The sequence below is a fragment of the Streptomyces sp. NRRL B-1347 genome (assembly GCF_000720325.1).
GTDB lineage: Bacteria > Actinomycetota > Actinomycetes > Streptomycetales > Streptomycetaceae > Streptomyces.
Genome location: NZ_JOJM01000002.1, coordinates 172,000 through 229,670, shown reverse-complemented (window position 1 = coordinate 229,670; position 57,671 = coordinate 172,000). Strand labels below are relative to the sequence as shown.

General features: G+C 71.7%; 41 protein-coding genes (1 of these 41 running past the window's edge). 25 read left to right on the top strand and 16 right to left on the bottom strand.

Annotation, left to right across the window (positions count from 1 at the left end):
- The first annotated feature begins 17 nt into the window (after positions 1–17).
- Together IG74_RS53135 and IG74_RS0102470 are read left to right on the top strand one after the other, a co-directional pair.
- Positions 18–257, top strand: coding sequence for an SCO4848 family membrane protein (locus IG74_RS53135; RefSeq protein ID WP_030668762.1), 240 nt, complete (start codon positions 18–20; stop codon positions 255–257).
- Positions 258–259: 2 nt separating this feature from the next.
- Positions 260–1,516 carry a metallophosphoesterase gene (locus IG74_RS0102470; RefSeq protein WP_030668759.1) on the top strand — a complete coding sequence of 419 codons (1,257 nt, stop codon included), beginning with the start codon at positions 260–262 and terminating at the stop codon, positions 1,514–1,516.
- Here IG74_RS0102470 and IG74_RS0102465 read toward each other — a convergent pair.
- Positions 1,482–3,035, bottom strand: a complete 1,554-nt coding sequence (locus IG74_RS0102465; RefSeq protein ID WP_051854452.1) for a sensor histidine kinase — start codon at positions 3,033–3,035, stop codon at positions 1,482–1,484. The genes IG74_RS0102470 and IG74_RS0102465 overlap by 35 nt on opposite strands.
- Entirely contained in the window at positions 3,032–3,697 is a 666-nt protein-coding gene (locus IG74_RS0102460) for a response regulator transcription factor (protein ID WP_030668752.1), read from the bottom strand. Before IG74_RS0102460 ends, IG74_RS0102465 begins: the two co-directional genes overlap by 4 nt.
- Positions 3,698–4,010: 313 nt before the next feature.
- Here IG74_RS0102460 and IG74_RS0102455 point away from each other — a divergent pair, with 313 nt between their 5' ends.
- Positions 4,011–6,644: an MMPL family transporter gene (locus IG74_RS0102455; protein WP_037824306.1), complete on the top strand. Its 2,634-nt coding sequence runs from the start codon at positions 4,011–4,013 to the stop codon at positions 6,642–6,644.
- A gap of 15 nt (positions 6,645–6,659) precedes the next feature.
- Here IG74_RS0102455 and IG74_RS0102450 read toward each other — a convergent pair whose 3' ends face one another.
- Together IG74_RS0102450 and IG74_RS0102445 are read right to left on the bottom strand one after the other, a co-directional pair.
- On the bottom strand, positions 6,660–7,067 hold the full coding sequence (locus IG74_RS0102450; protein WP_030668747.1) for a VOC family protein: 408 nt from the start codon (positions 7,065–7,067) through the stop codon (positions 6,660–6,662).
- A gap of 58 nt (positions 7,068–7,125) precedes the next feature.
- On the bottom strand, positions 7,126–8,073 hold the full coding sequence (locus tag IG74_RS0102445; RefSeq protein WP_030668743.1) for a tellurite resistance/C4-dicarboxylate transporter family protein: 948 nt from the start codon (positions 8,071–8,073) through the stop codon (positions 7,126–7,128).
- Positions 8,074–8,151: 78 nt separating this feature from the next.
- On the opposite strand from IG74_RS0102445, the gene IG74_RS0102440 reads away from it, so the two are divergent.
- The 4 genes from IG74_RS0102440 to narI are packed head-to-tail and all read left to right on the top strand — an operon-like array spanning position 8,152 to position 14,712.
- Positions 8,152–11,832 carry a nitrate reductase subunit alpha gene (locus IG74_RS0102440; protein ID WP_030668741.1) on the top strand — a complete coding sequence of 1,227 codons (3,681 nt, stop codon included), beginning with the start codon at positions 8,152–8,154 and terminating at the stop codon, positions 11,830–11,832.
- A gap of 2 nt (positions 11,833–11,834) precedes the next feature.
- A complete protein-coding gene (gene narH / locus IG74_RS0102435) occupies positions 11,835–13,442 on the top strand; it encodes a nitrate reductase subunit beta (RefSeq protein WP_030668736.1) in 1,608 nt (535 codons plus the stop codon).
- The gene (gene narJ / locus IG74_RS0102430) at positions 13,439–13,987 is read left to right on the top strand and encodes a nitrate reductase molybdenum cofactor assembly chaperone (protein WP_030668733.1); all 549 of its coding nucleotides are present in this window, start codon (positions 13,439–13,441) and stop codon (positions 13,985–13,987) included. Before narH ends, narJ begins: the two co-directional genes overlap by 4 nt.
- Positions 13,987–14,712 carry a respiratory nitrate reductase subunit gamma gene (narI, locus tag IG74_RS0102425; RefSeq protein WP_030668730.1) on the top strand — a complete coding sequence of 242 codons (726 nt, stop codon included), beginning with the start codon at positions 13,987–13,989 and terminating at the stop codon, positions 14,710–14,712. Before narJ ends, narI begins: the two co-directional genes overlap by 1 nt.
- A 5-nt stretch (positions 14,713–14,717) precedes the next feature.
- Here the strand turns inward: narI and IG74_RS0102420 are convergent, their stop codons facing one another.
- The 6 genes from IG74_RS0102420 to IG74_RS0102395 form a co-directional block, all read right to left on the bottom strand.
- Positions 14,718–15,317 carry a Uma2 family endonuclease gene (locus IG74_RS0102420; protein ID WP_030668727.1) on the bottom strand — a complete coding sequence of 200 codons (600 nt, stop codon included), beginning with the start codon at positions 15,315–15,317 and terminating at the stop codon, positions 14,718–14,720.
- A gap of 153 nt (positions 15,318–15,470) precedes the next feature.
- Positions 15,471–16,232, bottom strand: a complete 762-nt coding sequence (locus IG74_RS0102415) for a succinate dehydrogenase iron-sulfur subunit (protein ID WP_030668726.1) — start codon at positions 16,230–16,232, stop codon at positions 15,471–15,473.
- A complete protein-coding gene (gene sdhA / locus IG74_RS0102410; RefSeq protein ID WP_030668723.1) occupies positions 16,232–17,986 on the bottom strand; it encodes a succinate dehydrogenase flavoprotein subunit in 1,755 nt (584 codons plus the stop codon). The genes IG74_RS0102415 and sdhA overlap by 1 nt, the downstream gene beginning before the upstream one ends.
- 16 nt (positions 17,987–18,002) lie before the next feature.
- Positions 18,003–18,485 carry a succinate dehydrogenase hydrophobic membrane anchor subunit gene (locus IG74_RS0102405; protein WP_030668720.1) on the bottom strand — a complete coding sequence of 161 codons (483 nt, stop codon included), beginning with the start codon at positions 18,483–18,485 and terminating at the stop codon, positions 18,003–18,005.
- Positions 18,486–18,493: 8 nt separating this feature from the next.
- Complete coding sequence (sdhC, locus tag IG74_RS0102400) at positions 18,494–18,874, bottom strand: succinate dehydrogenase, cytochrome b556 subunit (protein ID WP_078868512.1); 381 nt, start codon at positions 18,872–18,874, stop codon at positions 18,494–18,496.
- 149 nt (positions 18,875–19,023) lie between these two features.
- Entirely contained in the window at positions 19,024–19,590 is a 567-nt protein-coding gene (locus tag IG74_RS0102395) for a 2-oxo-4-hydroxy-4-carboxy-5-ureidoimidazoline decarboxylase (protein WP_063761201.1), read from the bottom strand.
- 340 nt (positions 19,591–19,930) lie between these two features.
- Between IG74_RS0102395 and IG74_RS0102390 the strand changes: the two genes are divergently transcribed.
- From IG74_RS0102390 to IG74_RS0102380, 3 genes are all read left to right on the top strand, one after another.
- A complete protein-coding gene (locus IG74_RS0102390) occupies positions 19,931–21,535 on the top strand; it encodes a beta-N-acetylhexosaminidase (protein WP_030668711.1) in 1,605 nt (534 codons plus the stop codon).
- Between the two features lie 120 nt (positions 21,536–21,655).
- Entirely contained in the window at positions 21,656–22,168 is a 513-nt protein-coding gene (locus IG74_RS0102385; protein WP_030668708.1) for a hypothetical protein, read from the top strand.
- A gap of 92 nt (positions 22,169–22,260) precedes the next feature.
- Positions 22,261–22,779, top strand: a complete 519-nt coding sequence (locus IG74_RS0102380; protein WP_234334183.1) for a hypothetical protein — start codon at positions 22,261–22,263, stop codon at positions 22,777–22,779.
- 78 nt (positions 22,780–22,857) lie between these two features.
- Here the strand turns inward: IG74_RS0102380 and IG74_RS0102375 are convergent, their stop codons facing one another.
- Complete coding sequence (locus tag IG74_RS0102375; RefSeq protein ID WP_158857380.1) at positions 22,858–24,255, bottom strand: FG-GAP and VCBS repeat-containing protein; 1,398 nt, start codon at positions 24,253–24,255, stop codon at positions 22,858–22,860.
- Between the two features lie 241 nt (positions 24,256–24,496).
- On the opposite strand from IG74_RS0102375, the gene IG74_RS0102370 reads away from it, so the two are divergent.
- The 3 genes from IG74_RS0102370 (at position 24,497) to IG74_RS0102360 (ending at position 27,617) form a co-directional block, all read left to right on the top strand.
- Positions 24,497–25,387, top strand: a complete 891-nt coding sequence (locus IG74_RS0102370) for a hypothetical protein (protein WP_030668697.1) — start codon at positions 24,497–24,499, stop codon at positions 25,385–25,387.
- A 326-nt stretch (positions 25,388–25,713) separates the two neighbouring features.
- Positions 25,714–26,385, top strand: coding sequence for an RNA polymerase sigma factor (locus IG74_RS0102365; RefSeq protein ID WP_030668695.1), 672 nt, complete (start codon positions 25,714–25,716; stop codon positions 26,383–26,385).
- Complete coding sequence (locus IG74_RS0102360; protein WP_051854450.1) at positions 26,385–27,617, top strand: hypothetical protein; 1,233 nt, start codon at positions 26,385–26,387, stop codon at positions 27,615–27,617. Before IG74_RS0102365 ends, IG74_RS0102360 begins: the two co-directional genes overlap by 1 nt.
- 417 nt (positions 27,618–28,034) lie before the next feature.
- Here IG74_RS0102360 and IG74_RS0102355 read toward each other — a convergent pair whose 3' ends face one another.
- From IG74_RS0102355 to IG74_RS0102345, 3 genes are all read right to left on the bottom strand, one after another.
- Positions 28,035–28,976, bottom strand: a complete 942-nt coding sequence (locus IG74_RS0102355) for a L,D-transpeptidase family protein (RefSeq protein ID WP_078868510.1) — start codon at positions 28,974–28,976, stop codon at positions 28,035–28,037.
- A gap of 104 nt (positions 28,977–29,080) precedes the next feature.
- The gene (locus tag IG74_RS0102350; protein ID WP_051854472.1) at positions 29,081–29,578 is read right to left on the bottom strand and encodes a MarR family winged helix-turn-helix transcriptional regulator; all 498 of its coding nucleotides are present in this window, start codon (positions 29,576–29,578) and stop codon (positions 29,081–29,083) included.
- Complete coding sequence (locus IG74_RS0102345; RefSeq protein ID WP_051854449.1) at positions 29,575–31,056, bottom strand: FAD-dependent monooxygenase; 1,482 nt, start codon at positions 31,054–31,056, stop codon at positions 29,575–29,577. Before IG74_RS0102345 ends, IG74_RS0102350 begins: the two co-directional genes overlap by 4 nt.
- Positions 31,057–31,093: 37 nt before the next feature.
- Here IG74_RS0102345 and IG74_RS0102340 point away from each other — a divergent pair, with 37 nt between their 5' ends.
- Positions 31,094–31,744, top strand: coding sequence for a TetR/AcrR family transcriptional regulator C-terminal domain-containing protein (locus tag IG74_RS0102340; protein ID WP_199818763.1), 651 nt, complete (start codon positions 31,094–31,096; stop codon positions 31,742–31,744).
- 259 nt (positions 31,745–32,003) lie between these two features.
- Here IG74_RS0102340 and IG74_RS0102335 read toward each other — a convergent pair whose 3' ends face one another.
- Positions 32,004–33,410 carry an alpha-2,8-polysialyltransferase family protein gene (locus IG74_RS0102335; RefSeq protein WP_051854471.1) on the bottom strand — a complete coding sequence of 469 codons (1,407 nt, stop codon included), beginning with the start codon at positions 33,408–33,410 and terminating at the stop codon, positions 32,004–32,006.
- 32 nt (positions 33,411–33,442) lie between these two features.
- Positions 33,443–34,423, bottom strand: a complete 981-nt coding sequence (locus tag IG74_RS0102330) for a glycosyltransferase family 2 protein (protein ID WP_030668679.1) — start codon at positions 34,421–34,423, stop codon at positions 33,443–33,445.
- Between the two features lie 198 nt (positions 34,424–34,621).
- On the opposite strand from IG74_RS0102330, the gene IG74_RS0102325 reads away from it, so the two are divergent.
- From IG74_RS0102325 to IG74_RS0102280, 11 genes are all read left to right on the top strand, one after another.
- Positions 34,622–35,971 (top strand): DUF6716 putative glycosyltransferase, encoded by a 1,350-nt coding sequence (locus IG74_RS0102325; protein ID WP_030668675.1) that lies wholly within the window; start codon positions 34,622–34,624, stop codon positions 35,969–35,971.
- A gap of 98 nt (positions 35,972–36,069) precedes the next feature.
- Positions 36,070–37,365 carry an N-acylneuraminate cytidylyltransferase gene (locus IG74_RS0102320; protein WP_030668672.1) on the top strand — a complete coding sequence of 432 codons (1,296 nt, stop codon included), beginning with the start codon at positions 36,070–36,072 and terminating at the stop codon, positions 37,363–37,365.
- Positions 37,366–37,379: 14 nt separating this feature from the next.
- Positions 37,380–38,315 carry an N-acetylneuraminate synthase family protein gene (locus tag IG74_RS0102315; RefSeq protein WP_030668669.1) on the top strand — a complete coding sequence of 312 codons (936 nt, stop codon included), beginning with the start codon at positions 37,380–37,382 and terminating at the stop codon, positions 38,313–38,315.
- A 186-nt stretch (positions 38,316–38,501) separates the two neighbouring features.
- On the top strand, positions 38,502–39,650 hold the full coding sequence (locus IG74_RS0102310; RefSeq protein WP_051854448.1) for a hypothetical protein: 1,149 nt from the start codon (positions 38,502–38,504) through the stop codon (positions 39,648–39,650).
- A gap of 590 nt (positions 39,651–40,240) precedes the next feature.
- Positions 40,241–41,764 (top strand): VCBS repeat-containing protein, encoded by a 1,524-nt coding sequence (locus IG74_RS0102305; RefSeq protein ID WP_234334182.1) that lies wholly within the window; start codon positions 40,241–40,243, stop codon positions 41,762–41,764.
- 121 nt (positions 41,765–41,885) lie between these two features.
- Positions 41,886–45,521 (top strand): LamG-like jellyroll fold domain-containing protein, encoded by a 3,636-nt coding sequence (locus IG74_RS0102300; protein ID WP_234334181.1) that lies wholly within the window; start codon positions 41,886–41,888, stop codon positions 45,519–45,521.
- 98 nt (positions 45,522–45,619) lie between these two features.
- Positions 45,620–52,513, top strand: a complete 6,894-nt coding sequence (locus IG74_RS0102295) for a polymorphic toxin-type HINT domain-containing protein (protein WP_051854447.1) — start codon at positions 45,620–45,622, stop codon at positions 52,511–52,513.
- 2 nt (positions 52,514–52,515) lie between these two features.
- Positions 52,516–52,935 (top strand): hypothetical protein, encoded by a 420-nt coding sequence (locus IG74_RS51840; RefSeq protein ID WP_158857378.1) that lies wholly within the window; start codon positions 52,516–52,518, stop codon positions 52,933–52,935.
- Between the two features lie 1,384 nt (positions 52,936–54,319).
- Positions 54,320–55,570, top strand: coding sequence for an amidohydrolase (locus IG74_RS0102290; RefSeq protein WP_030668653.1), 1,251 nt, complete (start codon positions 54,320–54,322; stop codon positions 55,568–55,570).
- Positions 55,571–55,851: 281 nt separating this feature from the next.
- The gene (locus tag IG74_RS0102285) at positions 55,852–56,955 is read left to right on the top strand and encodes a BMP family lipoprotein (protein ID WP_037824269.1); all 1,104 of its coding nucleotides are present in this window, start codon (positions 55,852–55,854) and stop codon (positions 56,953–56,955) included.
- 492 nt (positions 56,956–57,447) lie between these two features.
- Positions 57,448–57,671: the 5' end (the start) of a BMP family lipoprotein gene (locus IG74_RS0102280; protein WP_030668647.1), read on the top strand. It continues 832 nt past the right edge of the window; the window shows 224 of its 1,056 coding nt (coding positions 1–224); it begins with the start codon at positions 57,448–57,450; its stop codon lies off the right edge, out of view.

Here is a 57,671-nt window from a genome sequence, read left to right as displayed (position 1 = left end):
CTGGTGATACTGAGCGTATGAAGCTCAGCCGCCCCGTCTCCTGGTTCCTGCTCGCCTTCGGCGCGTGGAGCTGGGTCATCTGGATCACTTTCGTCAAGAACCTGTGGAAGGACGGCAGCGGGCTCGCCTTCGACGACGGCCGTCCCACGGCGTACTTCTGGGTGCACCTGACGCTCGCCGTTGTCTCCTTTGTTCTGGGGACGGTGGTCGGGACCATCGGGTTGCGTGGGGTGCGCGCACTGCGCCGAACCTCATAGCCATGGGCGTCATGGGAGTCGTCCTCATCGCCCTCGGCGCGGCCGCCGTCTTCGGCGGACTGCTCTGGTACGTGTGGCGGCGGACCGTCCGGGACACCACGGTCAAGGGGTCGTGGGGCAGACGCCTGGGCACGGTCGCGTACCTCGCGGGCCCCCTGCTGATGTTCGGGGCGCTGGCGGCGGAGCGGACCGGGGCCCCGTTCCTGCTCCAGCAGATCCTGGCCTGGCCGGGCTTCCTGTGGATGGCGTTCGCGCTGTACCTGCTCCTGGCGCTGCTTGCGGGAGAGCTCGTACGCCCGCTCCTGCGAAGACGGGTGGATCCAGCCCGTCCGGCGCTCGAGGACGAGGCGCGAAGCGCCGACGAGGCGGGGAAAGGGGCGCAGCCCCAGCCGACCGAGGCGCGGCCTCCCGAGGAAGAGGGGCAGGCCGGGGCCCTGCCCCGGCGCCTCTTCGTGGCCAGAACGGTGGCGGCGGGCGCAGCCACGGTGGCGGCGGCGACCGTGGGCTACGGCACGTACGAGGTGCTCCGCGGCCCCCGCGTGAAGCGCGTCACCGTCCCCCTGGCCAAGCTGCCCCGCGCGGCGCACGGCTTCCGCATCGCCGTGGTGAGCGACATCCACCTGAGCCCGGTGCTCGGCGAAGGCTTCGCCCGCCGGGTCGTGGACACCGTCAACTCCACCCAGGCCGATCTCATCGCGATCGTCGGCGACCTGGTGGACGGGGACGTCGAGGACCTCGCGGGCGCCGCCCGCCCGCTCGCGGACCTGCGCGCACGTCATGGAGCGTTCTTCGTCACCGGCAACCACGAGTACTTCTCCGGCGCGGAGCAGTGGGTGGACCACGTCCGCTCGCTCGGCCTGCGCCCCCTGGAGAACGCCCGCACCGAACTGCCGTACTTCGACCTCGCCGGAGTCAACGACGTGCAGGGCGAGGACGAGGGCCAGGGCCCCGACTTCGCCAAGGCGCTCGGCGACCGGGACCGCACGCGCGCCTCCGTGCTGCTCGCCCACCAGCCGGTGGTCATCCACGACGCCGTCGAGCACGGCGTCGACCTCCAGCTCTCCGGCCACACCCACGGCGGGCAGCTCTGGCCCAACAACTTCGTCGCCGACCTCGCCAACCCCACGCTCGCGGGCCTGGAGCGCTACGGCGACACACAGCTGTACGTGACGCGCGGCGCCGGGGCGTGGGGCCCGCCCGTGCGGGTGGGCGCGCCGTCCGACATCACGGTGGTGGAGCTGGCTTCGCGCCGGGCGTGAGCGAGGCCGCGGGCTCCGGCGACGGCCGCGGCGGTGCCTGCGGATGCGGGGCCGCGGCGGGCGACGACGGCACGCGCGGGAGGCTGACCACCACCGTCAGGCCCTTGCCCGGTGCCGTGTGGACCTGGACACGGCCCGCGTGGGCCGCCACCACGCCGTGCACGATCGCCATGCCGAGCCCGCTGCCCGCGCTGCGGCCCGCCCGGAAGAAGCGGTCGAAGACCCGGGCCGCGTCCTCCTCGCCGAGCCCCGGCCCCTCGTCGGCCACGGTCAGGCACACCACGCCGCCCCGCCGTTCGAGGCCGAGCCGCACCGGGGTCCCGGCGGGGGTGTGGGTGCGCACGTTGGCGAGCAGATTGGCGAGGATTTTGCGCAGGCCCTGCTCGTCGGCCCGGACGAGGATCGCGCCGTCCGCGCACACCGTGAGCGGCCGGCCCGGGTCCTGGGCGCGCAGGTCGTCGGCGGCGTCCCGCACCAGACGGCTCAGGTCGACGGGCCGGAGCCGGAGCTCGGGCTGCTGGTCCAGGCGGGCCAGGGTGAGCAGCTCCTCGACGAGGTGGTTCATGCGGTCGGTCTCGGCGTTGACGCGGCACCAGGCGCGGGAGCGGTCCTCCGGCGTGGTCAGCATGCCGTTGTCGTACAGCTGGAGGTAGCCGCGGATCGCGGACAGGGGGGTGCGCAGCTCGTGCGAGGCGTCCGCGACGAACTGCCGCAGCTGGGCCGCGCTCCGCTCCCGGGTCAGGAAGGCCGCCTCGACCTGCTGGAGCATGGAGTTGAGCGCGAGCCGCAGCTGCTCGGTCTCCATCACCTCGGTCCTGCTGCACGGCATCCGCCGCTTCAGATCGCCCTCGGCGATCGCGGACGCCGTCTCGACCATGTCCTCCAGGGGCCGCAGGCGCCGGGAGGCGGAGAGCATCGTCAGGATGGCCAGCAGCGCGAGCAGCAGCACGCCGAAGGCCAGGTCGAGCCGGAGCGCCTGGCGCACGCTCGCGTGCACGTCCTCCGTGGAGGTGGCGATGACGAGGACCGTGCCGTCGGCGATCCGCACCCCGATGGCGCGGTACGAGTCGCCGTCGAGCCGCACGTCGCTCGGCGAGGACTTCCGCGCGAACCGCTGCGCGTCCCCCGCGGCCTCGGCGAGCTGGATCTGCAGCCCCGTCGCGCCGACGTACCCGAAGCTGACGGGCACGCCGTAGCGGTCGATCGCGACGAACAGCGACGACGAGGGCGGCAGTTGGCCCGCCTCCCTGTCCTGCGGCGTCACCTCGATGAGCGACTTCCTGAAGCTGCTGATCTTCTTCAGGTGGCCGAGGGTGATGGGCATGCTGCCGAACGCGGTGCGCGAGTTCTTCAGTTCGGAGTCGATGTTGTTCAGCAGGTAGTGCTTCATGCCCATGATGCTCACGGCGGTCGCGGCCGTGATGCCGAGGGCGAGCAGGACGACGTTCACCAGCGTGAGCTTGGCGCGCAGCGAGTTCCCGAAGAGCCGCCGCGGGCCGGTGCGGGCCCGCTTCCTCATGCCAGTCCGTACCCCACGCCGCGCCGGGTGGTGATCAGCGGCGGCCCCACCTGGTCGAGCTTGCGGCGCAGATAGCTGATGTACGTCTCGACGACCGTCGACTCCGCCGCGTGCTCGATGTGCCAGACGTGGCGCAGGAGTTGCTCCTTTGGCACCACCCGGCCCGCGTTGCGGACGAGGAAGCGCAGCAGGGCGTACTCGGTGGGCGTGAGCTGCACCTCGCGGCCGTCCCTGCGCACCAGGTACGTCGTCTCGTCCAGCTCCAGGTCGCCGTAGCGCAGCGGCGGGCGCTGCGGCAGGACGTCACCGGGGCGGGTGCGGCGGAGCACCGCGCCGATGCGGGCGACGACCTCGTCGATGTGGAACGGCTTGGTGATGTAGTCGTCGGCGAAGCCGAGGGCGCCGATGACCTCGGCGGGCGCGTCCCGTGCGGTGAGGAACACGAGCGCCAGGTCGGGCCTGCACGCCCGCAGTTCACGCCCGAGCGCCCGGCCGTCGCCGTCCGGCAGCATCACGTCGAGGAGCGCGCAGTCGGGGCGGGTGCGCTCGGCGAGGGCGAGGGCCTCGCGCACGGAGCCCGCCGTCATCACGTCGAAGCGGTGGAAGCGCAGGGTGAGGCTGAGGACGTCGGCGATGCTCGGCTCGTCCTCCACCACGAGCACGGTGGCGCCGCCCGCATCGGGAGCGGCGGCCGCTGCGACAGGTGTTCCCCGGGGTCCCTCGGCGTGGCTCATGTCCCCAGTATCGGGGCGCTCGTTGTACCGGGGGCCGGTCCGTGGTTTGGAGTTGGTTGAGAATCACGGCCTTTGCCGCACCCCGGCCCGCCGTGCCGCCGATGCTGGGGGTCCTCCGCGCGGAGATGCTGGGGTCCTCCGCGCGGAGGGGCCGCCGGGGCGGGTGCGGCGGCGGCCGGACGGCACGGCCCGGCGAAGCGACCGAACCATCCCGGACGAAGGGGCGTACATCGTGGCGGCATTGGCGCGCTGGTGCTACCGGCATCGGGTGGTGGTCCTGGCGCTGTGGGTGACGGCCCTCGTCGGCCTCGGAGCCGTCGGCGGCTCCGCGGGCACCGACTACACGAACGTCTTCTCCGCCCACGACACGGACTCCAAACGTGCCGCCGACCTGATGGAGAAGGCGTTCCCCGAGCGCAGCGGCGACACGGACACCGTGGTGTGGAAGACCGCGCGGGGGTCGGCGCTGGACGCCGCCGTGCGCGAGCGGATCGAGCCCGCGCTCGCCGAGATCGCCGGGATGAAGGGCGTCGGCGAGGTGGCGGGCCCGTACGCGCCGGGCCCCGGGGCCGCCGCCCAAGTCAGCCGCGACGGGCACATCGCGTACGCGCAGATCACCTTCACCGAGCAGGCCAACGAGGTCTCCAAGAGCCTCGTCCAGGACGTCGTGGACACCGCGCGCGGCGCCGGGCGCGCGGGCCTGCGGGTCGAACTCGGCGGCCAGGCCGTCGCCCGCATCCAGGAGCCGCCCGCGGGCACCGCGGAGGCCGTCGGCATCGCGGCCGCCGCCGTGGTGCTCTTCCTCGCCTTCGGCTCGCTGTTCGCGATGCTCCTGCCGATCCTCACCGCCCTGTTCGCCGTCGGCACCGGGCTGCTCGCCACGATGCTGCTCAGCCACGTCACGGCGGTGCCCGAAGTGGCGCCGCTGCTCGGCACGTTGATCGGGCTCGGCGTCGGCATCGACTACGCGCTGTTCATCGTCACCCGGCACCGCAGGGGCATCCTGCGCGGCCTGCCCCCCGAGGAGTCCGCCGCGCAGGCGCTCGACACCTCGGGGCGGGCCGTGCTGTTCGCGGGCGGCACCGTGTGCGTCGCGCTCGCCGGGATGCTCGTGATGAACATGCGCTTCCTGGACGGCGTGGTCATCGCCGCGTCCCTCACCGTCGTCCTGAGCGTGCTCGCCGCCGTCACGCTGCTGCCCGCGCTGCTCGGCGTGCTCGGGCCCCGCGTGCTCAGCCGCCGCCAGCGGCGCCGGCTCGCGGCCACGGGGCCCGAGCCGGAGGAGCCGACCGGGCTCGCGGCCCGCTGGGCCGCGGCCGTGGAGCGGCGCCCGCGCACCGTCGCGCTGCTCGCCGTCGCCGTCATGGCGGCCCTGTCCCTGCCGCTCCTCGCGCTGCGCCTGGGCGCCACCGACCAGGGCAACCATCAGGAGTCCAGCACCACCCGGCAGGCCTACGACCTGCTCGCCGAGGGCTTCGGGCCCGGCTTCAACGGGCCCCTCCAAGTGGTCGTGGAGAAGGCGGAACCGGCCGCCACCGAGGGCCTGGTGGAGCGCATCCGCGCGACGGAGGGCGTGGCGCACGTCGCCCCCGCGCCGCCGTCGGCCGACGGCGGGACCGCCGTCATCCAGGTCGTGCCCACCACCTCGCCGCAGTCCGAGGAGACGGACCGGCTCATCGACCGGCTGCGCGCCGACGTGCTGCCGCGGGCGGGCGTGGACGCCCACGTCGGCGGGGTGACCGCGGTGTTCAAGGACTTCGCCGCGGTCACGGCGGACCGCCTTCCGTACTTCGTGGGCACTATCGTCGCGCTCGGCTTCCTGCTGCTCCTCGTCGCCTTCCGCTCCCTCGTCGTCCCGCTGACGGCGGCCGTGATGAACCTGGTCGCGGCGGCGGCGTCCTTCGGCCTGCTGGTGGCGGTGTTCCAGTGGGGCTGGGGCGCGGAGGCGCTCGGCATCGCCAAGGAGGGCCCGATCACGGCGTTCCTGCCGGTCGTCATGCTGTCGCTGCTGTTCGGCCTGTCCATGGACTACCAGGTGTTCCTGGTCAGCCGCATGCACGAGGAGTGGGTGCACACCCGGGACAACGCCCGCGCGGTGCGCGTCGGCCTCGCGGAGACCAGCCGGGTCATCAACTGCGCGGCCCTCATCATGATCTGCGTGTTCTCCGCATTCGTCCTCAGCGGCGACCTGGAGGGCGCGACGGCGGGCATCGGCCTCGCCGCGGCCGTCGCGCTCGACGCGTTCGTGCTGCGCACCGCGCTGGTGCCCGCCGCCATGCACCTGCTCGGCCGCGCCAACTGGTGGCTCCCGGCCTGGCTCGACCGCCGCCTGCCGCACCTCGCCGTCGAGCCCGAGGACGCCGCGCCCCCGGCGCCCGAGGACCTGGAGGCGCTGGTGGCGGCCGCCCTCGGCCCGGCGGTCCCGGCGCCGAGGAGCGGCGAGTGCGAGTCGCCGGAGGCGTGCGCGGCCAAGGGCGCCTGCGAGGCGGTGGACCCGCTGACGGCCCGCGGCGACCTCATGCCGTACGACCTGTACGACGCGTACGAGCCGTACGCGGCCGAGGACGCGGACCGCCTCCCCGGCGGGCCCGGGCGCGGCGCCCCCGTCGTGCACGGCTTCATCATCACGCCCGACGGCGAGCCCATCCACACCGTGACCATGACCCTGCTGTCCAAGGGCGGCCGTCAGCTCGACCGCGTCTCGTCCCTGGCCGACGGCTCCTACGTCCTCGCGGCGCCCGCCCCCGGCGTGTACCTGCTCGCGGCGACGGCCCCCGGCTACGCCTCGAAGGCCCGGCACATCATGCTCGGCAGCGGCCCGCTGACGTACGACCTGGAGCTGGTGGAGGCGGTGGGCACGGGACCCGCGCAGTGAGACCGGTGCCCGGCGTCAGGCGCGGCCCAGCTCGGGACGCTTGGAGTAGTCCGTGAAGCCGAGGACGTTCCCCCACGGGTCCGCGATCTCCACGGTCCAGCCCGTGGCCACGCCGAACGGCTCCGCGAGCACCGGGATCCCGGCCGCGGCGAGGGCCGCCGCCGTCGCCCGGGCGTCCCGCACCTCCACCCAGACGCGCGGCGCGGGCCACGGCGGCGGGCGGTGCGCGGCACCGTCCTCGACGCGCAGGAGCAGGCCGGGCGTCTCGGGCCCGACCTTGAGGATGGCGAGCCCGGCCTCGTCGAGCCGGTACGCGACCGGGAACCCGGCCCGCTCGTAGAACCCGACGGCCTCGTCGAGGTCGCCGACGGGCAACAGCGTGTTGTCGAAGCCGAGGAGAGCCGGGGCGGCAGTGTCTGACATGGCGTCACCATACGAACGGGAGGGCACTTCGCTTCACCGCCGCTCCGCGGGCTCGTCCTCAAACGCCGGACGGGCTCTTCCGGCGAGGCCACACCACGCCCACCCACACCAGGGCCCACACCGCCACCGCCACCCACAGCAGCACCCGGCCCAGGGTGCGCAGTTCCGGCACGTCCGCCACCAGGCCCGTGGACAGCGCGGCCACCGCCGTCATGCCCAGCGGGAACACCGTGGCCCAGCGCCGCACGTCGTAGCCCGGGCGCGGCGCCGCCACCTCGGCCGCCAGCAGGACCGCGTACCAGGCCAGGGCGAGACCGAGCAGGACGTAGGTGACGGTCCGCAGGGCGTCGTGGCCCGCGCCGGCCCACCGCTCCACGGCCATGAGCTTGGACCCGGCGAGCGCCGAGATCGCGAGGGCCCCGCCCGCCACCCACTGGTCGCCCGCGCCCGTCCGCAGCTGCCGGACGTCGAAGCGCGGCAGCGCCTCCCCGTACAGCAGGAGCCCGAGCCCGAAGCAGGCGAGTGCGGCGTCGCCCAGCCAGTCGCCCTCGCCCGCCAGGCACAGCGTGGCGGCGAGGACCGCGAGCCCCTGCGTGGCCACGCACACCAGGAACACTCCGCCCGGCATGCCGCGCCGCCGCCAGTGCCGGACCACCGCGAGGAGCAGGACCGGCCACACCAGGGCCGCGACGACGAGCAGGGCGATCGCCATGCCCTGCCGGCCGAGCAGGGAGAGCCGGGTGCCGAGCACGGTCGTCGCCGCGACGGCCGTGAGCGCGGGCGGGGTGATCGCCGCCGCCGTCCAGCGGGGCCGGTCGCGCACCAGGAGATCGGCGAAGTCCGCCGCGAGCAGCAGCCAGATCAGCGCCGCGAGGGCCAGCAGGAGCTTCGAGAGGACCTCGTGGCCCGTCAGGTGCAGGCCCACGGAGATGATGCCGGTCGCCATCACACAGGCCCCGGCGGCCGGAGTGACCTCGTCTCGCCACGCGTGTCTCACAGCCCTCATGACACCCCGGGGCCACAGCCGTCACCACCTGGCCTAGGCCACCATGCGGAACGCGCGGCCCCGGCATGGGATGGGCCTGTGACCGCTCCCACCGAACCCGACGCCCCGCTGCTGCGGACCGGCCGGTTCCTGCGCCGCGGCGAGGCCTCCGCCGACCTGCACAGCGTGACGATCGGGGGCGGCCGCGAGGCCGACGCCTTCTACCGCGACCGCTGGAGCCACGACAAGGTCGTGCACTCCACGCACGGCGTGAACTGCACCGGCTCCTGCCGCTGGAAGGTGTACGTCAAGGACGGCATCATCACCTGGGAGACCCAGGCCAATGACTATCCGACGGCGGGGCCCGACCGCCCCGAGTACGAGCCGCGCGGCTGCCCGCGGGGCGCCGCGTTCTCCTGGTACACGTACTCGCCGACCCGCGTCCGCTACCCGTACGTGCGCGGCGTGCTCCTCGATCTGTACCGGGAGGCCAAACAGCGCCTGACGGACCCGGTGCTCGCCTGGGCCGACGTCCAGGGCGACCCCGAGCGGCGGCGCGCCTACCAGCGGGCGCGCGGCAAGGGCGGCCTGGTGCGGGCGGACTGGGACGAGGCGATCGAGATCATCGCGGCGGCGCACGTCCACACGATCAAGACGTACGGCCCCGACCGGGTCGCGGGCTTCTCGCCGATCCCCGCCATGTCGATGGTGTCGCACGCGGCGGGCGCCCGCTTCATGTCGCTGATCGGCGCGCCCATGCTGTCCTTCTACGACTGGTACGCGGACCTGCCGGTCGCCTCGCCGCAGGTCTTCGGCGACCAGACCGACGTGCCCGAGTCAGGGGACTGGTGGGACGCCGCGTACCTGGTCATGTGGGGTTCGAACGTGCCCGTGACCAGGACGCCCGACGCGCACTGGATGGCCGAGGCGCGCTACCGGGGCCAGAAGGTCGTGGTCGTCGCGCCCGACTACGCCGACAACGCCAAGTTCGCCGACGAGTGGCTGCACCCGCACCCCGGCACGGACGGCGCCCTCGCCATGGCGATGGGCCACGTGATCCTGCGCGAGTGCTTCGTCGACCGGACGGTGGACTTCTTCGACGACTACGTACGCCGCTTCACCGACCTGCCGTTCCTGGTGACGCTGACCGAGCGGCAGGGCGCGTACGTGCCGGGGAAGTTCCTGCGCGCCGCCGACCTCGGCGACACGGGGGAGGGCGCGGAGTGGAAGACCGTCGTGTTCGACGAGGCCACCGGCGGACCCGCCGTCCCGCGCGGCTCCCTCGGCTTCCGCTGGACCGAGTCGGGCAAGGGCGACTGGAACCTGGACCTGGGCGATCTCAAGCCCCGGCTCACCCTCTACGGCGAGGACGCGCGCGGCGTGGAGGTGCTCCTGCCGCGCTTCGACACCGAGGGCGGCGCGCACGGGCAGGGGCGCGGCGACGTGCTGCGCCGCGGGGTGCCCGCGATCCGGCTCGACGGGCCCGGAAGCCCGCTGGTCACCACCGTGTTCGACCTGCTCCTCGCCCAGTACGGGGTCGGCCGCGAGGGCCTGGGGGGCGACTGGCCCGCCTCGTACGACGACGCCTCCGCGCCCGGGACGCCCGCCTGGCAGGAGGCGCACACCTCCGTGCCCGCCGCCCGGTGCACGCGCATCGCCCGGGAGTTCGCGCGCACGGCAGAGAAGTCCCGCGGCCGCTGCATGATCCTCATGGGCGCGGGCGCCAACCACTGGTTCCACTCGGAGACCATCTACCGCGCCTTCCTCGCCCTGCTCACCCTCACCGGCTGTCAGGGCCGCAACGGCGGCGGCTGGGCGCACTACGTCGGCCAGGAGAAGTGCCGCCCCGCGACCGGCTGGGCCACGCTCGCGGGCGCGGGCGACTGGTCGCGGCCGCCCCGGCAGATGATCGGCGCCGCGTACTGGTTCCTGCACACCGACCAGTGGCGCTACGACCGGTTCACCGCCGACGTGCTCGCCTCGCCCCTCGGCGACGGCCGCTTCCGGGGCATGACGGCCGCGGACTGCCTCGCCCAGTCGGCGCGCGCGGGCTGGATGCCGTCGTACCCGACCTTCGACCGCAACCCGCTGGACCTGGGCGAGGGGGACGATCCCGTCGGCCGGGCCGTCGCCCAACTCGCCTCCGGGGAGCTGAAGTTCGCCTGCGAGGACCCCGACGCGCCGGAGAACTGGCCGCGCGTGCTCACCCTGTGGCGCGCCAACCTCCTCGGCTCGTCCGCGAAGGGCGCCGAGTACTTCACCAAGCACCTCCTCGGCACCCACTCGTCCCTGACCGCCGAGGAGGCCGGGCCCGACGTCCGCCCCCGCGACGTGACCTGGCGCGAGCGGGCGCCCGAGGGCAAGCTCGACCTCCTGGTGTCGCTCGACTTCCGCATGACGTCGTCGACGCTCCTGTCCGACGTCACGCTCCCGGCCGCCACCTGGTACGAGAAGCACGACCTGTCGACCACCGACATGCACCCCTTCGTGCACGCCTTCAGCCCGGCCGTCGACCCGCCGTGGCAGGCCCGCACCGACTTCGACACCTTCCGCGCCCTCGCCGACCGGCTCGGCGAGCTGGCCGCCGGGCACCTGGACACGCGCCGCGACCTGGTCGCCACCGCGCTCCAGCACGACACGCCGGGGGAGACGGCACAGCCCGGCGGCGTCGCCCTGGACTGGCGGCGCGGCGAGTGCCCGCCCGTGCCCGGCAAGACCCTGCCGAACCTCACCGTCGTCGAGCGCGACTACACCGCGATCGGCGCGAAGTTCGCCGCGCTCGGCCCCCTCGCCGAGCGGCTCGGCCTGCCCGTGAAGGGCATCGCCCTGCACCCCGACGACGAGGTGGAGGCCCTGCGCGCCCTCAACGGCGTCGTACGCGAAGGCGTCGCCGATGGCCGGCCGCGCCTGGACACCGCGGTGAAGGCGGCCAACACGATCCTCGCCCTGTCCGGCACCACCAACGGCCGCCTCGCCACCCAGGGCTTCCGCACCCTTCAGGAGCGCACCGGGCAGGAGATGGCCCACCTGGCCGCCGAGCACGAGGGCAAGCGGATCAGCTACGCCGACACCCAGGCCGCGCCCGTCCCCGTGATCACCTCGCCGGAGTGGTCGGGGAGCGAGTCCGGGGGCCGCCGGTACACGGCGTTCACGCTCAACACCGAGCACCTCAAGCCCTGGCACACCCTCACCGGGCGCCAGCACTTCTTCCTCGACCACGACTGGATCCACGAGCTGGGCGAGGCGCTGCCGGTGTACCGCCCGCCGCTCGACATGCACCGCCTGTTCGGCGAACCGGCCCTCGGCCCCGACGGCACCCGGGAGGTGACGGTCCGCTACCTCACCCCGCACAACAAGTGGTCCATCCACTCCGAGTACCAGGACAACCTCTTCATGCTGTCCCTCTCGCGCGGCGGCCAGGTCATCTGGATGTCACCGGCCGACGCGGCCGCGATCGGCGCCGCCGACAACGACTGGATCGAGGCGGTCAACCGCAACGGCGTCGTCGCGGCCCGCGCGGTCGTCTCGCACCGCATGCCCGAGGGCACCGTCTACATGCACCACGCCCAGGAGCGCACCGTGGGCGTGCCCCGCACCGAGACCACCGGGCGCCGCGGCGGCATCCACAACTCCCTGACCCGCCTCCTGCTCAAGCCCACCCATCTGATCGGCGGCTACGCCCAGCTCTCCTGGGCCTTCAACTACCTGGGCCCGACCGGCAACCAGCGCGACGAGGTGACGGTGCTGCGCCGCCGCGCCGACCAGGAGGTGACGTACTAGCCATGAAGGTGCTCGCCCAGCTCGCGATGGTGATGAACCTCGACAAGTGCATCGGCTGCCACACCTGCTCGGTCACCTGCAAACAGACGTGGACGAACCGCGGCGGCATGGAGTACGTGTGGTTCAACAACGTCGAGACCCGCCCGGGACAGGGCTATCCGCGCCGCTACGAGGACCAGGAGAAGTGGCGCGGCGGCTGGCGCCTCAACCGCAAGGGCCAGCTGACCCTCACAGCGGGCGGCCGCTTCAAGAAGCTCGCGACGATCTTCTCCAACCCGGTCCTGCCGCAGCTCAAGGACTACTACGAGCCCTGGACCTACGACTACAAGAACCTCACGGACGCCCCGCTCGGCGAGGACTACCCGGTGGCCGAGCCCCGCTCCCTGATCACCGGCAAGCCCATGAAGATCGAGTGGAGTTCGAACTGGGACGACAACCTGGGCGGCGGCCCCGCGCACGCCGAGGCCGACCCGATGGTGCGGCGCGTCCGCGAACAGGCCGAGGAGAAGGTGAAGTTCGCCTTCGAGGAGGCCTTCATGTTCTACCTCCCGCGGATCTGCGAGCACTGCCTCAACCCGGCGTGCGTGGCCTCCTGTCCCTCCGGGGCGATGTACAAGCGCACCGAGGACGGCATCGTCCTCGTCGACCAGGACCGCTGCCGCGGCTGGCGCATGTGCGTGACCGGCTGCCCGTACAAGAAGGTCTACTTCAACCACCGCACCGGCAAGGCCGAGAAGTGCACCCTCTGCTACCCGCGCACGGAGGTCGGCCTGCCCACGGTCTGCTCCGAGACCTGCGTGGGCCGCCTGCGCTACCTGGGCGTGCTCCTGTACGACGCCGACAAGGTCACCGCCGCCGCGTCGGTGCCCGACGAACAGGCGCTGTACGAAGCGCAGTTGGACGTCTTCCTCGACCCGCAGGACCCCGAGGTCCGGCGGGCCGCCGCGCGCGACGGCGTCCCGCACGACTGGATCGAGGCCGCCCGCAAGTCGCCCACGTACGCGCTGATCAGCACCTACAAGGTGGCCCTTCCGCTGCACCCGGAGTACCGCACGCTGCCCATGGTCTGGTACGTGCCGCCGCTCTCCCCGGTCGTGGAGGCCCTCGCGGAGACGGGCTTCGACGGCGAGGACCCGGACAACCTCTTCGGCGCGATCGACAGCCTGCGCATCCCCCTGGAGTACCTGGCGGAACTCTTCACGGCCGGGGACGTCGCCCCGGTGCGCGCGGCGCTCGAACGCCTCGCGGCGATGCGCTCGTACATGCGCGGCGTCAACCTCGGCGACCCGCCGGACGCGGCGCCCGCCGAGCGGGTCGGCATGAGCGCCACGGACGTCGAGGACATGTACCGCCTGCTCGCGATCGCCAAGTACGAGGAGCGGTACGTCATCCCGACGGCGGCCGTCGCCGACGCCCGGCGCCTGGAGGAGTCGGCGGTCCCCGACGCGTGCAGCCTGGACGGGGCGGGCGGCCCCGGCATGCACGCGGCGCCGGGCCCCTTCGGCGACGACTCCGGGACGCACCAGGGGCTGCCCCTGGTCACCATCGAGAACTTCCACGCCGCGCGCCGCCGCCAGACCGCCGACGACCCCGAGGAGACCGCCCCGTGACCGGTCACGCGCTCCTGTACCAGGCGGCGGCCCACTGCCTCGGCTACCCGGACGACGTCTTCTGGGGCCATGTACCAGAAATCCGCGCGGCCGCCCCGGAGTTGACGCCGTTCCTGGACCACGCGGCGGCCACGGGCCCCCGCCCGCTCGCCGAACACTACGTCCAGGTCTTCGACTTCAAGAACCGTCACAGCCTGTACCTCAGCTGGTGGCTCGACGGCGACACCCGCCGCCGCGGCGCGTCCCTGGTGGCCTTCAAGCAGGCCTACCGGGCCCACGGCTGGGAGCTCACCGGCGCGGAACTGCCGGACTTCCTCCCCACCGTCCTGGAGTTCACGGCCCGCACCGGCACGCGCGAGCTGCTCCTCGCCCATCGCGCGGGCCTTGAACTCCTCCGCCTGTCCCTGACGGCGCACGGCACGCCGTACGCGGGCGTCCTCGACGCCGTGTGCGCGACCCTGCCGGGCCCCACCCCGCGGGACGAGGCGGCGGCCCGCGCCCTGGCCCGCACCGGCCCGCCCCACGAAACCGTCGGAGTCTCCTGATGCACACGTTCCTCTGGGGAGCCCTGCCGTACGCGGCCCTCGTCCTCCTGGTCGCGGGCACGGTCTGGCGCTACCGCTACGACAAGTTCGGCTGGACCACCCGCTCGTCCCAGATCTACGAGTCCAGGCTCCTCAACGTCGCGTCCCCCGCCTTCCACTACGGGATCCTCTTCGTCCTCGCGGGCCACCTCATGGGCCTGTTCGTCCCGGAGTCCTGGACGAACGCGGTCGGGCTCAAGGAGCACGCCTACCACCTGCTGTCGCTCTTCGGCGGCACGGCGGCAGGCGCCCTCGCCGTAGCGGGCATCGCGGCCCTCCTCTACCGCCGCCGCACCAACACCCCCGTCTTCCGCGCCACCACCCGCAACGACAAGCTCATGTACGTCGTGCTGCTCGCGGCCCTCGTCATGGGCATGTGGGCCAAGCTCACCAACTCGACGATCAGCGGGGGCTACGACTACCGCGAGTCGATCGCCCCGTGGGCCCGCGGCATCTTCACCCTCCAGCCGGACGTCGACGCCATGACCGGCGTCCCCCTGACCTTCCAGCTCCACGCGGTCATCGGCATGACCCTGCTCGCCCTGGTCCCCTTCACCCGGCTCGTCCACATGTTCAGCGCGCCGGTGCAGTACCTGTTCCGGCCGTACGTGGTCTACCGAAGCCGGAGCACGACAGGCCCGGCCACGCGGAAGGAACGGCGGGGGTGGGAGCGGGTGGATTCGTAGCGGGGCTAATGCTTCCCGGCTTCCAGGAGGGCCGTCACGTCCAGGGACACCTTGGCGCCGATCGAGTCTGGAAGGGCGACCATCTGGCCGGGGGCGTGGACCTGGTGGTTGGCGTAGCCGTCAGCTGCCGGGTCGGTGAGGACGTGGAGCCGCTGGTGCTTGCGGTCGACGATGACGTAGACGGGGACCTTGGCCTCGGCGTACGCGGAGACCTTGGTGCGCAGGTCCGTCTGGTAGTTGCTTGAGGTGACCTCTAGGACCAGGCGGAAGACCGCGGGGTCGTAGCACCCGTTCTCGATGTAGTGGTCCCGGTAGTCGGCGTCCACGACGGCTAGATCGGGAATCGCGTGGTCCTCGGCACCGGTGGGCAACCAGAGGCCGAACGCCTGGATGACTCGTGTGTCTGTGCCTTGCAGGCCCGCAGAGAGGAACGGCAGCATGAGCTCTGTCAGGACATCGCCGTGGGGGCCATCTGCGGACGGACTCACGAGGATCTGGCCTCCGATGATCTCGACGCGGTAGCCCGGATTGCGGTCCCTAAGCCTGTTGGCCTCTGCGATCAGCGGTCGGTCGTCGTGCGGCTGCTCGACGGATGCTGCGGACATCGCGTGCCTCCTGTGGGCTGGTGTCGAGAGCATCATCGTAGGACGAAGCAGGCCCGGGCGTCCGGAGCCGAATCGTGCACCAGAACGAGTGAGGGCCCCGCCCCCGGTGCGGAACCGGGGGGCGGGGCCCTCACTGCGAGCCGAGCCGGAGGCTCAGAAGCGGCGCGTGATCAGGGCGCGCTTCACTTCCTGGATCGCCTTCGTGACCTCGATGCCACGCGGGCAGGCGTCCGTGCAGTTGAACGTGGTGCGGCAGCGCCACACGCCGTCCTTGTCGTTCAGGATCTCCAGGCGCTGCTCGCCCGCCTCGTCACGGCTGTCGAAGATGAAGCGGTGCGCGTTCACGATCGCCGCCGGGCCGAAGTACTGGCCGTCGTTCCAGAAGACCGGGCAGGACGACGTGCACGCGGCGCACAGGATGCACTTCGTGGTGTCGTCGAAGCGCTCGCGGTCCTCGGGGGACTGGAGGCGCTCGCGCGTCGGCTCGTTGCCCGTGGTGACCAGGAAGGGCATCACGTCGCGGTAGGCCTGGAAGAACGGCTCCATGTCCACGACGAGGTCCTTCAGGACCGTCAGGCCCTTGATGGGCTCGACCGTGATCGGCTTGGCCGGGTTGATGTCCTTGATCAGGGTCTTGCAGGCCAGGCGGTTCTTGCCGTTGATCCGCATGGCGTCCGAGCCGCAGATGCCGTGCGCGCAGGAGCGGCGGAACGTCAGCGTGCCGTCCAGGTCCCACTTGATCTTGTGGAGACCGTCGAGCACGCGCTCCTTCGGGTCGATCTCCAGCTGGAAGTCTTCCCAGACCGCGTCCGCCGAGACCTCCGGGTTGAACCGGCGGATCCGGAAGGTGACGGTGATGAGGTGGTCCGAGGCCGCGGCTTCCGCCTCGACCTTGTCCATCGTCGGGGTTGCCATCAGTACTTACGCTCCATCGGCTGGTAGCGGGTCTGGACGACCGGCTTGTAGTCGAGGCGGATCGAGTCCTTGCCGTCGTCGGCGACCTCGCGGTACGCCATGGTGTGGCGCATGAAGTTGACGTCGTCGCGGTTGGGGTAGTCCTCGCGGTAGTGACCGCCGCGGGACTCCTTGCGGGCGAGGGCGGAGACCGCCATGACCTCGGCGAGGTCGAGCAGGTTGCCCAGCTCGACGGCCTCCAGGAGGTCGGTGTTGAAGCGCTTGCCCTTGTCCTGGACCGAGACGTTCTTGTAGCGCTCGCGCAGCTCGGCGATCTTCTCGACGGCCGTCTTGATGGTCTGCTCCGTACGGAACACCATCACGTTGGCGTCCATCGTCTCCTGGAGCTCCTTGCGGATCTCCGCGACCCGCTCGGTGCCCTGGGAGTCGCGGAGCTGCTCGACCAGGTCGACCACAAGGCCCGCCGGGTTCTCCGGCAGCTCCACGAAGTCGGCCTTCGCGGCGTACTCCGCGGCGGCGATGCCCGCGCGGCGCCCGAAGACGTTGATGTCGAGCAGCGAGTTGGTGCCCAGGCGGTTGGCGCCGTGCACCGACACGCAGGCGACCTCGCCGGCCGCGTACAGGCCGGGGACGACGGTGGTGTTGTCCGACAGGACCTCGCCCTCGACGTTCGTCGGGATGCCGCCCATGGCGTAGTGCGCGGTCGGCTGGATCGGGATCGGGTCCGTGTAGGGCTCGATGCCGAGGTACGTGCGCGCGAACTCCGTGATGTCCGGGAGCTTGGCGTCGAGCTGCTCCGGCGGGAGGTGCGTCAGGTCCAGGTAGACGTGGTCGCCCTCGGGACCGCAGCCGCGGCCCTCGCGGATCTCCGTGTAGATGGAGCGCGAGACGACGTCACGGGACGCGAGGTCCTTCATGACCGGCGCGTACTTCTCCATGAAGCGCTCGCCGTCCTTGTTGCGGAGGATGCCGCCCTCACCGCGGGCGCCCTCCGTCAGCAGGATGCCCATGCGCCAGATGCCGGTCGGGTGGAACTGGAAGAACTCCATGTCCTCGAGGGGCAGACCGCGCCGGTAGCAGGCCGCCTGGCCGTCACCGGTCAGGGTGTGCGCGTTCGAGGTCACCTTGAAGAACTTGCCGGTGCCGCCCGAGGCGTAGATGACGGCCTTCGCCTGGAAGACGTGGATCTCGCCGGTGGCCAGCTCGTACGCGACGACGCCCGCCGACTTCCTGACGCCGTCCTCCTCCACGATGAGCTGATCGAGGACGTAGAACTCGTTGAAGAACTCCACACCCTCCTTGATGCAGTTCTGGTAGAGGGTCTGGAGGATCATGTGGCCGGTGCGGTCGCCCGAGTAGCAGGACCGGCGGACCGGGGCCTCGCCGTGGTTGCGGGAGTGACCGCCGAACCGACGCTGGTCGATCTGGCCCTCGGGCGTCCGGCCGAACGGCAGGCCCATCTTCTCCAGGTCGAGGACCGCGTCGATGGCCTCCTTCGCGAGGATCTCGGCGGCGTCCTGGTCGACCAGGTAGTCACCGCCCTTGATCGTGTCGAAGGTGTGCCACTCCCAGTTGTCCTCCTCCACGTTGGCGAGCGCGGCGGCCATGCCGCCCTGCGCCGCGCCCGTGTGGGACCGCGTGGGGTAGAGCTTGGTGAGCACGGCGGTGCGGCTGCGCTTCGTCGCCTCGATGGCGGCGCGCATGCCGGCGCCGCCCGCGCCGACGATGACGGTGTCGTACTTGTGAATCTTCACTGGGGTCGCCTCGGCTTTAGCGGATGTTCGGGTCGAAGGTGAAGATCACCAGCGTGCCCAGGAGGATGGTGAACACCGTGGCGGTGTACAGCAGGCCCTTGAGCCACAGGCGCGTGTTCGGGCGCTCCGCGTAGTCGTTGATGACCGTGCGCAGGCCGTTCGCGCCGTGCAGCATGGCGAGCCACAGCATCAGCAGGTCCCAGACCTGCCAGAACGGGGACGCCCAGCGACCCGCGACGAACGCGAAGCCGATCTTCGAGACACCGCCGTCGAGCACCAGCTGGATCAGCAGGTGCGTGATGACGAGGACGACGAGGACGACGCCGGACAGGCGCATGAACAGCCACGCGGCCATCTCGAAGTTCCCGCGGGTGGCGCGCGGCGTCTTCGACGTGCGCTTGCGGGGGGCCTCGATGACGGGCGCGGGGTTGTCGACGTCGTAGAGGGAGTCACCCTCGACGGGGCCCACTCCGGACTTCTCAAGCGTGGTGTCGGACATGTCTGGCCTCAGCTCCCGAACAGTTCACGGACGGCGTGGCCGAGGACCGGGTACAGCGCGCCCACCATCAGGACGACCCAGACGCCCACGACGGTCCAGAGCATCTGCTTCTGGTAGCGCGGGCCCTTCGACCAGAAGTCGACGGCGATGACGCGCAGGCCGTTGAGCGCGTGGAAGAGGATGGCGGCGACCAGGCCGTACTCGAGGAGCGCGACGATCGGCGTCTTGTAGGTAGCCACGACCTCGTCGTACGCCTCGGGCGATACGCGGACGAGAGCGGTGTCCAGGACATGTACGAACAGGAAGAAGAAGATGAGGACGCCGGTGACTCGATGAGCCACCCAGGACCACATTCCTTCCCGGCCGCGGTACAGCGTTCCAGCCGGCACGGAAGAACCCTCCGGGAGCGGGGATTGGGGGTCGGCCGGCTTCTCTGTCGGACGAGCCCGGCCGGGTACGGTCCACCGGCCGCTCGTCATCGTATCGACGAGTTGTCGGTGGGCTTGCCCGGGGTCCTCGGGTGTGATCAAACAGGCAATCAAACTGGTACGTACGGGCTATCGCTGCGCGTCGCGCGGGGCCGCTCCGGCTGCCGGGACGGGTGCGGGACGGAGATTTCCTGCCAGTTGTGAACAAGTCGGGTGAGTCGGGCACGGGCCGCGCGCCGCAGCTCGTCCGCGGCCACCGCGAGCTCCTCCTCCGGGTCGTTGCCGAGCCGGTCGCGCAGGGAGGCGAGCAGGTGGTCGAGGGCCTCGCTGGGCGCGGTGGCGTCCAGGCAGATCACGAAGGCGTGGCCGAAGCGGCTCTCGTACGCGGCGTGGGCGGCGCGCAGGGCGGTGGCCGCGGCGGTGTAGGCGCTGCCCGGCGCCACGGCCGGTTCGAGCGGCTCGGCGGCCAGGGCCTCGGTGAGGTCGGCGGGCGTCAGGTCGTACGCGGCCTCGTCGGCGGCGGCGAGCAGCGCGTCGAGGTCGGGGTAGGGCCGGTGGGCGGTCAGCCTGCGGGCCCAGTGGCTGCTTCCGCAGCAGGTCAGGAGGGTGCGCTGGACCTCGTCGGCGGGCGCGGTGTTCAGGGGCTCCAGCGGTCCCGGAGATCCCGGAGATCCCATGGGGTCCGGTATGGCGCGGTGCGACGGCAGGGGGGCTCCTCGGCGGAGGTGCAGACGGGTGAGTGACGGGGCGCCACGCTATCGGGGTGACGGGAGAGGTGTCCGTCCGCTCTCCGGAATCGGCGCGGCGAATTCATCCGGATAGGAGAGTTTGACGGCGCCGGGTGGACGGGCGGGGCGGGTGACACGGGGCTTAGCGTGGAGGAGTGGACGCCTTGATACGCGGGGCTGTGCGGGCTGTATGGGATATACGGGCTGTGTGGGCCGTCGGGACGGCGGGGCCCGCGGTGCCGGGTGCCGACGCGGTGGTCCCCGGTGCGACGGGGGGTGACCCGCGGTGATGCGGCGCGCGGCCCTGGTGGGCGGGGGCGTCGTCACGGCGGGCGCCGTGGTCGTCGCCCTGGTGGCCTGGCCCGACGGCGACGGCGACGGCGGGAGCGGACGGCGGGGCGGCCGGGCGCCCACGTCCTCCGCGGCCGCCGAGCCCACCCCCGAGCCCTCGCGGTCCTACGCCCTGTCCCGGGCGCCGCGGACCATACCGGCCGTGCGCGAGCACACCCCCGCACGCGGCCCCGGCTGGCGCCCCGGGCCCGGGGGCCGCGTGGTCGTGGGCGACCCCGGCCTCCGGGACGAGGCCCGGCTGCTCGCCGGTGAGCTGCGGCTTCGGTACGGGGGCGAGGCGCGGGCGCGCCCCGGCGACGTGCGGCTCGACCTGGACCGCGCGGCGAAGGGCCGGAACCCGGAGTCGTACACGCTCACCGTGAAGGACCGGACCGTCCGCGTCACCGCACCCGCCGAGGCGGGCGTCTTCTACGGCACCCGCACCCTCAAGCAGGCCGTGCGCGCCGACGGCGCCGCGCCCGAGGGCGTCGTGCGGGACGCGCCCGCGAAGCCGCGGCGCGGCTTCATGGTCGACATCGCCCGCAAGCACTTCTCGGCCGAGTGGATCGAGCGGCGCGTCGAGGAGCTCGGCGACCTCAAGTACAACGAGCTCGGCCTGCACTTCTCCGACGACCAGGCCTTCCGCGTCGCCTCGGAGTCCCACCCCGAGGTGGTGTCCGCAGAGCACCTCACCAAGGAGCAGGTGCGCCGCATCGTCGACCTCGCCGCGAGCCGGCACATCACCGTCGTACCGGAGATCGACTCGCCCGGGCACCTCGGCGCGGTCCTGAAGGCGCACCCGGACCTCCAGCTGCGGGACACCCGGGGCGTGGCGACGCGGGGAGCCGTGGACATAGCGAACCCGAAGGCGGCGCGGATCGTCGACGACCTGCTGCGCGAGTACGGCGAACTGTTCCCCGGCAGGCAGTGGCACATCGGCGCGGACGAGTACCAGGCCCTGGTCGTCCGCGACCCGGAGGCGGCCTATCCGCGCCTGGCCGCGGCCGCGCGCGAGCGGCTCGGCCCCGGCGCCCGGATCCAGGACCTGGCGACGGCGTGGCTGAACGACCGGGCGCGGGCGGTCGGCCCTGCGCGGTCCGTCCGGGCCTGGAACGACGGCTTCTTCCGCGGCGGCGTCACGGCTGCCGACGAGCGCGTCGAGGTCGCGTACTGGACCGGCAAGGAGCTCGGCGCCCGCGAGCCCGTCGAGTACCTGCGCGAGGGCCGTGACGTCGTCAACTACAACGACGAGTACCTCTACTACGTCCTGGGGGAGCCGAACGACTTCGCCTACCCCACCGGACAGCGCGTCTACGAGCAGTGGACCCCGCGCGTCCTGCGCGGCACCCGGCCGGTGGACCCCGCGTACGACGAGCGGATACTCGGCGCCGTCTTCGCCGTCTGGTGCGACCTCGCCGGGGCCCAGACGCAGGAGCAGGTGGCCCGGGGCATCCGGATGCCGCTGCGGGCGACGGCGCAGAAGCTGTGGGACGCGAGGGAACCGGCCAGGCCGTGGCGCGACTTCGTGACGCTTGCGGGGCAGGTGGAGGGCGGCGGAGCCTAGAACCCCCTCCGGAGTTTGAGGACGCGGTCCGGCGGGCCAACTAGGGGGGAAGAGGGCGGCCGCCTAGGGTGTGCGGCCACGGCAGCACAGGCACGGTGCGAGTACGACGGGGGCGGGGAGATGGGCTACTGGGGTTACTACGTCGTGGGAAGGAGCGCGCGCCCGCTGGGGGAGTGCACGGCGCTCGCGGGGGCGCGGGGCGAGCTCGCACTCCTTGAGCGGCGGCCCGACGGCTGGCAGGTGTGGGAGTGCCCGAGCAAGGCCACCGAGGAGGCCAGGGACGTCGGGAACATGAACACGCTGGCGGCCGAGACCGGCGCGCCCGCCCTCTTCGGCTACGTGATGGACAGCGACTGCGTCGTCGTCGAGGCGGCCGCGCCGGAGAGCGGCGCGTGGACGACGTGCCTGGCGCGCGCCGCGATGGCCGGGTACCTGGCCGCCGCCGAGCTGACCGTCGACGACTACTTCCTGGAGCCGCGCGACGCCGCCGAGCGCGCCGTCGCCTGGGCGGCCGAGGCGGGCCGCCGGGCGCGCTCCACGGCGCTCCTCGACGTGCTCCGCGCAGACCCCGAGCCGTCCGCGGAGCAGCTGTTCTTCCGGTTCCTCGACCGGCTCGGGGTGCTGCCGCAGTAGGCCCTGCCCGCCAGTGCTTTTCGGCCGCAGTGACGGAAACGGGCCGTCGGACGCTGTAAGGGCATGTGAAGCCAGAAGAGTCACGTGCGAGCTTGGTCGAGCTGATCGCCCAGGCCGATGAGACGGGTCTCGCCGCGAGCGGGCTCGCCTGCCTCGACCGGTGTGTGCCGCTGTTCGGCTCCGGCGTCGACGAACAGGTCCTCAGGCCGCTGTGGGCGAACCTCGCGGAGGGCACGGCGTGGGGCGGGGCGCTCGCCGGGGTGCGGCAGGCCCTCGAACCCGCAGAGGCCGCAGATGCCGCCGCGGATCCGGCGGCGGTGCTCGCCCGGCGGATGCTCGCCGCCGCCCCCGCCGAGCGCACCGCGGGCGCGCTGCGGACCTGGGCCGACGGCTGCTCCGCCGCCGCGCTCCAGATCCACCGCCTCCTCGACGCCACGGGCGAGGGCGTGGCACCGCTGGTCGCCGCCGAGCTGCGCCGCCAGATACGCGTCCTGGAACTCCTCGGCGCGAGCGCCCCCGGCGGCGGCCTGCGCCAGGTGCTCGACGTGTCGACGGAGGGCCGCAGGGTGCTGCGCGCGGTGGTCTCACGCCGCGCGAGGACCGCGCCGTAAGGGGGATCGCCCCTTAAGGGGCGCGGGGAACTGCGCGAGCAACCACACCGCACCCGCAGACGAGCACGGCACAAGCCCCTACGGCGCGAGCACCTGCCCAAGGCGAGCCCCCGCAGGAGTCCCGAGCTGAGCCCGCGCGTAGTACACCCCGCTGGTCCGCAGGACAGTACCGTCGGCCCCGGTATCCAGCTGAAGCACCGTCCCGTCCCCCTTGTCCTCGCCCTCGGCACCGATCGCGAGGTCGGGACGGCCGTTCCCGTCGAAGTCGGCGAGCGTGACCGACGAGCCCAGCCGGTCACCGGTCTCCGTGACACCGGGGACGTCCGGCTCGTCCTGGCTGACGGCCAGCGCTCCCGCGCCGGTCAGGCCCGCGCGCGAGCCCTTGAGGAGCAGCGACGTGCCCGCGTCCGTACGGGCCTTGCCCGCGCGCGTGATGTCCTCGCCGGGGGCGCCGGTGAGGACGTCCGCGCAGCCGTCGCCGTCCACGTCGGCCGCCGCGACCGACCAGCCCATCGCGTCGCCCGCCTCGGCCGCGCCGGGCACGCCCGCCGTGGCCTGGTGGACCGTCCGCGCGCCCGTGCTCGTGAGGCCGCCGGAGCCGCCGTTGACGACGGTGACCTGGCCGCCCGCGTGCGCGCCGGACTCGGAGGTGTAGGGCTGGCCGACGACCAGGTCGTCGTAGCCGTCTCCGTTCACGTCGGCCGCGGCGACCGAGCGGCCGCCGCGGGTGGCGAGCTGGCCGACGCGGCTGAGGCCCGAGCGGGTGCCGCGGAACCAGACGGCCTTGGCCTGGCCGGCCGTGTCCCGGTAGGTGAGGGCGACGTCCGCGTACCCGTCGTGGTTGAAGTCGCCGGACGCGGCGGCCGGGAAGGAGATCGCCTGCTCGGCTGAGGTGATCGTGCCCGCCGCCTCGTGGTCCGCCGAGAACCGCGCGGCCCAGCTGCCGCCCGTCCCGGTGGACGCCGCGAACACGTCCGCCTTGCCGTCCTTGTTGAAGTCGCCGACGGCCACCGCGGAGCCGAACCGCGCGCCGCCGTACGCGAAGTCCTCCGACAGCTGCATGTCCGTGCCCGAGGTGAAGGCAGGGCCGTACAGCATCGTGACGGCGCCGCGGTCCTTGTGGCCCGCGGTGTCGTCCTCGCCGGGCGCGCCGATGACGAGGTCCGCGTGGCCGTCGCCGTTCAGGTCGCCGCGGGCGGTGGCGGCGCCCCACTCGTCGCCCGGCTCGTCCAGGCCGGGGACGCCGGGGCTCGACTGCGTGAGGTTCTTGCGCGCGGTCGCGTCGGGGCCGCCCGCCGCGCCCGGCACGACGCTCAGGGCGCCCGTGCCGCCCGCGCGTGGCGCGCCCGCCACCAGGTCCGCGGCGCTGTCCGCGGTGCCGGTGGCCGCGTGGGCCACCGCTCCCGTGCCGCTGACGGCGGCGCCGCCGAGGACGACGCTGCCCACGGCGAGCCAGGCCTTGTGCTTGAGGGTCACGTACCCCACCCCTTGAGAACTCCTGAGCTCCTGAGCGAACTCCCGGTGAATCAACGAGTCCGTAAGACTTACGGGGGGCGCTGAGGGTTGTACGGGGTGGTGGGAAACGGCGCGTGATGTATCCCGCACTCCGGGGATGTGACATCCGCGCGGTGCTGTGCGCAGTGTTCATGAGAAACGTATGAAAAGTCCGACGGGCGCGTGGACGCGCGGGCAGAGCGGGGCGGAGACGGTGGGAACTGTGGGGCTGAGGACGGAGCGCGGGGCTCGGGGCGGCGCGTGCCGCCGGTGGGCGCGGGCCGCGGCCGTCGCGCTCGTGGCCGGTTCGCTCGTGTCGGCCACGGCGGCCTGCGGCGGCGAGCGGAAGCCGGTGCGGCTGAGCGGCGGCACGTTCGAGAAGGAGCTGCCCCGCGACGAGGCGCGCGGCCAGCAGCTCACCCAGCGGGCCGTGGACCTGATGAAGGCGACGCACTCGATGCGGATCAACCTCGTCCAGACCAAGGGGTCCGCGGCGGCCGGCGCCGCGCGGCGCCAGGAGGTGACGCTGCACGTCGACCGGGAGAGCAACTGCACCGGCACGGTCGAGCAGGGCATCATGCGCGGCGACATGATCATGGTGAAGGGGCGCGCGACGTACGTGCGCTTCCAGGACTCCTCCCTCGACACGCTGAGCTCCCTCGCCCGGCAGCGCGGCCCCCAATTCGCCGCGCAGATGGAGCGGCGCATCGGGATGCTGCGCGGGAAGTACGTGAAGTTCCCGACCGGCGACGGCAGTTCGGGCAAGCGCGTGATGCCGTCGGCGCAGTGCGACCTGGACGAGGTGATCGGCAACTTCGACGGGGTGGCCGGCACCACGACCATCCGCGCCCAGGAGTCCACGTGGCGCTACGGCCGCCAGGTCATCCCGCTGGTGGAGCGGCAGGACGGCACGGACACCACCGTGTACGTCGCGGCCCAGGGCAAGCCGTACCTGATCGGCATGGAGCTGGAGGAGCGCGGCGGCGACCGCATGACCATGCGCCTGTCCGACTACGACGAGCCGGTCGAGGCGAAGGCACCGCCCGCGGCCCGGACCATCGACGCGAACGAACTGGACGGCCTCGGCGGCGGCGCCGACCTCTTCGAGGTCTGACACACCGCACCGGAGGGGGGAACGTGGGAACGGCCGGGGCCGCCACCCCCCACAGGAGAGGCCCCGGCCGTCACACGGCACGAACCGCGTGGCGGTCCGTACTCCCTACTGCGTCCGGGGTGCGTTTTCTGTCACACCTCATCGAGTCACCCGCTAGTTGCGCGTTGTACAAACATGGACGTGCACCGCTTTCACGCCGTAGCGTGCAGTTTCGCGCCGTGTCGCGAGCCATCACCGTGGGCCGCCTCCGGGCGGACCGCGAGCGGCGGACGGCGCGCCATGAGACCCGTGAGAGCCGCGCCTTGCCAGGCGCAGAGGGGCCCGCAGTGCAGGGGGAGGACGACGCCGAGCTGACCGCCGCCGTACTCGCGGCGCAGGCCGGGGACGAGACCGCGTTCCGGACTGTGTACCGCGCCGTGCACCCGCGGCTGCTCGGCTACGTGCGGACGCTCGTCGGCGATCTCGACGCCGAGGACGTGGCGTCCGAGGCGTGGCTGCAGATCGCCCGCGACCTCGACCGGTTCAGCGGCGACGCGGACCGCTTCCGCGGCTGGGCGGCGCGCATCGCCCGCAACCGCGCCCTCGACCACATCCGCATGCGCGGCCGCCGCCCCGCGATCGGCGGCGACGAGACCGAGCTGACCGGCAAGCCCGCCGACGCGGACACCGCGGGCGAGGCCATGGAGTCGCTCGGCACCGACGCGGCGCTCGCCCTGATAGCCCAGCTCCCGCAGGACCAGGCGGAGGCCGTCGTGCTCCGGGTCGTCGTCGGCCTCGACGCGAAGAGCGCGGCCGAGACGCTCGGCAAACGCCCCGGAGCGGTGCGTACCGCGGCCCATCGCGGGCTCAAGCGGCTCGCCGAACTGATGGGCTCCGATGACGCCGCGCGGACGCGCGGCCTGGGCGCCGTACCCCCGCAGCCGGACCCGCACGGACGTGCGGTGCCCCCGTCCCCCTGTGTGACGCATTCGCGTACGCGGACGCAGAAGGACATGTGATGGCCGACGAGCAGGACAAGTGGCTGGACCGTGTCGCGGCGGAGCGTCTGCTGCGCGGCGAGCGGCCCGACGGCATCGGCGATCACGACCGCGAACGGGCCGAGCGGCTCGCCCAGACCCTCGCCGCGCTGTCCGCGGGCAAGCCCGCGAAGACCGGCGCGGACGGCGAGCTGCCCGGTGAGTGCGGCGCGCTGGCCGCCTTCCGGGCGGCGCGGGGCGGGCAGACGTTCGCTTCCGACGCGGAAGCGGCGAAGGGCGCGCAGGACGAGCAAGGGGCGGCGGGAGCGTTCGGGCCGGGCTTCGCCGGTACGGCCGGCGGTGCCGGTGCGGCCTCGGGCGGTGCGTCCGGTGTCGTCGGCGGCGCCCCCGACCCCGCGGGCGAGCCCGTGCGGATCGGCGGTCCCGCCACCGCGTCACGCCCCGTGCGGTGGGGCCGCCCCGTGCGGCTCGGCGTCGCGGCGGCCCTCGCGGCCTGCATGGCCGGCGGGGTAGCGGTCGCGGCGGGGGCCGGTGTGATCCCCTCGCCGTTCCACCGGGCCGACCGGGAGCCCGTCACCAGCGCGTCCCCCGTCCAGACGCCCGAGCGGCCGCTGCGCAGCCCGTCGACGGACGCCCCCGCGCGGCCCGACGAGGTGCCGGACGAGGAGGAATCCCACCTCGACGACGGCACGTCCGCCGATCCTGACGACTCCGCGACGCCCGACGACCGCGAGCGCTCCGGCGCCCCGGACGACGACGACGGCGGCGACGGCGACGGCCGGGGCGCCACGGGCTCGCCCGGCACGGACGGCGCCGACCCGGGCAAGGACGGCAAGCGGAACAGCCGCAAGTGGTACAAGCACGTGGTCTCCGCCTGCCGCGACTACCGCAGCGGTGCGCTCGCGAACGACAAGCGCCGCAGCCTGGAGGAGGCCGCGCGCGGCTCGGAGCGCGTGCGCGCGTTCTGCCAGCGGGTCCTGGACGGCAAGGGCGAGGACCAGGACGACGACAAGCCCGGCAACGGGAACGGGAACGGCGGCAAGCCCGGCAACGGCAACGGCAACGGCAACGGCAACGGCAACGGCAACGGCGGCGGCAACGGGGACGACGAGGACGACGACCACGGCGGCGGGCACCTGCCCGGCGGGGGCCACCACGGCGGCCGCCCCGGGGGCGGCAGCCACGTCCCGCCCGTCACCCTGCCGCACCACCCGCGCCCCGTTCCGTCGTACACGGCGGCCCCGGTCTTCTGACGCAGCCCGCCGCTGACGCGGGGTCCCCCAAGCCCGCCCCTTTCCCGAAGCCGTGGGGCCCGGCCCCCTGGACCCCCGGCAGATCGGCCTCCGGCCTCGTCCTCAAACGCCGGACCGGCTGGATGGTGCCGCCGCGCGCCGCATTCCGTCCGCGGGCGAGATGCGGCGCGCACCAGAGATCTTTCAGCCCGTCCGGCGTTTGAGGACGAGGCGCGGAGCGCCGACAGAGGGTGTGACGCAAGCCGCACCTCCCCCCTGTGACACTTTCCGGCCCCCCGGCGCAGTACAGAGTGAGCCGACTGGTCATCGGCCCGTGCACGAGCCGGGGTTCCCCCCGTACCTACGGCTCCGTGCCATTGGCGCGGGCGGAATTCGTTCCCCCGATTCCGCCCGCGCCCTCAACGCCGCCGGTCGTCGCTACCGGTAGATGACCACCCGGTCCCCGTCCCTGACCTTCTTGAACAGGTCGGCGATCCGCCCCTTGTCCCGGACGTTCACGCACCCGTGCGAGGCCCCGCCGTACCCGCGCGCCGCGAAGTCGGACGAGTAGTGCACGGCCTGGCCGCCGCTGAAGAACATGGCGTACGGCATCGGCGTGTCGTACAGGGTCGAGACGTGGTGGCGGGACTTCCAGAAGACCTGGAAGACGCCCTCGCGCGTCGGCGTGTACTCCGAGCCGAAGCGGACGTCCATCGTCGACATGACCTTGCCGTCGACCATCCACGTCAGGGTGCGGCTCTCCTTGCTGATGCACAGCACGCGCCCGGTCAGACAGCGCCGGTCGGGCTTCGCGGGCGGCATGCCGCCGTCCGGATAGAGCTCGTGGCGCGTCGGCTCGTCCGTCATGCGCACGAGCCGCGCCCAGGTGCGGGTGTCCGTCGCGCCGGTCGGGGCGAGGCCCCGCTTGCCCTGGAAGCCCTTGACCGCTGCGGCCGTCGCCGGTCCGTACAGGCCCGTCGGGTACTGGTGGAACCAGCTCAGGCGGCGCAGCCGTGCCTGGAGCTCGCGCACGAGCTCGCCCCGCTTGCCCTGGGCCATGATCACCGGCCCGGGTGGGGGCGGCGGAGGCGGCGGGGTCGTCCTCGGCCGGGGCGGGGCCGAGGGCGACGGCGGTGGTGTCGGTTCCGGCGCCGCGGACGGAGGCAGCTCCGCGCGCGAGACGGGCGACTTGATCTTCGGCGTGGGGGAGCGGGTGGGGGTGGGATCGGGGGTGTCCGAAGCCGTGCGCCTCGGCGGCGCCGCCTTCCCGTCGTCCTTGCCCGCCGTGCCGACGGCCTGCGCCGTGCACCCGCAGGCCAGGGTCAGCGCGACGACGGCCCCCGCCGTCGCGCGTGCCCTGGCGGTCGCGACCCTGCCCATGGATCCCCCATGTCACTTCGTGTCACTGCGATGGCCAACCCTCCGCAGTGTTTCCCACCCGCGAAGGATTGTGAACCACGCCTCGACGAAGGCCTGTTGGGGGCTCAGTGGTGCCAGGCCGAGCCGTTGACGTTGTGGATCATCCGCTGCAGGACCTTGAGCGCCCGTACGTACTCGGCGTCGTCGATGCCCTCGTGGATCTCCTGCCGGGTCTGCCGCTGCCGCGCGGCGACCCGCTGCTGGAGCTCGTGGCCCGCCTCCGTGCGGGCCAGCTTCCGCACCCCGTCCGCGGTCTCCTCGGTGAGGAGCTTCCGGCGGAGCAGGGCGTCGACGTTGTGCTCGATGCCGCCCTCGCCGAACTCCAGGTAGCCGCGCAGGACGTCGACGACGGCGGCGCGCTCGCGGGGTCCTTCGGCCGGGACCTGGTTGAGGATCCACCACTGCGGCTGGGTGAGGCCCTCCTCGGCGAGCATCGTGCGGATGTGGTGCACGACGGCCTGCCCGGCTGCCGTACTCCAGTAGCCGATGGGCTGGTTGACCAGGTCGGCGTCGCTGTGGGAGGGGGTGAATGCGGGCTGCGTGGCGTTCGTGTCGTTCGTCATGACCATGAACGTAGGACCTCAAGTTTGGTCGAGGTCAAATACTTCTGGAGATCCTCCTGGGGATTCCCCCGGGGGTCCGTTCCGCCCCGGCCCGCCCAGCCGACGTAGCCGTCCGGGCGGACGAGGAACAGCCCTTCGCCGTACCCGTCGAGGGCGTCCGCCCGGTGTACGTGCACCAAGTCGGCCTCGAAGGAGGGGAGTTCGGGCTGTGTGCCCACGGCGAGGAGGGTGAAGTGCGGGCCCCGGAAGGCGTCGAAGACGCGCCGCCCGGTGGCGAGGCGGCCGTCCGGGGCGCGGTCACCCGCGCGCACGCCCCCCTCGGGGAGCGGCGGCCGGGTGTCCAGGGACAGGGACGAGTCCTGGTACTCCAGGCCGAGCTGGCGCGTGGCCGCGCCCCTGCGGGCCTGGCCGCGGTGGATGCGGGTGGACAGGTCCAGCATCCGCGCGGCGTTGGGAAGGCGTTCCTCCTCGTACGTGTCGAGCAGGGCGTCAGGTGCCCCGTGCCGCAGGACGAGGCCCAGCTTCCAGCCCAGGTTGTACGCGTCCTGCACGCTCGTGTTGAGGCCCTGGCCGCCCGCGGGCGAGTGCACGTGGGCCGCGTCGCCCGCCAGGAAGACGCGCCCCGCGCGGAAGCGGTCCGCGAGCGCGGCGCGCGGCCGGAAGTCGGAGGCCCAGCGCACCTCGGTGACGTCCTCGGCCGCCAGATGGGTGCGCGCGGCCACGGCCTTGCGGACGCCGTCGGGCGAGGTGTCGGGCGCGCTGCCGTCCGTGAACCGGGCGGTGAGCTGGAAGTCGGGCGTGCCCGGCAGCGGGCAGACGGCGGTGAGGCCCGTGTCGCCCGACGGCGGGAAGATGTGCCAGTTGTCGCGGTCGAGCGCGCCCTCGCGGACGCGGATGTCGGCGACGAGGAACGGCTTGGGGTCGACGGTCTCACCCGTCATGCCGACCCCGAGCGCGCGCCGCACCGCGGAGCGCCCGCCGTCGGCGGCCACGGCGTAGGCGGCCCGGACCGCGGAGCCGTCCGCGAGGCGCGCGGTGACCCCGGCCGCGTCCTGGTCGAGGCCGGTCACCTCCGTGTCGAAGGCCACCGCGCCGCCCAGCTCCGTCAGGCGCGCGTACAGGATCTCCTGCGTGCGCCACTGCGGCAGCAGCCACGGCCCCGAGTAGGGCGCGGCCTCCGTGGTCTCCGGCTCGTCGAACATGCGGTGCTCGCCCTGCCGTACGCCGTCCGCCCACAGCATGCCCACGGGGGCCGGGCCGCCCGCCGCCAGGACGGGGTCGATGACGCCGAGGTCGTCCAGGACCTCGAGCGTGCGCGGCTGGATGCCCTTGCCGCGCGAGCCGGGGAACAGCCGCGGGGCCCGTTCGGCGACGAGCGCGGGCACGCCGCGCCGGGCGAGGTCCACGGCCAGGGCCAGGCCGGTGGGGCCCGCGCCCACGATGAGGACGTCCACTTCCTTAACGCTGTTAAGTGCCATACCCGGAGGATGCGCTTAACGGTGTTAAATTGTCAAGGTGGCTACGACACGACTGGACCGCGCCCGGGTGGCGCGCGTCGCCCTCGACCTGCTGAACGAGACCGGCCTCGACGGGCTGACCCTGCGCGCGATCGCCCAGCGCCTGGACGTCAAGGCCCCCGCCCTGTACTGGCACTTCAAGGACAAGCAGGCGCTGCTGGACGAGATGGCGACGGAGATGCTGCGCCGCATGACGGCGGACCTGGAGGGCGGCCACGACGGGGCCGACGAGGACTGGGCCGCCGCCCTCGCCCGGTCCATGCGAGGCCTGCGCAGCCATCTCCTGCGCTACCGCGACGGGGCGAAGGTCTACAGCGGCACGCACTTCACGGACATCTCGTACGCCGCGCCGATGGAGGCCCAGCTGCACCGGCTGACCCGCGCGGGCTTCACCCCTGGCACGGCGGCCCGCGCCTGGCTGACCGCGTACAGCTACACGATCGGCTACGTCATCGAGGAGCAGGCCACGGGACCGGACCCGGCGACGGGCGGCGACGGCTACGACCTGGCCGCCCGCGCCGAGCGCCTGAAGGACTACCCCCTGACAGCGGCCGCGGGCGAGGAGATGTTCCGAGCCTACGAGACCGGCTTCGAGACGGGCCTGGCGGCGGTGGTCGCAGGCATCGCCACGACCCTGCGCACACATTGAGCCGCGCACCAGCCAATTGAGCCGCGCACCAGCCAAATTGAGCCCGTCCGGCGATTGAGGACGAGCGCGTCAGCGCGACATTTCGAGCCGGTCCGGCGTCTGAGGACGAGCGCGTCAGCGCGATGCGGGAACGGGCAGGGGAAAACGGCGAGGAGGCCAACGGCGTGCGGGGTCGCGGGGTGCGCCAAGCACCCCGCACCCGCACACCCAACGGGGCCGCCCGGGCCGCCCGGCCCTCCGGAAGGGGCCAGCCCTGGGCTCAGCCCAGGGCAGCCCGCTTCAGGGACCGGGCCCGCCGCGCAACCTTCCGTACGGCAGCATTGCGGGGAATGAACGCCAGCTGCACCGGAATCCCACCGGGCAGCGCGAGCGCCGTCAGGCGGCGCTTCTTGAAGTACCGCCAGGTGCGGTCGTTGAGGTGCGCCGCCAGATACGCCTCGGCGGCCGGACGCAGGCTCGGGTAGATCTTGGGCTGCATGGCGAAGCCCACCGCGCGCACCAGACCGGTCAGGGCGCGCGGGTCGGGGCGCGCGCCCTGGCGGGCGACGGCGTCCCGGTCGGCCAGGTCCGGCAGCAGGGCGTCGACGAGCGTGACCGGGACGCGGTTGCTGTTCTCGTACGGCTTCAGGCGCTCCAGGAGCAGCTCCGTGCCGACGCGGGCCACCGGCAGGTCGTAGAACGCGGACGCGGTGAGCAGCGCGGTGGAGAAGCAGCCGACGACGAGCGCGGGCCGCATCCGCTGGTAGAGGACCTCCGCGAGCACCGGCGTGTCCAGGACCGTCAGCTCGACGCCGATCCGCTCGGCCTCCTTCTCCAGCTGCCGGGACCAGCGCGCGGGGGCCGTCGGGTGCGGCTTGAACACGACGCGGGTGTGGCCGAGTTCGGCGGCGCCGCGCAGCATGGTGGCGTGCAGCTCCTCCTCTTCCTCCGCGGTGAGGATGCCGAGCGCGGACAGGTACTGGCCGAGGAGCAGCGCCGGCTCGCTGATCCGGGGGAGCGCGTCGATGACGCCCGCGTGGGTCTCGTCGTCGGCGAGCTCGGCGAGGACCTTCACGAAGGTCTCGGTCGGTACGACCTCCTGCGCCACGCCGAACTCCGTGAGCAGCAGCGGCTTCAGGCCCGGCACCAGGTCGAGGTGGAGCAGCCGGCGCACCCGGGTGCCGACCAGCGGGTCGAGCTTGCTGCGGGTCGGGCCGTAGCTCATCAGGCCGTCGGCGTACACGTCGACGGGCGCGCCCTCGAAGATGCGCGCGACCGCGAGCGCCGGGTTCACCTGGATCGACTCGACGGCCAGCTCCACGCGGTCGTCGCCCAGGCCCCAGGCGAGGCGCACGTACCGCTCCCACAGCGGCAGGTCGTCGCCGCGCGGCGACCAGCCGCCGGGGTGGAAGGGGGAGATCGTCTCGTTCCAGGACACCACGTCGTCGAACCGCGTCCGCAGCTTCTCGAAGCCGGGCATCGTGGCGACGGACGGCGTGGTCTCGGGCGTCGCCGCGTTGTTGGCGATCAGCAGGACGCGCCGGTCGGCCGGGCCGAAGCGGTCGGTGTCCAGGGCGGCGGCCAGCGTGGCGATGCCGTAGAGCGTGGACGCCAGGAAGATCTGCGTGGTGCCACGGCGGTGGTCGGGCGTCGCGGCGGCGAGGGCGGCGGCGTGCGGATCGGGCACCGCGGACCCGGTGCCCGCCAGTCCGGCGGCGCTCACGCGGCCACCTCCCCGGCGCCGACCGGACGGCGGCGCAGGCGCCGCAGGCGGGTGGCCCGCTGGAGGTCCATGGAGTCGAGCGCCTCGTCGAGGACGCCCTGCGGCATCCGCTTGAGCGCGGCCGCGCTCAGCGTCTTCAACTTTCGCGCCACCGCTGGCTCGAACCTTTCGATTGATCCCAAGTGATGGGAGATGATCGCGCAATATGTGCGGACGGCCTTCGGAAGCAGCTTGTCCGCGTCGCGGTCCTCCGCCGTCTCCTTCACCACCTGGTCAAAGGCCTTGATGAAATCGAGCTGGCGCACATCGCCGATCTGCGTGAGCGACGACGACACGCCGCGCCGGTAAAAGACGCCCAAGAGGCTGACCGCCGCGAACGTTTCCGCCTCGCGGTGCAGCCGCCAGATCCACGGCCGGTCCTCGGCGGTGCGCAGACCGTGGGTGAAATGCAGCAGGCCGCGGTCGAGGAGCCGGCGGTGGTAGACGCCCGCCCAGGCGAACGCGTAGTCCACGGACGTGGACCGGTCCGCGGGCAGTATCACGTCGCGCGGGCTCATCACCACGCCGCGCCTGCCGTGCGGGACGCGGTGCACGCTGCGGGCGCGCGCCGTGCACTGCACATGGTCGGTGCGCACGAAGTCGCAGCCCAACTCCTCGATGGAGGCGACGAGTTGACTGAAGTACCCGGGCGCGAGCCAGTCGTCGCCGTCGAGGAACGTCAGATATTCGCCGCGGGCCGCGTCCAGGCCCGTGTTGCGGGCGGTGGCCAGGCCCCCGTTCTGCTCGTGTCTGAGGTGCACGGCACCGGGGAGCTCGCGCGCGGCCCGCTCCAGGATGTCCGGCGTCTCGTCCGCCGAGCAGTCGTCGACGAGAATGAATTCGAAGTCGTCACGCGCGTTCGCACGCAAAGACTTCAAGGTGTCGGGTGCGTATTGCTGCACGTTGTAGAACGGCACGATGACGGAGAGCTTAACCACGTGCGAGACGTTAGGTGTCGGCCCGGCATTCGTCTTGACCCGTGGTGGGATGTCAGGTGAACGAAGCGTGGCGGAATGGTTAACCGGGCCTGCCGTCACACATTTGCCAGGCCGCTTCGCCATTCGTCGGCACGCTGTTAACCGTTTGTTGCACCTGAGTTGGGCCACGAATCGGAATGCCTTCCTAGCGTCTTCGCTGTGCCAGTAAGCAACAAGACGACGCGGGTCGCCGTGCTCGCCGACTCCGACACCCGGTGGAAGTGGGGCGCGCTCACCGCGCGACGCCTCGTCGGAGCCACCGGGGCCCGGGCCGCCCCCGAGGACACCCCTCAGGACGTCCGCCTCGACGGATATCTGCTGCGCGGCCGGGCCACCCCGACGCCCCGCCAGCTCGACGAGGTCGGCGTGCGGGCGGACAGCCTGCGCGAGGTCACCGCGATCGAGTTCCTGAGCGAGATGCGCGGCCGGGCCGCGGAGTACGACGTGCTCGTGCTCGCCCTCGTCGGCGGCGGCGTCCAGGCCGTCCTGCACGGCCTCGCCCGCGACTGGTCCGGCGCCCGGCAGCGGCCCGTCGTCGTCACCGGCTACGTCGGCGTCGTCTACGAGAAGCTCGCCGACGGCCTGCTCCTGCGCCACGGCGCGGACGTCGTCCTCGCCAACTCCCGCCAGGACGCGGAGCGTTTCCGCGCGGTGTACGAGGGCGTGGGCGCCGACGCCGACAGCGTCACGGAGGCCGCCCTGCCGTTCCTCGGCGGCGAGCCGTACGCGCCCCGCGACCCCTACACGGTCGTCTTCGCCGCCCAGCCCTCCGTACCGGAGAAGCGCGCCGACCGCTCGTACCTGCTCGACCGGCTCGTCCAGCACGCGCGCCTGCACCCCGAGCGCGAGGTCCTGCTCAAGCTGCGCAGCAAGCCCGGCGAGCACACCACGCACATCGAGGAACTGCCGTACCAGAAGCTGGTCAAGGGCATCGACACACCGCCCAACTTCCGCCTCGTCTACGGGCACATGGGCGAGGTCCTCGACCGCACCGACCTGCTGGTCACGGTCAGCTCCACGGCCGCACTCGAAGCCCTGCACCGGCGCGTCCCGACGGCCGTCCTCACCGACTTCGGCATCCGCGAGGCGCACGGCAACCACCACTTCATCGGCTCGGGCTGCCTCGCCTCCTGGAACCAGCTCGACACCGGCCACGTCCCGGAGCCCGACCCCGCCTGGGTCGCGCGCCAGGGCGTCGCCGCCGACGGCACCTACGACACGGCCTTCGACGAGGCCCGCAAGCGCGTCGCGGAGCTCGTCGGACGCGCCGCCGACGGCGGCCTGCCGCCGCTCCAGCCGTACTACACGCAGGTCACGGCCCCCGGCTATCTGCCCGGCATCCTGGCCCGCCACCACCTCGGCCCCGACGGCGCGCCGCTGCCCGGCGCCCCCACCGCCGACCGCGAGCCGGGCCCCGTGCGCCAGGCCGTCCGCAGCGCGGCGCGCGGCGCCTACCGGCACGGGGTCCAGCGCGTCGCGCCGGTGATCCGGCGGATGGGCGAGCTGTGACCGGGCCGCACCGGGACGGCAGGGCCGTGATCCCGCAGCAAGGCCAGTACCCCCCACCAGGCACCCCTGACGCACCTGGCACCCCTGAAGGAGCCTCCATGTCCAAGCCCGAGGCGGAGGGCCCAGCGGCCCGCCGCGTCCTCGCCGTCATCCCCGCGCGGGGCGGCTCCAAGGGGGTGCCGGCGAAAAACCTCGCACCGGTCGGCGGCGTCCCCCTGGTGGCCCGCGCGGTCCGCGCGTGCACCGCGTCCCGCCTGGTCACCCACGTCGTCGTGTCCACCGACGACACGGTGATCGCCGAGACCGCGCGCGCCGCGGGCGCCGAGGTGGTGCTGCGCCCCGCCGCCATCGCGGGCGACACGGCGACCAGCGAGGCGGCGGTCCTGCACGCCATGGACGCGCACGAGGCGCTGCACGGCACTCCGGTGGACGTGGTCCTCCTCGTCCAGTGCACCAGCCCCTTCATCACCCACGAGGACGTCGACGGCATCGTCGAGGCGATCGTCGGGGGCGGCGCGGACACGGCCCACACCGTGGCCCCCTTCCACGGCTTCGTCTGGCGCGACGCGAGCGACGAGCCGCCCGCCATCGAGGGCGAGCGCACCGCCGCGGAGGGCGGCTCGACCAAGGTCGTCACCGGCACCGCCACCTCCGGCGGCTACGGCGTCAACCACGACAAGTCCTTCCGCCCCCGCCGCCAGGACCGCCCCCAGGACCTCCTGGAGACCGGCGCCGCCTACGGCATGGCCGCGGCCGGCTTCCGGGAGCACAAGCACCGCTTCTTCGGCCACACCGAACTCGTGCGGACCGACCCCGCGCGCGTCCTGGAGATCGACGACCCGCACGACCTGGCCCGCGCCCGCGCCCTCGCCCCGCTCTTCGACGCGGTGCGCTCGGGGGACGAGGCGTCGCTCCCGACCCGCGACGACATCGACGCGGTCGTACTCGACTTCGACGGCACCCAGACGGACGACAGGGTGCTGATCGACTCCGACGGACGGGAGTTCGTCACCGTGCACCGCGGTGACGGCCTCGGCATCGCGGCCCTGCGCAGGTCGGGCCTGGCGATGCTGATCCTGTCCACGGAACAGAACCCGGTCGTCGCCGCGCGCGCACGGAAGCTGAAGCTCCCCGTGCTGCACGGCATCGACCGCAAAGACCTCGCACTGAAGCAGTGGTGCGAGGAGCAGGGCATCGCTCCCGAGCGCGTGCTCTACGTCGGCAACGACGTCAATGACCTCCCGTGCTTCGGCCTCGTCGGCTGGCCCGTGGCGGTCGCGAGCGCCCACGACGTCGTGCGCGGCGCCGCACGCGCGGTCACCACCGTCCCCGGCGGTGACGGCGCGATCCGAGAGATCGCCGCCTGGATCCTCGGCCCCTCCCTCAACAGTTAAGGAAAGTTCCTGCCATGAGCACTACGGCCTCCGACAACCGCCTGCGCACCCTCGGTTCGAAGACCGCGGGCCCCGGTCACCCCGTCTACATCACCGGTGAGATCGGCATCAACCACAACGGCGACCTGGAGAACGCCTTCGCGCTCATCGACGCGGCCGCCGACGCGGGCTGCGACGCGGTGAAGTTCCAGAAGCGCACGCCGGAGATCTGCACGCCGCGCGACCAGTGGGACATCGAGCGCGACACCCCCTGGGGCCGGATGACGTACATCGACTACCGCCACCGCGTGGAGTTCGGCGAGTCCGAGTACCAGGCCATCAGCGAGCACTGCGCCAAGCGCGGCATCGACTGGTTCGCCTCGCCGTGGGACACCGAGGCCGTCGCCTTCCTGGAGAAGTTCGACGTCCCGGCCCACAAGGTGGCCTCCGCCTCCCTGACGGACGACGAGCTGCTCCGCGCCCTGCGCGCCACGGGCCGCACGATCATCCTCTCGACCGGCATGTCGACGCCGAAGCAGATCCGCCACGCCGTCGAGGTCCTGGGCTCGGACAACATCCTGCTCTGCCACGCCACGTCGACGTACCCGGCGAAGGCCGAGGAGCTGAACCTGCGGGTCATCAACACCCTCCAGGCCGAGTACCCGAACGTCCCGATCGGCTACTCCGGTCACGAGACGGGCCTGCAGACCACCCTCGCCGCCGTCGCCCTCGGCGCCACCTTCGTCGAGCGCCACATCACGCTCGACCGCGCGATGTGGGGCTCCGACCAGGCCGCGTCCGTGGAGCCGCAGGGCCTCACGCGCCTCGTCCGTGACATCCGCACCATCGAGGCCTCCCTCGGCGACGGCGTCAAGAAGGTCTACGAGTCCGAGCTCGGCCCGATGAAGAAGCTCCGCCGCGTGGCGGGCGTCGTCGCCGAGTCCGCCGACCGCGAGCCCGTCGCGGTCTGAGTCCCGACCGCCGCACGCCGACGGGCGGGCGCACCCCGCCCGTCGGCCCCCGGCGCCCCCGGGAGCGCGACCGGTGCCGCTCCCGCACCGCGCGTTCCCGGGTGGCCTGCGCACCACCCCACCGGCCCTCCCGCACGGGAGGGCCGGGGCCAGGACCGACCCGCCCCATCCCGCACGGGAGGATCCATGTCAGCACGGAGCGCACGGCGCGCCGCGAGGGCACCGCACGGCACGCTGGCGTTCGTGGAGTCGCCGGTGCAGCTGCTCAACGTGCTGGAGTGGGCGCATCTGTCCACGGCGCACGAGCCCGAGTCCGCGCCGGGCGACCTCACCCTGGTGGTGCTCGCCCCCACCGACCCCATGACCCGGGGCCAGCTGCGCCGCATGGCCGAACTGGCCCGCGCGGAGGGGTACACCGTGCGCTGGGAGGAGGCGCGCGGCGGCACGACCGCGCCCTTCCACACGATCGGCGGGCTCGCGGGCCCGCTGCGCAGGGCCGCCCGGATAGTGATCGGCGACCCCTTCTCGCGCTACGTGCAGCTCCTGCTCACCATCACCCGGGCGCCGGACCTCGTCGTGGTCGACGACGGCACGGCCACCATGGAGTTCATCTCCCAGCTGGCGAACGGCGAGCGCCTGGTGCGCTGGCACCGCAGGGGCGGCAGGCCGGGGCCCAGGGACATGGTCTTCATGCCCGTCTCGTCCTCGGCCCGCCGCCGTCTGACGCCGAGCCCCAAGGGCGGCCGCCGGGTGGAGGTCTTCTCCTCCATGCCCATCGAAGCGGCGCCCGACGGCGTCCGCGTCACGGCGAACTCCTTCGCGTGGACGCGCGCCCGCTTCGGCCCGCCGCGCATCACCAAGGGCGCGGACCTGGTCGGCACGTCCCTGGTGGAGACCGGCGTGGTGGACCTCGACCGCTACCTGGACGCGGTCGGCGCGCTCGCCCGTACGCACGGGGCGGCCCGCTACTTCGCGCACCGCCGCGAGAGCGCCGAGAAGCTGCACCGCCTCGCGGTGGAGACCGGCCTCCAGGTGATCCGCCCCGACCTCCCCCTGGAGCTGATCGCCCGCCGGGGCCCCATCGGCCGGACCATCCTCAGCTTCCCCTCGACCGTCGTCCACACCCTGCCGCTGGCCCTGGCCGGTACGGAGGTCAAGGTGGCGGTCATGGACATCGACCCCGCGTGGCTCACGGACAAGGCGTCCCCCCGGGCCCAGGGCTTCCTCTCCGGCGTCACCGGCACGGCCCGCGACGTCCACCGCCTGGCCGCGCTCCCGCACCCGGCCCCGGCCCTCCCCACCCAGCCCACCCGCCAGGCCGCGGCTCCGGCGTGACCGGGGCCGCCCTGTTCAACGCTTGTTGACAGCCCGTTGATCGCCCCGGCGCATCCTGTACCTGCAACCGCGCCACCGTCCCCAGACGCGCCCCGCGGCCACACCGCCCCACCCCACGCCCGGTCACATCGTGTTTGTCCCAAAATCCAACCGTTGTGTCCCAAACCGGCCGGGGGGTGGGGCAGGTGTGGATCCCGGGAGACCCGGCAAAACTTCCCGCTGCACAGCGTTATACGGATGAACCGCCTCCGTGCAGGGGTGGCCGAGTTTCGCCCCACCGGTTGCCCTTGCGGCATGCCCCTTCAGTGCTTGCTCGTGGAAATCAATCCCTGTTTCTGGTGACGAAACCGCCCTCGAAGAGCCCTGTAGACGCGCTCCACGGGGAGAGATGCGGTGGCCAGGACTCGCCGAGTGCGGACACGTTCAGTAACAGGTGCACATCATCGCCCGATCGAATGTGGCCTGAGTCACATTGACTGCTCGGATGCGCCGAGCGTTTACTCGCTCCCCTGTGAACATTCTGTGACGGTGTTCTGTAACTCTGGGGTGGGGTTGTGGAGTTGAGTCGAGGCGCGCGCGGTGGCGCGCGGGTGACCGGATGGGGAGTGGCGGCGGCTCTCGTGGTGGCTGCCACGACGTCGTTCACCGCGGGGGCGTCGCCCGCGGCCGCCGCCACGTGTACCGAGGGGGCGGGATCGGACTTCAACGGCGACGGCATCCGTGACATGGCGGTCGCCGACCCCGAGGCCACCGTGGCGGGGAAGACCGCAGCCGGCCTCGTCCGTGTCGTCCTCGGCGGCGACAAGGGAGTCTCCGAGATCTCCCAGAAGCTGAGCGGCATGGCCGCGGACCCGGAGACGGGCGACAAGTTCGGGGCGTCGCTCGCGGTGTACGACGCCGACAAGGACGGCTGCGACGACTTGGTGGTCGGCGCACCGTACGAGGACGTCAAGACCGCCGACGGGGCTCAAGTGGACGCCGGTGCCGTGTACGTCATCCACGGGCGGCCCTCCGGCATCGGCGAGGGCTCATCCATCCGGAGCTACACGCAGGCGGGCCTCGACGGAGACACCGCCACCGAAGCCGGAGACCTCTTCGGCTACGCGCTGGCGGCGGGCGTCAAGTCGGGCGGCAAGCCGTACCTCGCCATCGGCGTACCGGGCGAAGCCATCGGCAACATCTCGGACGCCGGGTGCATCCACTACGTCCAGGGCACCGCCAAGACCACGGTCAACCAGGACGACCCGGACGTGCCCGGAGTGGCGGAGGCCAACGACCGGTTCGGGCAGTCCCTCGCGGCCACCAGCCGCTTCATCGCCGCGGGCGCGCCCGGCGAGGCGATCGGCGACGAGTCGTTCGCCGGGGCGGTGACGCTGTTCAACCACACGATCGACGACGGGCGGCCGACCTCGCTCGACGGGGTGGACGAGAACCACCAGGCCTTGGTGACGGGCGCGTCCGCCAAGGACGACCGCTTCGGCACGGCGCTGTCCATGGTTCCCTACCGGCCGTCGGGGGCGGACTCGGAGACGGACGCGCTGCTGGCTGTCGGCGCGCCCAACGAGAACGTGGGCACGGTCGCGGACGCGGGTGCCGTCACCGTCATCCGCATCAAGCCGTCCGGTGCCATCGCCGAGGTCGACTTCGTCGACCGGTTGGCATCCGGGGGCGACGAGCGGCCCGCGGCGTCGGACTTCTTCGGCCAGCGGGTCGCCCTGGCCAACACGGAGCCGGGCGCGACCGCCACCGCCGAGACGATCAGGCTCGCCGTCAGCGTCCCCAACCAAGAGGTGGGGGCCGCGGAGAACGCGGGTGCCGTGCACGTCCTGTCCCCGCTCGGCCCGTCCGGCGCGAGGGGCAAGGTCCTCACGCGGGGGCACGGCCTGCCGGGCACGGCCGAGGCGCGCGACTTCACGGGCCTCGGCCTGTGGGGCACGTACAAGGACCTGTACGTGGGCGTGCCCTACAGCAAGACGTCGGGCGACCGTAAGGGCCTGGTGTACGCGACGCCCTGGAAGCACATCGACGGTGGCACCGGATCGGTGCGCACGGTGAAGCCGGGGGCCAACGGCGTCCCGGACGAAGGCAAGGCGTTCGGCACGGACATCCGCTAGTCGGCACCGGGCGGCGCGTGCCCCGGGGGGTGCGCCGCCTCCGGCCCACGGCGCAAGCGCTTACGACGCAGGGGGAATCGTGAAGAGCAGGGCAGCACGGAGGGCGCGAAGAGCGGTCGCCGTGGCCGGAGTGATCACTGCCGTTCTGGCTGCCGGAATCACCGGCTCGCCGGTGGCGACCGCGGAGCCGTCCGAACGGCAGCCGGCGTCCCCAGGGACGGCACCGGGCACGGCACCGGGCACGGAGTTCACGGACGCCGCGGCCGCCCGGCGCGCGGACGAGTCGGGGAAGCGCGTCGAGGTCCTCGGGCGACGCACCGAACGCAGCCAGACGTTCGCGAACCCGGACGGCACCTTCACCGCCAAGGAGTTCGCGGAGCCGGTCCGTACGCGCAAGGACGGCGAGTGGACCGACATCGACACGACTCTGGTCAGGCGGCCCGGCGGCGCGCTCGCCCCCAGGGCCACCCCCACCGCCGTGACCATCTCGGGTGGCGGGAAGGGGCCGTTCGCCACGATGGCGCGGGACGGCAAGAAGCTCTCCCTGTCCTGGCCCGGCAAGCTGCCCGCCCCTGAGGTCGACGGCCCCACGGCCACGTACCGTTCGGTCCTGCCGGGCGTCGACCTGGTCGTCCGCGCGGAGACCGAGGGCTTCGCGCACATGCTGGTCGTCAAGTCCGCGGCGGCGGCCGCCCGTCCCGAGCTGGCCGCCATCGAGCTGCCCATCGACGCCGAAGGCCTGGACGTCGGCGAGGACGCGGAGGGCGGGCTCGTGGCGAAGGACGAGGAGACCGGGGGTACGGTCTTCGAGGCCGCGCAGCCGGTGATGTGGGATTCGAGTGGCCGAGGCCGGACCGCGGGCCCGCAGCGGCGCACCGCGACGGCACCTCAGGCCACGCCGGGCGACGGTGCCCGGGTCGCGGACGTCGGGCTCGGCCTGCGGAAGCACGCCATGACGCTGAAGCCGGACCTGAAGCTGCTCAGGGGCGCGAACACGCGCTATCCAGTGATCATCGACCCGGTCGCACGGACGAAGGGCCGTACCGGCTGGACCTGGGTGTCGTCCGCGAAGCCGGGGCTCGAGGGCTGGAAGTTCCCCAACTCCGACGACGGGGTCGAGTCCGGCAAGGGCGTCGGCCGCTGCCCGGCGAACTTCTCCGTGCGCTGCACCGGCAGCGACGACGTGCAGCGTCAGTACTACGCCCTGCCGACCGGAAGCTTCGAGGACAAGAAGATCCTCAAGGCCGAGTTCGCGATCACGCTGGTGCACACGTACAACAGCGAGGCGCGTTCGGTGCAGCTGCACCGGGTGAACAGCTCCGGCGGCAGCGCCATCAACTCCCGTACGAACTGGTCCAACAGGCCGTCCAGCAAGGACCACATCACCTCCGAGTCGCCGACGAACCCGACCGGCTCCTGCTCGGCCACCAACCAGAACGTGCGCTTCAACGTGAAGAGCACCGTGCAGAAGGCGGCGTCCAGCGGCTGGGACACCACCACGTTCGGACTCCAGGCCGCCAGCGAGGACTCCTACGCGTCGTGGAAGCGGTTCTGCAACAACGCCGCGCTCGAAGTGACGTACAACAGGCCGCCCTACCAGCCGGACATGGACGACCTGTCCATGAGCTCCGGCGGCAAGTGCGCCTACGGAGAGGCCACCAAGCACTACACGAAGAAGGTGCCGACGCTGGCGGCGAGGGTCTGGGACCCCGACCACGGCGACGCGAAGGGGAACACGGAGCAGCTGCGGGCCCAGTTCGAGATCTTCTGGACCGACAAGAACGGGAAGGAAGAGAAACGCGTCGTCACGACCCACTACAAGCAGTCGGACACCCTGCCCGGCCGTGACAGCGGCTTCGAGGACTTCACCTACACGGTCGGCAAGGACATCACGGGCGACGGCACAGGCGAGTTCAAGCTGCCGCAGAACACCGTGATCGGCTGGTGGGTGCGCGGTGGTGACGACATCGGCGGTTCGGACGAGTCCTGGGGCCCGTGGAGCCACGAAGGATCCGGCACCCGCTGCGAGTTCATCCTCGACTCAACCAAGCCCGACGCGCCCGAGGTGAAGTCGGAGAGGTTCCCGGACGACGGCAAGTGGCACGCGGGCGTGGGCGACTACGGCACCTTCGAACTGCATTCCGAGGGCACCGACGTGGTCAAGTACCACTACCAGTTCACGGGCGAGGCGAAGCGGACCGTCGTGCCCAGCGCGCCGGGCAGACCGGTCACCCTGCGCTGGATGCCCCAGCGGGAAGCCCCGGTGACGCTGTTCGTCTGGGCCGAGGACCGCGCGGGCAACAGCGAGGAGATCACCAAGTCCTACCGCTTCCGGGTCGCCAAGGGCCGCTCGGCCAAGGCGTCCTGGGCCCTCGCGGACCCCGTCGGATCCAAGGAGGCCGCAGGCAACGACAACACCGCGGCAGCCACGGCGGGCTCCGGCGTGACGTTCGGCGGGAAGGGGCCGCACGGCTCGGTGCGCACGGCGGCGACCCTGGACGGCGGCAGCGGCGCCTACCTCAACGCAGGTCAGCACATCGTCGACACGGACAAGACCTTCTCCGTCGCGGGCTGGGTGCTGCTGCCCGAGCTGCCGAAGACGTCGATGACGGTGATCAGCCAGGACGGCTCCGCCCAGTCCGGCTTCTCGCTCGGATACGACGCCACCTCCCGGCGCTGGTCCTTCCGGGCCCCCGACAGCGAGATCGGATCGGTCACCTCGTGGGAGGTCCAGGGCCCGAGGCCGGTGCCCGGCGAGTGGACCCACCTCGTGGGCGTCTACGACAAGGACGAGGTCAAAGCCGGCACGGACGGCACGATGCGCATGTATGTCAACGGCACCCTGGTGAACGGTGACATCCAGGAGCGTCCGACGACCTGGAACGCCACCGGCTCGCTCCAGATCGGGCGGGCCCTGGAGCCCGACGGTTACACCGCGCACCTCAAGGGGACGGTGGCGGACGTGCAGGTCTTCGACCGGGTCCTGGCCGTGGGCGAGACCCGGAGCCTGGGCGGGATTCCGCCCTTGCAGCTCGCCTACTGGGACATGGACGAGGCCGCTGACGGCACGGTGCCGGACCGTTCGGGCGGCAGGGGCCTGACGATGCGCGGCGGTGCCTCCCTCTACCAGGCGGACGACTCCTGCGACGTACTCGACCCGAACTGCAAGCCGGCCGAACAGCCCGTATGGGGCGACGGCCACCTGGCGCTCAACGGCAAGGACGGCTACGCGAGCCGTACCGCCGGACTGCTGAAGTCCAAGGCCAGCTTCACGGTCACGGCGCGGGCGCGGCTCAGCTCGCCCGACGCCACGGCCAGCCAGACGGTGTTCGCGCTGCCGGGGACCGAGGGTTCGGCGGCCACGGTCCGCTTCGACAAGGAGTCCGGCCGCTGGCAGCTGCGGCTGACCGAGAAGGACGCGCCGGACGCCCCCGCCCAGGAGGCGATCGCGAAGGGGGTCCAGCCCAGCACGTCGGGCGACGGTGACCACCTGGCCCTGTCCTACAACGCGCTCTTCGAAGAGGTCCGGCTGTACGTGAACGGCCAGTGGACGGACCAGGTCGTGAAGTGGCCCAACGAATGGGACTTCGCCAAGACCGGTCTGCAGGTGGGCCGCTCGGGGCTGACGTCGGGCTCCGCGTACTTCTCCGGCGCGGTCGACGAAGTGCGCGTCTTCGAAGGGGCCTTCGACGAGCCGCTGGTGGCCACCGTGGCGAGGCTGGAATCCGGTGTGAACCTGGACGGAACGGTGACGTAGGCGCGGGCAGGCGGGCGGGGCGGCTCCACGGCAGGGGCGCCCCGCCCGCCCCACGGCCCCGCGGACACAGCTCTTCTCACACTTCTCGGAGATATGTCATGCCTACGTCGAAATGGTTCCGCCTGCCCTCCTGGTCCGCGCACCCCGGCGCACGCCGCCAGGTCATCCTCGCCCTCGGCGTCTCACTGGCCGTGGGGCTGCTTCCGCAGTACGCCCCGGACGCGGCGGCCGACGACAAGGGCCGGACCCGGCCGGAAGTCCAGGACCTGGGCAAGCCGGTGTCCGGTACGAGCCTCAAGGGCGAGCGGCGCAGGGCCAACCCGGCCGAGAAGGCGCGGGTGGACCGGGCGGCCGCGGTCGACTGGCCGAAGCCCGGGAGCGACGCGGTGTCGCTCGGCTCCGCAGGCCGTACGGCCAAGGCGGAAGGCCTGCCGCTGGAGATCGGCCCGCCCAAGCAACGCACGAGATCCAGACCGGACACGCCGGACGCCGTCAAGGTCGACGTGGTCGGGCGGAAGAGGACGAAGGCAGCGGGCGTCGACGGCGTCCTGCTCACCGTCGCCGACGCGGGCAAAGCTGCGCGTGCGGGCCGGGCAGCCGGACCGGAGGCCGTTCGCGTCACCCTCGACTACTCGGGGTTCGCCGAGGCCTACGGCGCCGGATACGGATCCCGCCTCCGCCTGGTGCGGCTGCCGCAGTGCGCCCTGACCACACCGCAGAAGCGCGGCTGCGCCACCCCGCGCGAGCTGCCGACGGCCAACGACACGGCGGCCAAGACCCTGAGCGCGGACGTGCCCGTCACCGCGCGGGGAGCCCGGTCCGCCCCCACCGTCCTCGCGGCGACCGCCGGGGCCTCGGGCGACCAGGGCAGCTTCGGCTCGACCCCGCTCGCGCCCTCCGCGGAGTGGAGCGTCTCCAACTCCTCCGGCGCGTTCAACTGGTCGTATCCGCTGCGTACGCCGCCCGCGCCGGGCGGGCTCGTGCCGGGTGTCACCCTCGGCTACAACTCCCAGTCCGTCGACGGCCAGACCGCCGCAACCAACAACCAGGGCTCCTGGATCGGGCAAGGCTTCGGCTACGAACCGGGCTTCATCGAGCGGCGGTACAAGCCGTGTGCCGACGACGGCCAGAGCAAGACCAACGGCGACCAGTGCTGGGCGTACGACAACGCCACCATTCAGCTGGCCGGCGGCAGCTCCGGTGAGCTGATCAAGGACGACGAATCCGGCGAGTGGCGGATCAGCGGTGACGACAACAGCAAGGTCGAGAAGCTGACCGGGGCCAGCAACGGCGACGACAACGGCGAGCACTGGCGCGTCACCACGACCGACGGCACCCAGTACTACTTCGGTCTGGACAACCTGCCCGGCTACACCTCGGGCAAGGAGCAGACCGGCTCCACCTGGACGGTTCCCGTCTACGGCGACGACTCGGGCGAGCCCTGCTACGACGCGACCCTTGCCAACGCCCACTGCAAGCAGGCCTGGCGGTGGAACCTCGACTACGTCGTCGACCCGCACGACAACGCCATGTCGTACTTCTACGGCAAGGAGACCAACTACTACACGCAGGGCCTGAAGACCGACGAGAACGGCAAGGCGTACACGCGCGGCGGGTACCTCAAGCGCATCGACTACGGCCAGCGCGACGGCAAGGTCTACAGCACCCCGGCCGCAGGCCGCATGGTGTTCGACACCGACGAGCGCTGCCTGGCCGCGGCGGCCGACTGCCAGCCCGGCGACCTCACGGACGCGACGGCAGGCCGCTGGCCGGACGTGCCCTGGGACCTCAACTGCAAGGCCGACACCAAGTGCAAGGGCCAGAACAGCCCGACGTTCTGGACCCGCAAGAAGCTCAGCAAGGTCACGACGCAGATCCGCTACGGCGACGGCTACGCGGACGTCGACTCCTGGACCCTCGGCCACCTCTTCACCGACAACGGCGACAGCTCGAAGTCGCTGTGGCTCAACACCATCAAGCAGACCGGCCACGCCGGCTCCGGGACGGCCGAGACCCCTGCCGTCGAACTCCTCGGCCAGCAGCTGCCCAACCGCGTCGACAAGCCCGGCGACAACATCCAGGCGATGAACCGCTTCCGCATCTCGGGAGTCGACAACGGCTCCGGCGGTCAGCTGGACATCCTCTACCGCGAGGCCGAGTGCAAGGCGTCCTCGCTGCCCGACGCGGACAGCCCCAAGAAGGCGTGCTACCCGGTGAAGTGGAATCCGCCGGGCGCGGAGGATCCGATCACCGACTGGTTCCACAAGTACCTGGTCGAGCGCGTGGTCGAGGACGACGTGACGGCGGACACGCCGGACAACGTCAGCGAATACGACTACCAGGGCGACGCGGGCTGGAAGAAGGCCCGCGCCGACGGCATCACCAAGAGCGAGTACCGCACGCACAGCGACTGGCGCGGCTACGGCAAGGTCCGGGTGACCAAGTCCGACGGCACCGTCAGCTCCGCCAATCAGCGCACCGAGCACGTCTTCCTGCGGGGCCTCGGCGGTGAGGTCACGGACTCGACGGGCACGAAGCACGCCGACGAAGAGGAGCTCTCCGGCCAGGAGCTGGAGACGATCACCTACGACGGCGGATTCGCGACCGACAAGATCGTCTCGAAGAGCATCAGCACGACGTGGAGCAGGGCCACCGCGACCCGGGTGAAGGACTGGGGCACCCGCAAGGCCTACTACGTACGCCCGCAGACCACGCGGACGTACACCGCCCTGCCGGACAACAAGTGGCAGGAGGTGGCCGCGACCACGCGCTACGACGCGGCCACCGGCCGCGCGGTCGAGACCGACGACTACGGAAAGATCGGCGACAGCGGCGACAACCAGTGCGCCCGGACGGAATTCGCGGACAACAAGGCCAAGAACATCTACGACCTGGTCTCCCGCGCCGAGAAGGTCGCCGTCACGTGTGACGCCAAGCCGGACCGCAAGACCCAGGTCATCTCGGACGAGCTCACCTTCTACGACGGCAAGGGCCTGGGCGAGGCTCCGACCAAGGGCGATGCCACGAAGGTGCAGCGCCTTTCCAAGCACGACGGCACCACGCCCACCTACCAGACGGTGTCCGAGGCCACGCCCGCGGACTTCGACAGGTTCGGTCGTCCGCTGAAGGCCAAGGACGCCAAGGGCATCGAGACGAAGTTCGCGTACACCGAGACCGACGGCCTGACCACCAAGCAGACGGAGACGAATCCGCTCGGCTGGCAGGTGTCCACGGAGTACGTGCGCTCGTGGGGCGTTCCCGCCGCGCAGATCGACATGAACGGCAAGCGCAGCGACCTCGGCTACGACGCGCTGGGCCGGCTCACCTCGGTCTGGCTGCCCGACCGGTCCCGGGACAAGGACTTCACTCCGTCGATCAAGTACAGCTATCTGATCCGCAAGACCGCGTCGACAGCGGTCAAGACGGAGCGGATCGAGAACAACGGCACGTCCTACGGCACCGAGTACACGATCTACGACGGCTTGCTGCGGCCCCGCCAGCAGCAGTCCGAGGGACCGAACGGCGGCCGTATCGTCGCCGACACGCACCGCGACGGTCTCGGCAACGTCATCGAGACGGCTTCGGACTACTACACCACCGGTGCCCCCACGGCCACGATCTTCAAGCCCGGCGGCGAGGTGGACGGCCAAACCACCACGCGGTACGACGGCGCGGGCCGCAAGACGGCCGAGATCTTCAAGGTCGCCGACGAGGAGAAGTGGCGCACCACGTACGCCTACGACGGCGACCGCGTCCACGTCGACCCCCCGTCCGGCACGGCGCCCACGACGACGCTCACGGACGGCCGCGGCCGGACGACCGAGATCCGCCGCTACAAGGGCGACAAGCCCGCCCCGACGGGCACGTCCGCGGACTACGAGGCCACGTCGTACACGTACACCCCTGCCGGACAGCTCAAGTCGGTCGAGGACTCGGCGGGCAACACCTGGTCGTACGGATACGACCAGCGCGGCCGCAAGACGTCGGCCACCGACCCGGACACCGGCAAGTCCACCTACACGTACGACTCCCTGGACCGCCTGGTGTCCACCACGGACATGCGCGGCAAGTCGACGTCCACCAAGTACGACGAACTGGGCCGCCCGGCGTCGACGTGGGAGGGCGAGCCCGACAAGGGCACCCAGCTGACCGCGACCACCTACGACCACGTCGCCAAGGGCCAGACGTACGGCACGTACAAGTACGAGAACGGCAAGGTCCAGACCTCCACGCTCAACGTCCAGCTGGACGAGCTGTACCAGCCGACGCTGACCAAGGTGAACCTGGGCGGTGACACGGCTTCCGAACTCGCGGGGACCTACGAGTTCGGGACCCAGTACAACCCGGACGGCACGGTCCAGTCGCAGAGCATCCCCGCCGCGGGCGGCCTCGGCTCCGAGACGCTCACCTACACGTACGACGCCCTGCAGCGTCCGACGCAGCTGCTGTCCACCCTGGACGGCAAGCGCCAGGGGGCGTACGTCGGGCAGGCGTCGTACGCCCCGACCTCCCAGCTCCAGCAGCTGGAACTGGGCACGGTCGGCGGCTCGGACGGCAAGAAGACCTGGCTGACCTACGAGTACGAGCGCGGCACCGACCGTCTGAAGAACTCCAGCGTGGACGTCTCGGGCGTGGACGCGGTGACGTACGACGCCGACTACACGTACGACGCGTCCGGCAACGTCACCTCGATCGCCGACACGCCCCAGGGCGGCCAGGCGGACGTCCAGTGCTTCCGCTACGACTGGCAGCGGCGCCTGAAGGCCGCCTGGGCGACGTCCAACTCCTCCGACGGCGCGGCGGGTTCCGGCAAGCAGGACAAGGCGTGCGCGAGCGATCCGAGCGCGACGACGCTCGGCGGTCCGGGAGCCTACTGGCAGGACTTCGACTACGACGCCTCCGGCAACCGGAGCAAGCAGGTCCTGTACGGCGTGAGCGGCAAGCCGGACGTGACGCGGACGTACACCTACGGCAAGGACGCGGACGGCAACGGCGGCCCGCACACCCTCACCAAGGTCGTGACGGACACCCCCGCCAGCAGCAGGGGCCCCGCGATCAAGGCGCAGGACACCTTCGCCTACGACGCGGCGGGCAACACCCGCCAGCGTGTCCTGAACGGCACGACGCAGGATCTGAGCTGGAACGCCGAAGGCAAGCTCACGAAGTCGGCGAAGCCGGACACGGAGGCCACGGCCTTCTCGTACGACGCCGGAGGCAACCGGCTGCTGCGCAAGGAGCCCGGCGAGCAGACGCTGTACCTGCCGGGCATGGAGCTGAGCCTGAACACCGCCACGCGCAAGGTGGAGGCGACCCGCTACTACGGGTTCGGCGGCCGGACCGTGGCGATGCGCACGCCGAACGGCGTGCAGTTCCTGGCGGGCGACCACCACAGCACCTCGCTTGCGGCCGTCGACGCGGCGTCGGGCCAGGTCACGCGGCGCCGCATGGATCCGTTCGGCAACGCACGGGACACCGGGTCGGTCGAGCCGTGGGTGGACGACAAGGGCTTCCTGGGCAAGTCGGTCGACGCGACGACGGGCCTGACGCACATCGGCGCGCGGGAGTACGAGCCGGAGAACGGCCGCTTCGTCTCTGCCGACCCGCTGATCGACTTCACCGATCCGCAGCAGATCAACGGCTACGCGTACGCCAACAACAGCCCGGTGACGCTGTCCGACCCGACCGGCGAGAAGCCCGACGACTGCATCTACGCGGGCGTCACGTGCCGGCTGAAGGACAACGGTGGCTGGGAGGTCAAGCCCACCAAGACCTACTACCGGTACTACCAGCTCGACAAGACCCCGGCGCAGCGGAAGGCCATCGTCGCCCGCACCCGGGCCGACATCCAGCAGAGCCGCGCCGTCCTGGCCGCCAAGGAACTCGGCAAGATCATCCAGGACGAGCTGGGCATCACCGACGCGCTCGACTGCTTCAGCACGGGGAGCCTCGGCTCCTGCGGGGCGACGATCCTCAACGTCGTCACGAGCGCGATCGGCGCCAAGATCGGCCAGTTGACCAAGAAGTACTTGTTGAACTGGCGCAAGGGCGTCGCCCTCGGCAAACGGATCTGGGGGCTGCTCGGCCAGCTCAAGGACAGCGTCGGCAAATGGCGCACCCTGGACAAACGGGCCGACAAACTGGAGGACGCGGCCGAGAAGTCGAGCTGTGTGAGCAACAGCTTCACACCCGCGACCAGAGTCCTGATGGCGGACGGCAGTACCAAGGCCATCAGAGACGTCGACGTGGGCGACAAGGTCCTGGCCACCGACCCGAAGACCGGCAAGACGAAGGTCGAGACGGTCACCGCCGAGATCAAGGGCAAGGGCGCCAAGCGCCTGGTCAAGATCACGATCGACACGGACGGCAAGAAGGGCACGAAGACCGCCTCCGTCACCGCCACGGACGGCCACCCCTTCTGGGTCCCGGAACTCGGCGAGTGGATCGACGCGACGAACCTCAGCTCGGGCCAGTGGCTCCGCACGAGCGCGGGAACGCACGTACAGATCACGGCAGTAGCCCGCTGGACCCAGTCGGCGACGGTGCACAACCTTACGGTTGCGGATCTGCATACGTACTATGTGGTGGCGGGGGCCAGGCCAGTACTGGTTCACAACTGCAATGATGGGTATGCGGACGTCTACTTCGATGACGTCGAGGGACACGCGTCCATCTCGGTAACGCATGGAGACACGACGATGCACACCGAGGCGGGTTCGCAGAAGGGCTCGAATTCGGTTCCTGGTGTTCGCACCAGGTCTCACTCGCCCGGCACGATTGTTGTCAGGGTCCCGCTTCCCGACGCAAGGAATGCGCAGCGGGCTCAGTATGCTATGGAGGACGTCAACCTCGGTCCGCACGACAACGATACAAACAACTGCGTGACCTATTGTGCGAGAATTTTGAAGGCTGGTGGAGTAGGCGTACCAGCTAATGACTCTCAGAATATCGCCGGTTGGCTGCTCGGTTCTTCCCACAAGCAGAGGAGGCTCTAGTCGTGGCAGCTGATGGTTGGGAGTCGCTCAAAGGCCAGTTGCCGAACTGGGAAGCGCCCGAGGAGTTGCGAAGCCCTACGGCTTCAACGGCGATCAATCTTGCTGTTCAGATGATGGGCAGCAACATGATCGGCAACGATGTGATTGAGGTTGTCGCGGAGTTCGTTTCCATAAAGGCTCGAATTGAGTTGTGGATGGGGCATCGCGAACCCCCTCTGACGCTTGGCCAGAAGTTTGCTGTTGGTCGAGCCGGTTCGGAGGGACTGCGAATCGCTTATGAATCCTGGGTCAGCTATGAAAGAGCATATGGTCTGGCGGGCGGGAATATATCGCAAGTCAACCAGGAGAAGCGCGCGCTCATCGATGCCGTTCGTGAGGCCACTGCCATCCTCGCTCGCGCGAAAGCTGACTGCGAGGCTTGACTCGGTGGGGTGTCCGAGTGCCCTCTCCGCCATGGTCTGTGCTGTCGCAAGTGTGCGGCTCCATCGGGTGTGCTCTGGTGGGGCTTTCGGGGGGCCGTGACTGCAGTAGCTGACGGCGACTGTGGCGGACACCAGGTGACGCCCGCTGCAGTTGCCGTGCAGGTGTCGGGCGAGTGCCTGAGGTCGTGGCAGCGGATGCGGCGGAAGCCGGCGCTGAGGAGTCACGTATCTCCACGCCGCGGCAGATGGCTCGATCGATGTGACCGGCGCAGCCCTTGGAGTCGGTCACTGCGGTGGCGTTGATCTAGTACGTGCTCTGCTGGGCGACCTCTCGGCGGTGCGTCGGATGCTGGTCCGACAGGAAGGCGTCTTTGCTGAATCGCCGCCCTGGTCAACGAGATCATCTTGCGGCGGCGTCCTTCGCCGGGGCAGGTGGGGGAGTCCTGCGAATGAGCGCGTGTCAAGAGGCGATGGAAGCGGAGGGACCGGCTAGTTGGCAGGCGTGGCGGTGATTCAGGCCCTTGGGATGTGACCGAGAGGCGAGGCGGACGAGGGGCAGTCGGTTTGGGTAGTCTGTTCGTCCCGGACGGCGCGGGTGTGATGCTCAAGCTGATACTAGGACTGGGCATCGATGTCTTCGGGGTCACCGTCGTATCGGGAAGCGATCCAGTTGCAAGCCTTTCGAGCTTCCGCCGACTGGCCCTGGGATCAGGTGCGGAGAGAGCTGCTGAGGGAGCTTGCGACCGCCGGTGCCGGGCCTGTGGAGCAAGTGGCGGGCGCGGGAGTGGATCACGACCATGCCCATCCGCCTTCTGGGCTGCGACGGCACCCCCGGCGGTCGTTCAGGGGTGTTGTGAGCGGCTAAGGAGCAGCTCGGGGCAGCCAGAAACGATGGCCGTACGAGGTTTCCCGAACGATCGGCGACGCGGGTTTCGCAGGCTCTGATGAGGCGGCGCCGGATTTGCGGCACTGGGACGGGTGGGCCTAGAACCTCCCTTCTCCGACAACGTCAAGAGAAGTCCTTCCCGGCGAGCCCGCCGGAATGGAGTACCCCGGTAGATGGGAGATGAGGCGTGCGCCCGTCCCGTCGCGGGACAAGCCTCCGCCCGCACGTTCGATTACCACACGCGCCCCCACCCCGCCACCCAAACCCGCCGAAGTCCGTACTCTCCACCCCAAGGATGACGACCCACCCCAAAGGTGGAGACCTCTGACCTGCGGTGATCTCTCTGTGTGTGCGGAACGTAACCCACCTTCATACCCGCCGTACCAGCCGCGCATGCGCTCGTGGGCCAGCGAACTTACCTCAATCTGGCTGAACTTTTGTTGATCGAGGCTTAGTTGACGGGTTCAGCGCCTTACCCTTCACAGGGTGAACCAATTGATGTCCCGCGCGTCCACGGACGCGCCCGAAGGAGCCGAGTCCGCGCCGCCCGGAAATCTGCCCGGCGCGCTGCCAGAAGCGCTGCGCGCCGAACTCATCGCCTTCCGGCGTGACTTGCACATGCATCCGGAGCTCGGCAACCAGGAGTTCCGCACGACTGCGGCGATCAAGACGCGCCTGGAGAAGGCCGGGCTCACGCCCCGCGTGCTCCCGGTCGGGACCGGGCTCGTCTGTGACGTCGGGGGCACCCCGGACACCGCCGGACGCCCCGTGCTCGCGCTGCGCGCGGACATCGACGCCCTGCCCATCCCGGACACCAAGACCAGCGCCACCTACCGCTCCACCGTCCCGGACCGCGCCCACGCCTGCGGTCACGACGTCCACACGACCGTCGTCCTCGGCGCCGGACTCGTGCTCGCCGAGCTGGCGCGCGCCGGACAGCTGCCGCACCCGGTGCGGCTGCTCTTCCAGCCCGCCGAGGAGGTGCTGCCGGGCGGCGCCACCGACGCCGTCGCCTGCGGTGCCCTCGACGGCGTCGGCCGCATCATCGCCGTCCACTGCGACCCCCGCGTCGACGCGGGCCGCATCGGTCTGCGCCACGGCCCGATCACCTCCGCCTGCGACCGCCTTGAGGTCTCGCTCGACGGACCCGGCGGCCACACCGCGCGGCCGCATCTGACCACCGACCTGGTCACCGCCGCCGCGAAGGTCGTCAGCGAGGTCCCGGCCCTGGTCGGCCGGCGCGTGGACGCCCGTTCGGGCCTCTCCATCACCTGGGGCCGCATCGACGCGGGCCACGCGTGCAACGTGATCCCGCAGCACGCCGAGCTCTCCGGCACCATCCGCTGCCTCGACATCAACGCGTGGCGGCAGGCCCCCGACATCGTGCACGCCGCCGTCCAGGAGATCGCCGACCTGCACCGCGCCAAGTCCGCGATCAACTACGTGCGCGGGGTGCCGCCCGTCGTCAACGACGCCGTCGTGACGGACCTGTTGAGGGACGCGATGGCCGCGCGGCGCGGCGCCGACGCGGTCGAGGACACCGAGCAGAGCCTCGGCGGCGAGGACTTCTCCTGGTACCTGGAGCACGTGCCGGGTGCCATGGCCCGACTCGGCGTCCGTACGCCGGGCGAGCGCGGCGTACGCGACCTGCACCAGGGCGACTTCGACGCCGACGAGCACGCCATCACCGTGGGCGTGGAGCTCTTCACCGCCGCCGCGCTCCTCGACGCGGCCCACCGCACCGCCTGAGGGCCCCACCCTCGTACGGCCCGTACGCACCACGGCCGCACCGCCAGAAGCACCCGGCCGGGATCCCGCGAAGCGTCGCCGTCGGCACCCACAAGGCGCCGCGGCCCGCACCCGGGATCCGCTCCGCGGCCCACGAGACACTCCGCGGCCCATCCCGCCACGAATCGATAACGGCCCCCGCCGAAACCGTTTCCCTCCCTTTCTACGCGCGTTAGTGTGCGCCGAAATCCGCGCCGTTCCAGGTGCGTCGGGGAACGTTCGGAACGTGAGGGGTACGTCCTATGCGTCGACGTCGTCAGTTTCGCACCACCCGTCAAACAAGGATTTCCCGCGCGGCAGTGGCGGTGGCGGCCCTCGCCCTCGTGGCCACCGCGTGCGGGGAGACCAGCAGCGACGCCGCCAAGGACGACGACGGCGGTGACAAGAAGAAGAGCGGCGCGTACCAGGGCAAGGGCATCGGACTCGCGTACGACATCGGCGGGCAGGGCGACCAGTCCTTCAACGACGCCGCGCACTCCGGCTACGCGCGGGCCCGCACGGACTTCAAGATCGGCGGGGTCGACATGGAGCCCGGCGACGGCGAGTCAAGCGCCGACAAGACCCAGCGCATCGAGCAGCTCGCCCGCCAGGGGTACGACCCGGTGATCGGCGTCGGCTTCATCTACGCGCCCGCGATAGAGGAAGTGGCGAAGAAGTACCCGGACACCACGTTCGGGATCGTCGACGACAACACCGTGCAGGCCCAGAACGTCGCCGATCTCGTCTTCCACGAGGAGCAGGGCTCCTATCTCGCGGGAGTCGCCGCCGCGAAGACGACCAAGGCCAAACACGTCGGATTCATCGGCGGCGTCGACATTCCGATCATTCACAAATTCGAAGCCGGGTTCGTGCAGGGCGTGAAGTCGGTCGATCCGAAGATCAAAATCGAGCGGCGCTATCTGACCGAGAAGCCGGAGGAGGGCGGGTTCGCCAGCCCCGACAAGGGCCAGGACGCCGCGAGCGGTCAGCTCGAAGCGGGCGCGGACGTGCTCTACCACGCGGCCGGGCTCTCCGGGCAGGGCGTGATCCAGGAGGCCGGGTCGCAGAAGAAGTGGGCGATCGGCGTCGACTCCGACCAGTACCAGCAGAAGGCCCTGGCCAAGTACAGGAAGTACATCCTCGGTTCGGCCTTCAAGGACGTCGGCGGGGCGGTGTACGACCTGACGAAGTCGGTCGTCCGCGGCAAGCCGGTGACGGGCACGCAGCGGTACGACCTCAAGTCGGGCCGGGTCGGGTTCTCCGACTCCAACCCCGACTACCGCGCGCTGAAGGACGTCGTGGCCGCGGTCGAACAGGCGAAGAAGGACATCATCAGCGGCAAGGTCAAGGTCAAGATCAAGCCATAGCGCGCACGGGGAGCGACCGCGACGTCTCCCAGCCCGTCCGGCGTTTGAGGACGAGGTCGCAGGCCGATCGGCCCGGGGTGGAGGGGCCCGGCCCACGAGCCCGTTCGAGGCCCAGGGGCCAGCCTCCGTGGGGAGGTTCACGTCGTACGTATAACCACCGCGTTGCCCCGTCCGCACCGCGTTAACAAGTCGTACGTATAACCCGTTGCGCCCCGGCGCATCCGTCCGCTCCGGACGGCGTCGACCAGGTGTCACCTGGTCGACGCCCGGCGGCCACAGCTCGATAACGGACCGGACAGAAGGGTTCTTATGTCAGGTCTACGCGCGTTACGCTGCGGCGAAATCGCGCCGGGTGAGGCGCGCCTCACGTACGTCCTCGCGTACGCCTCCGTACGTTTCCGCAGCGTGTGCACGCGCAGCAGCGCACCCACGCACGCGCGGCGGCCGTACCCGCGTACACGTACAGGTCGTTGTCAAAAGGAGTTCGTCCCTATGCGCCGGGTGTCCCGACTCGCGCTCGCGTCCGCCGCGACCGCTGCCTTCGCCGTCACCGTCTCCGCCTGTGGCGGCACCTCCAGCGACGCCGCCAAGAGCGACGACGGTGGCAAGAAGAAGGGCGTGGCGATCGCCTACGACGTCGGCGGCGCCGGTGACCAGTCCTTCAACGACGCCGCCACGGCGGGCATGGACAAGGCCGCCGCGGACTTCAAGATCGG

What these genes read in the sequence shown, in the direction of transcription:
- IG74_RS53135 (WP_030668762.1), top strand. Translation starts at nt 18, where the DNA reads ATGAAGCTCAGCCGCCCCGTCTCCTGGTTCCTGCTCGCCTTCGGCGCG.
- IG74_RS0102315 (WP_030668669.1), top strand. Translation starts at nt 37,380, where the DNA reads ATGAGCACTACGGCCTCCGACAACCGCCTGCGCACCCTCGGTTCGAAG.
- IG74_RS0102470 (WP_030668759.1), top strand. Translation starts at nt 260, where the DNA reads ATGGGCGTCATGGGAGTCGTCCTCATCGCCCTCGGCGCGGCCGCCGTC.
- IG74_RS0102420 (WP_030668727.1), bottom strand. Translation starts at nt 15,317, where the DNA reads ATGTCCGCAGCATCCGTCGAGCAGCCGCACGACGACCGACCGCTGATC.
- narI (WP_030668730.1), top strand. Translation starts at nt 13,987, where the DNA reads ATGCACACGTTCCTCTGGGGAGCCCTGCCGTACGCGGCCCTCGTCCTC.
- IG74_RS0102450 (WP_030668747.1), bottom strand. Translation starts at nt 7,067, where the DNA reads ATGTCAGACACTGCCGCCCCGGCTCTCCTCGGCTTCGACAACACGCTG.
- narH (WP_030668736.1), top strand. Translation starts at nt 11,835, where the DNA reads ATGAAGGTGCTCGCCCAGCTCGCGATGGTGATGAACCTCGACAAGTGC.
- IG74_RS0102385 (WP_030668708.1), top strand. Translation starts at nt 21,656, where the DNA reads ATGGGCTACTGGGGTTACTACGTCGTGGGAAGGAGCGCGCGCCCGCTG.
- IG74_RS0102445 (WP_030668743.1), bottom strand. Translation starts at nt 8,073, where the DNA reads ATGAGGGCTGTGAGACACGCGTGGCGAGACGAGGTCACTCCGGCCGCC.
- IG74_RS0102310 (WP_051854448.1), top strand. Translation starts at nt 38,502, where the DNA reads ATGTCAGCACGGAGCGCACGGCGCGCCGCGAGGGCACCGCACGGCACG.
- IG74_RS0102350 (WP_051854472.1), bottom strand. Translation starts at nt 29,578, where the DNA reads ATGACGAACGACACGAACGCCACGCAGCCCGCATTCACCCCCTCCCAC.
- IG74_RS0102465 (WP_051854452.1), bottom strand. Translation starts at nt 3,035, where the DNA reads ATGAGGAAGCGGGCCCGCACCGGCCCGCGGCGGCTCTTCGGGAACTCG.
- IG74_RS0102290 (WP_030668653.1), top strand. Translation starts at nt 54,320, where the DNA reads ATGTCCCGCGCGTCCACGGACGCGCCCGAAGGAGCCGAGTCCGCGCCG.
- IG74_RS0102405 (WP_030668720.1), bottom strand. Translation starts at nt 18,485, where the DNA reads ATGTCCGACACCACGCTTGAGAAGTCCGGAGTGGGCCCCGTCGAGGGT.
- IG74_RS0102415 (WP_030668726.1), bottom strand. Translation starts at nt 16,232, where the DNA reads ATGGCAACCCCGACGATGGACAAGGTCGAGGCGGAAGCCGCGGCCTCG.
- IG74_RS0102320 (WP_030668672.1), top strand. Translation starts at nt 36,070, where the DNA reads ATGTCCAAGCCCGAGGCGGAGGGCCCAGCGGCCCGCCGCGTCCTCGCC.
- IG74_RS0102285 (WP_037824269.1), top strand. Translation starts at nt 55,852, where the DNA reads ATGCGTCGACGTCGTCAGTTTCGCACCACCCGTCAAACAAGGATTTCC.
- IG74_RS0102390 (WP_030668711.1), top strand. Translation starts at nt 19,931, where the DNA reads ATGCGGCGCGCGGCCCTGGTGGGCGGGGGCGTCGTCACGGCGGGCGCC.
- IG74_RS0102360 (WP_051854450.1), top strand. Translation starts at nt 26,385, where the DNA reads ATGGCCGACGAGCAGGACAAGTGGCTGGACCGTGTCGCGGCGGAGCGT.
- IG74_RS0102355 (WP_078868510.1), bottom strand. Translation starts at nt 28,976, where the DNA reads ATGGGCAGGGTCGCGACCGCCAGGGCACGCGCGACGGCGGGGGCCGTC.
- IG74_RS0102395 (WP_063761201.1), bottom strand. Translation starts at nt 19,590, where the DNA reads ATGGGATCTCCGGGATCTCCGGGACCGCTGGAGCCCCTGAACACCGCG.
- IG74_RS0102295 (WP_051854447.1), top strand. Translation starts at nt 45,620, where the DNA reads ATGCCTACGTCGAAATGGTTCCGCCTGCCCTCCTGGTCCGCGCACCCC.
- IG74_RS0102345 (WP_051854449.1), bottom strand. Translation starts at nt 31,056, where the DNA reads ATGGCACTTAACAGCGTTAAGGAAGTGGACGTCCTCATCGTGGGCGCG.